General features: G+C 65.1%; 51 protein-coding genes, 2 tRNA genes and 1 riboswitch (1 of these 54 cut by a window edge). Of the genes, 18 read left to right on the top strand and 35 right to left on the bottom strand.

Annotated features, from left to right (window positions below):
* The 3 genes from QHC78_RS18860 to QHC78_RS18850 all read right to left on the bottom strand — a co-directional run.
* Positions 1–327, bottom strand: partial view of an SDR family NAD(P)-dependent oxidoreductase gene (locus tag QHC78_RS18860; protein ID WP_319747318.1) — the 5' end (the start) only. It extends 447 nt beyond the left edge of the window; the window shows 327 of its 774 coding nt (coding positions 1–327); the start codon lies at positions 325–327; its stop codon lies off the left edge, out of view.
* A 3-nt stretch (positions 328–330) separates the two neighbouring features.
* The gene (locus QHC78_RS18855; protein WP_319747316.1) at positions 331–2,724 is read right to left on the bottom strand and encodes a bifunctional salicylyl-CoA 5-hydroxylase/oxidoreductase; all 2,394 of its coding nucleotides are present in this window, start codon (positions 2,722–2,724) and stop codon (positions 331–333) included.
* 125 nt (positions 2,725–2,849) lie between these two features.
* Positions 2,850–4,934 (bottom strand): ATP-dependent helicase, encoded by a 2,085-nt coding sequence (locus QHC78_RS18850; RefSeq protein WP_319747314.1) that lies wholly within the window; start codon positions 4,932–4,934, stop codon positions 2,850–2,852.
* Positions 4,935–4,993: 59 nt separating this feature from the next.
* Here QHC78_RS18850 and QHC78_RS18845 point away from each other — a divergent pair, with 59 nt between their 5' ends.
* Positions 4,994–5,899 (top strand): DUF72 domain-containing protein, encoded by a 906-nt coding sequence (locus tag QHC78_RS18845; RefSeq protein WP_319747312.1) that lies wholly within the window; start codon positions 4,994–4,996, stop codon positions 5,897–5,899.
* 4 nt (positions 5,900–5,903) lie between these two features.
* On the opposite strand, the gene QHC78_RS18840 is transcribed toward QHC78_RS18845, so the two are convergent.
* Together QHC78_RS18840 and QHC78_RS18835 are read right to left on the bottom strand one after the other, a co-directional pair.
* Positions 5,904–7,223, bottom strand: a complete 1,320-nt coding sequence (locus QHC78_RS18840) for a cytochrome c (protein ID WP_319747407.1) — start codon at positions 7,221–7,223, stop codon at positions 5,904–5,906.
* 17 nt (positions 7,224–7,240) lie between these two features.
* On the bottom strand, positions 7,241–7,852 hold the full coding sequence (locus QHC78_RS18835) for a c-type cytochrome (RefSeq protein WP_319747310.1): 612 nt from the start codon (positions 7,850–7,852) through the stop codon (positions 7,241–7,243).
* A gap of 310 nt (positions 7,853–8,162) precedes the next feature.
* Here QHC78_RS18835 and QHC78_RS18830 point away from each other — a divergent pair, with 310 nt between their 5' ends.
* Positions 8,163–8,504: a hypothetical protein gene (locus tag QHC78_RS18830; protein ID WP_319747309.1), complete on the top strand. Its 342-nt coding sequence runs from the start codon at positions 8,163–8,165 to the stop codon at positions 8,502–8,504.
* A 104-nt stretch (positions 8,505–8,608) separates the two neighbouring features.
* On the opposite strand, the gene QHC78_RS18825 is transcribed toward QHC78_RS18830, so the two are convergent.
* The 17 genes from QHC78_RS18825 to QHC78_RS18745 all read right to left on the bottom strand — a co-directional run bounded on the left by QHC78_RS18825 (position 8,609) and on the right by QHC78_RS18745 (position 24,780).
* Positions 8,609–8,685 (bottom strand) — tRNA-Arg (locus tag QHC78_RS18825).
* A 176-nt stretch (positions 8,686–8,861) separates the two neighbouring features.
* Positions 8,862–9,542, bottom strand: coding sequence for a DUF2968 domain-containing protein (locus QHC78_RS18820; protein ID WP_319747307.1), 681 nt, complete (start codon positions 9,540–9,542; stop codon positions 8,862–8,864).
* A 119-nt stretch (positions 9,543–9,661) separates the two neighbouring features.
* A complete protein-coding gene (locus tag QHC78_RS18815) occupies positions 9,662–11,023 on the bottom strand; it encodes a sigma-54 dependent transcriptional regulator (RefSeq protein ID WP_319747304.1) in 1,362 nt (453 codons plus the stop codon).
* A 50-nt stretch (positions 11,024–11,073) separates the two neighbouring features.
* Entirely contained in the window at positions 11,074–13,245 is a 2,172-nt protein-coding gene (locus QHC78_RS18810) for a TadG family pilus assembly protein (protein ID WP_319747303.1), read from the bottom strand.
* Between the two features lie 13 nt (positions 13,246–13,258).
* Positions 13,259–13,987 carry a DUF3613 domain-containing protein gene (locus tag QHC78_RS18805; RefSeq protein WP_319747301.1) on the bottom strand — a complete coding sequence of 243 codons (729 nt, stop codon included), beginning with the start codon at positions 13,985–13,987 and terminating at the stop codon, positions 13,259–13,261.
* A gap of 60 nt (positions 13,988–14,047) precedes the next feature.
* The gene (locus QHC78_RS18800) at positions 14,048–14,917 is read right to left on the bottom strand and encodes a tetratricopeptide repeat protein (protein WP_319747299.1); all 870 of its coding nucleotides are present in this window, start codon (positions 14,915–14,917) and stop codon (positions 14,048–14,050) included.
* 11 nt (positions 14,918–14,928) lie between these two features.
* Complete coding sequence (locus QHC78_RS18795) at positions 14,929–15,897, bottom strand: type II secretion system F family protein (RefSeq protein ID WP_319747297.1); 969 nt, start codon at positions 15,895–15,897, stop codon at positions 14,929–14,931.
* 4 nt (positions 15,898–15,901) lie between these two features.
* Positions 15,902–16,837: a type II secretion system F family protein gene (locus tag QHC78_RS18790; RefSeq protein ID WP_319747295.1), complete on the bottom strand. Its 936-nt coding sequence runs from the start codon at positions 16,835–16,837 to the stop codon at positions 15,902–15,904.
* Positions 16,837–18,180 carry a TadA family conjugal transfer-associated ATPase gene (locus QHC78_RS18785; RefSeq protein ID WP_319747293.1) on the bottom strand — a complete coding sequence of 448 codons (1,344 nt, stop codon included), beginning with the start codon at positions 18,178–18,180 and terminating at the stop codon, positions 16,837–16,839. Before QHC78_RS18785 ends, QHC78_RS18790 begins: the two co-directional genes overlap by 1 nt.
* A 49-nt stretch (positions 18,181–18,229) precedes the next feature.
* A complete protein-coding gene (locus QHC78_RS18780; RefSeq protein WP_319747291.1) occupies positions 18,230–19,498 on the bottom strand; it encodes a pilus assembly protein CpaE in 1,269 nt (422 codons plus the stop codon).
* A 30-nt stretch (positions 19,499–19,528) separates the two neighbouring features.
* Positions 19,529–20,848: a type II and III secretion system protein family protein gene (locus QHC78_RS18775; RefSeq protein ID WP_319747289.1), complete on the bottom strand. Its 1,320-nt coding sequence runs from the start codon at positions 20,846–20,848 to the stop codon at positions 19,529–19,531.
* 14 nt (positions 20,849–20,862) lie between these two features.
* Positions 20,863–21,825 (bottom strand): Flp pilus assembly protein CpaB, encoded by a 963-nt coding sequence (gene cpaB, locus QHC78_RS18770; RefSeq protein ID WP_319747287.1) that lies wholly within the window; start codon positions 21,823–21,825, stop codon positions 20,863–20,865.
* 48 nt (positions 21,826–21,873) lie between these two features.
* On the bottom strand, positions 21,874–22,401 hold the full coding sequence (locus QHC78_RS18765) for a TadE/TadG family type IV pilus assembly protein (RefSeq protein ID WP_319747285.1): 528 nt from the start codon (positions 22,399–22,401) through the stop codon (positions 21,874–21,876).
* Complete coding sequence (locus QHC78_RS18760) at positions 22,398–23,036, bottom strand: TadE/TadG family type IV pilus assembly protein (RefSeq protein WP_319747283.1); 639 nt, start codon at positions 23,034–23,036, stop codon at positions 22,398–22,400. Before QHC78_RS18760 ends, QHC78_RS18765 begins: the two co-directional genes overlap by 4 nt.
* Before the next feature lie 25 nt (positions 23,037–23,061).
* The gene (locus QHC78_RS18755) at positions 23,062–23,607 is read right to left on the bottom strand and encodes an A24 family peptidase (protein WP_319747281.1); all 546 of its coding nucleotides are present in this window, start codon (positions 23,605–23,607) and stop codon (positions 23,062–23,064) included.
* A 60-nt stretch (positions 23,608–23,667) separates the two neighbouring features.
* Complete coding sequence (locus QHC78_RS18750) at positions 23,668–23,853, bottom strand: Flp family type IVb pilin (RefSeq protein ID WP_319747279.1); 186 nt, start codon at positions 23,851–23,853, stop codon at positions 23,668–23,670.
* Positions 23,854–23,985: 132 nt separating this feature from the next.
* Positions 23,986–24,780, bottom strand: coding sequence for an MHYT domain-containing protein (locus QHC78_RS18745; RefSeq protein ID WP_319747278.1), 795 nt, complete (start codon positions 24,778–24,780; stop codon positions 23,986–23,988).
* Between the two features lie 357 nt (positions 24,781–25,137).
* Here QHC78_RS18745 and QHC78_RS18740 point away from each other — a divergent pair, with 357 nt between their 5' ends.
* The 3 genes from QHC78_RS18740 (at position 25,138) to QHC78_RS18730 (ending at position 29,549) form a co-directional block, all read left to right on the top strand.
* Complete coding sequence (locus tag QHC78_RS18740; RefSeq protein ID WP_319747276.1) at positions 25,138–26,832, top strand: ShlB/FhaC/HecB family hemolysin secretion/activation protein; 1,695 nt, start codon at positions 25,138–25,140, stop codon at positions 26,830–26,832.
* Positions 26,833–27,140: 308 nt separating this feature from the next.
* The gene (locus tag QHC78_RS18735) at positions 27,141–28,943 is read left to right on the top strand and encodes a collagen-like triple helix repeat-containing protein (protein ID WP_319747274.1); all 1,803 of its coding nucleotides are present in this window, start codon (positions 27,141–27,143) and stop codon (positions 28,941–28,943) included.
* 33 nt (positions 28,944–28,976) lie between these two features.
* Positions 28,977–29,549: a MarR family winged helix-turn-helix transcriptional regulator gene (locus QHC78_RS18730; RefSeq protein ID WP_319747271.1), complete on the top strand. Its 573-nt coding sequence runs from the start codon at positions 28,977–28,979 to the stop codon at positions 29,547–29,549.
* A 75-nt stretch (positions 29,550–29,624) separates the two neighbouring features.
* Here QHC78_RS18730 and QHC78_RS18725 read toward each other — a convergent pair whose 3' ends face one another.
* Positions 29,625–30,860: an MFS transporter gene (locus QHC78_RS18725; RefSeq protein ID WP_319747269.1), complete on the bottom strand. Its 1,236-nt coding sequence runs from the start codon at positions 30,858–30,860 to the stop codon at positions 29,625–29,627.
* A gap of 114 nt (positions 30,861–30,974) precedes the next feature.
* A riboswitch (FMN riboswitch) is annotated at positions 30,975–31,125 on the top strand.
* 108 nt (positions 31,126–31,233) lie between these two features.
* On the opposite strand from QHC78_RS18725, the gene ribB reads away from it, so the two are divergent.
* The 3 genes from ribB to QHC78_RS18710 all read left to right on the top strand — a co-directional run bounded on the left by ribB (position 31,234) and on the right by QHC78_RS18710 (position 33,762).
* Positions 31,234–31,899 (top strand): 3,4-dihydroxy-2-butanone-4-phosphate synthase, encoded by a 666-nt coding sequence (gene ribB / locus QHC78_RS18720; protein WP_319747267.1) that lies wholly within the window; start codon positions 31,234–31,236, stop codon positions 31,897–31,899.
* Between the two features lie 521 nt (positions 31,900–32,420).
* Positions 32,421–33,290 (top strand): polysaccharide deacetylase family protein, encoded by an 870-nt coding sequence (locus QHC78_RS18715; protein WP_319747265.1) that lies wholly within the window; start codon positions 32,421–32,423, stop codon positions 33,288–33,290.
* 43 nt (positions 33,291–33,333) lie between these two features.
* Positions 33,334–33,762 carry a carboxymuconolactone decarboxylase family protein gene (locus QHC78_RS18710; RefSeq protein WP_319747263.1) on the top strand — a complete coding sequence of 143 codons (429 nt, stop codon included), beginning with the start codon at positions 33,334–33,336 and terminating at the stop codon, positions 33,760–33,762.
* A gap of 72 nt (positions 33,763–33,834) precedes the next feature.
* On the opposite strand, the gene QHC78_RS18705 is transcribed toward QHC78_RS18710, so the two are convergent.
* The 6 genes from QHC78_RS18705 to cysS form a co-directional block, all read right to left on the bottom strand.
* A tRNA-Ser gene (locus tag QHC78_RS18705) sits at positions 33,835–33,926 on the bottom strand.
* Positions 33,927–33,991: 65 nt separating this feature from the next.
* Positions 33,992–35,251 carry an aspartate kinase gene (locus QHC78_RS18700; RefSeq protein WP_319747261.1) on the bottom strand — a complete coding sequence of 420 codons (1,260 nt, stop codon included), beginning with the start codon at positions 35,249–35,251 and terminating at the stop codon, positions 33,992–33,994.
* 233 nt (positions 35,252–35,484) lie between these two features.
* Entirely contained in the window at positions 35,485–36,921 is a 1,437-nt protein-coding gene (gene tilS / locus QHC78_RS18695; protein WP_319747259.1) for a tRNA lysidine(34) synthetase TilS, read from the bottom strand.
* Positions 36,890–37,858: an acetyl-CoA carboxylase carboxyltransferase subunit alpha gene (locus tag QHC78_RS18690; RefSeq protein WP_319747257.1), complete on the bottom strand. Its 969-nt coding sequence runs from the start codon at positions 37,856–37,858 to the stop codon at positions 36,890–36,892. The genes tilS and QHC78_RS18690 overlap by 32 nt, the downstream gene beginning before the upstream one ends.
* Positions 37,859–38,012: 154 nt before the next feature.
* Complete coding sequence (locus QHC78_RS18685; RefSeq protein ID WP_319747255.1) at positions 38,013–38,696, bottom strand: DNA-3-methyladenine glycosylase family protein; 684 nt, start codon at positions 38,694–38,696, stop codon at positions 38,013–38,015.
* A gap of 30 nt (positions 38,697–38,726) precedes the next feature.
* Entirely contained in the window at positions 38,727–40,106 is a 1,380-nt protein-coding gene (gene cysS, locus QHC78_RS18680; RefSeq protein ID WP_319747253.1) for a cysteine--tRNA ligase, read from the bottom strand.
* A gap of 128 nt (positions 40,107–40,234) precedes the next feature.
* On the opposite strand from cysS, the gene QHC78_RS18675 reads away from it, so the two are divergent.
* From QHC78_RS18675 to QHC78_RS18660, 4 genes are all read left to right on the top strand, one after another.
* Positions 40,235–40,966, top strand: coding sequence for a tetratricopeptide repeat protein (locus QHC78_RS18675; protein WP_319747251.1), 732 nt, complete (start codon positions 40,235–40,237; stop codon positions 40,964–40,966).
* A complete protein-coding gene (locus tag QHC78_RS18670) occupies positions 40,963–41,529 on the top strand; it encodes a peptidylprolyl isomerase (protein WP_319747249.1) in 567 nt (188 codons plus the stop codon). The genes QHC78_RS18675 and QHC78_RS18670 overlap by 4 nt, the downstream gene beginning before the upstream one ends.
* Entirely contained in the window at positions 41,526–42,029 is a 504-nt protein-coding gene (locus QHC78_RS18665; RefSeq protein WP_319747247.1) for a peptidylprolyl isomerase, read from the top strand. The genes QHC78_RS18670 and QHC78_RS18665 overlap by 4 nt, the downstream gene beginning before the upstream one ends.
* A 143-nt stretch (positions 42,030–42,172) precedes the next feature.
* A complete protein-coding gene (locus QHC78_RS18660) occupies positions 42,173–42,913 on the top strand; it encodes a UDP-2,3-diacylglucosamine diphosphatase (RefSeq protein ID WP_319747405.1) in 741 nt (246 codons plus the stop codon).
* A 33-nt stretch (positions 42,914–42,946) separates the two neighbouring features.
* Here QHC78_RS18660 and cysE read toward each other — a convergent pair whose 3' ends face one another.
* Genes cysE through QHC78_RS18645 form a run of 3 tightly spaced genes read right to left on the bottom strand, consistent with a single transcriptional unit; the run spans position 42,947 to position 45,640 of the window.
* A complete protein-coding gene (gene cysE / locus QHC78_RS18655; protein ID WP_319747246.1) occupies positions 42,947–43,720 on the bottom strand; it encodes a serine O-acetyltransferase in 774 nt (257 codons plus the stop codon).
* 14 nt (positions 43,721–43,734) lie between these two features.
* The gene (locus QHC78_RS18650; RefSeq protein ID WP_319747244.1) at positions 43,735–44,883 is read right to left on the bottom strand and encodes a PrpF domain-containing protein; all 1,149 of its coding nucleotides are present in this window, start codon (positions 44,881–44,883) and stop codon (positions 43,735–43,737) included.
* Positions 44,870–45,640, bottom strand: a complete 771-nt coding sequence (locus QHC78_RS18645; protein ID WP_319747242.1) for an RNA methyltransferase — start codon at positions 45,638–45,640, stop codon at positions 44,870–44,872. The genes QHC78_RS18650 and QHC78_RS18645 overlap by 14 nt, the downstream gene beginning before the upstream one ends.
* A gap of 53 nt (positions 45,641–45,693) precedes the next feature.
* On the opposite strand from QHC78_RS18645, the gene QHC78_RS18640 reads away from it, so the two are divergent.
* The 4 genes from QHC78_RS18640 (at position 45,694) to cls (ending at position 49,618) form a co-directional block, all read left to right on the top strand.
* Entirely contained in the window at positions 45,694–46,509 is an 816-nt protein-coding gene (locus QHC78_RS18640) for an inositol monophosphatase family protein (RefSeq protein WP_319747240.1), read from the top strand.
* Between the two features lie 160 nt (positions 46,510–46,669).
* Positions 46,670–47,482 carry an undecaprenyl-diphosphate phosphatase gene (locus tag QHC78_RS18635; protein ID WP_319747238.1) on the top strand — a complete coding sequence of 271 codons (813 nt, stop codon included), beginning with the start codon at positions 46,670–46,672 and terminating at the stop codon, positions 47,480–47,482.
* A 96-nt stretch (positions 47,483–47,578) separates the two neighbouring features.
* Positions 47,579–48,166 (top strand): GTP cyclohydrolase II, encoded by a 588-nt coding sequence (locus QHC78_RS18630; protein WP_319747236.1) that lies wholly within the window; start codon positions 47,579–47,581, stop codon positions 48,164–48,166.
* A gap of 9 nt (positions 48,167–48,175) precedes the next feature.
* Complete coding sequence (gene cls, locus QHC78_RS18625) at positions 48,176–49,618, top strand: cardiolipin synthase (RefSeq protein ID WP_319747234.1); 1,443 nt, start codon at positions 48,176–48,178, stop codon at positions 49,616–49,618.
* 13 nt (positions 49,619–49,631) lie between these two features.
* On the opposite strand, the gene QHC78_RS18620 is transcribed toward cls, so the two are convergent.
* Positions 49,632–51,296, bottom strand: a complete 1,665-nt coding sequence (locus QHC78_RS18620) for a Na+/H+ antiporter (protein WP_319747232.1) — start codon at positions 51,294–51,296, stop codon at positions 49,632–49,634.
* A gap of 113 nt (positions 51,297–51,409) precedes the next feature.
* A complete protein-coding gene (gshA, locus tag QHC78_RS18615; RefSeq protein ID WP_319747230.1) occupies positions 51,410–53,002 on the bottom strand; it encodes a glutamate--cysteine ligase in 1,593 nt (530 codons plus the stop codon).
* Between the two features lie 319 nt (positions 53,003–53,321).
* Between gshA and QHC78_RS18610 the strand changes: the two genes are divergently transcribed.
* Together QHC78_RS18610 and QHC78_RS18605 are read left to right on the top strand one after the other, a co-directional pair.
* On the top strand, positions 53,322–54,890 hold the full coding sequence (locus tag QHC78_RS18610; RefSeq protein WP_319747228.1) for a gamma-glutamyltransferase family protein: 1,569 nt from the start codon (positions 53,322–53,324) through the stop codon (positions 54,888–54,890).
* A 119-nt stretch (positions 54,891–55,009) separates the two neighbouring features.
* Positions 55,010–55,354 (top strand): hypothetical protein, encoded by a 345-nt coding sequence (locus QHC78_RS18605; protein ID WP_319747227.1) that lies wholly within the window; start codon positions 55,010–55,012, stop codon positions 55,352–55,354.
* A gap of 61 nt (positions 55,355–55,415) precedes the next feature.
* On the opposite strand, the gene QHC78_RS18600 is transcribed toward QHC78_RS18605, so the two are convergent.
* Entirely contained in the window at positions 55,416–56,714 is a 1,299-nt protein-coding gene (locus QHC78_RS18600; RefSeq protein ID WP_319747225.1) for a solute carrier family 23 protein, read from the bottom strand.
* Between the last annotated feature and the right edge of the window lie 128 nt (positions 56,715–56,842).

The following is a 56,842-nucleotide window of genomic DNA, read 5'->3' as shown; positions in this document are numbered from 1 at the left end:
CATGCGCGCCCATAAGGCATCGTCGGTCTTGGCCACGGCGGCCGACCCGGCCTGGCCGGCATTGTTGACCAGGACATCGATGCGCCCGCCCGCCTTCGTGGCGGCGCCCATGCCCTGGTCGACCGAGACCGCATCGGCCACGTCCATGCGCACGCATCGCACGGTCCCCAAAGGCGCTAGCTCGGCTGCGGCGCTATCCAGCGTGGCCGGGTCCCGTCCGGCGAGGGTCACCGCTGCCCCGCTGCGCAGCAGTTCCCGGGCGATGGCCAGCCCGATGCCGCGCGCCCCCCCTGTGACCAGGGCATGCCTGCCGTGGAGCTGGTCCATGGCCTACACCAGCAGCCGCGCGGCGATCTCGCGCGGCGTAAGGCCCGGCTCCGCGGCGGCCAGCTGGCGCTCGCGTTCCAGGTTGCGCTCCAGTTGCACGCGACCGGCATAGTATTGCTTGGGCCACCCGGCATCCCACCCCATCTTGGTGGCCTCCAGCAGCGTCCAGGCCGGGTTGGCGAGATGCGGCCGGGCCAGCGCGCACAGGTCGGCCCGGCCCGCGGCAATGATGCCGTTGACGTGGTCGGCCTCGAAGATCGCCCCTACCGCTATGGTGGCGATCCCTGCCTCGTTGCGGATGCGGTCGGCGAACGGCGTCTGGAACATGCGGCCATAGACCGGCTGCTCGCGCTTGCTGACTTGTCCCGACGAACAATCGATCATGTCGGCGCCGGCCTGCTTGAACAGGCGGCCGATCTCGACCGCATCGTCGGGCGTGATGCCGCCCTCGACCCAGTCGTGCGCCGAGATGCGCACGCTCATGGGTTTGTGCGCCGGCCATACCGCCCGCATCGCCGCGAAGATTTCGAGCGGGTAGCGGCAACGGTTCTCCAGGTTGCCGCCGTATTCGTCGGCACGGCGGTTGATGAGCGGCGAAATGAACGTGGAAAGCAGGTAGCCGTGGGCGCAATGCAGTTCCAGCCAATCGAAGCCCGCCTTGTCGGCCTCGATGGTGGCCCGCACGAAATCGTCCAGAACGCGCCGCATGTCTTCGCGGGTCATTTCGCGCGCCATCTGCGAGACGCCCTGCAGGTACTGCGTCTCGGACGCCGCCAGTAACGGCCAGTTGCCCGATTCGAGTGGCTGGTCCGTGCCTTCCCAGGCAACCCTGGTCGAACCCTTGGGCCCCGCATGGCCCAGCTGCATGGCGATCTTGGCATCGGTATGCCCGTGCACGAAATCGACGATGCGCTTCCAGGCCGCCGTATGTTCCGGGTGATAAAGGCCGGGACATCCCGGGGTGATGCGAGCATCGGCCGACACGCAGGTCATTTCGGCAAACACCATGGCCGCCCCGCCCATCGCCCGGCTCCCCAGGTGAACCAAGTGGAAATCGCCCACCGTGCCGTCGACGGCCGAATACTGCGCCATGGGCGACATGACGATACGGTTCTTCAGTACCAGATCGCGCATCCGCAGCGGCGTCAGCATCGGCGGCAGCGGCTTGTTGTCCTGCGCGGCCGGCAGTTCCACGCCGGCCGACGCTATGGCCCGGCGGGCGAACCAGCGCTCGTAGCCTTCGACGTAGGTGGCATCGCGCAGGCGCAGGTTCTCATGCGAGAGGCGCTGGCTGCGCGTGAGCATGGAATAGGCAAACTGCTCGGGCTCCAGGTGCACGTAGCGATCGACGTTCTCGAACCATTCCATGGAGTTGCGGGCGGAGCTCTGGATCTTCAGCACCTCGATTGCCCGCACGGCCTCGTATCCGGCCATGACGCCGTCCAGATCCTGTCCGGCGTAGGTATCGAAGCAGCGGACCAGCTCGATGGCGTCCTCCAGTGCCAGCTTGGTTCCCGAGCCGATGGAGAAGTGCGCGGAATGCGCGGCGTCCCCCATCAGCACCACCGGCACGCGCTTGCCGCCGATCTCGTTCCAGTGCACCCAGCTTGCGCAGACGATGCGCGGAAAGCGGATCCAGTTGGCCGAGCCGCGCAGGTGCGGCGAATTGCTCATCAAGGCATGGCCGTCCAGGTACTTGGCGAAAAGCCGCTCGCAGAAGGCGATGGCCTCGGGCTGGCTCATCTTGTCGAGGCCCGCGCGCTGCCATACCGCGTCCGGCGTCTCGACGATGAAAGTGGACGTGTCCCCGTCATACTGGTAGGCATGCGCCTGGAACCAGCCGTGCTCGGTTTCCTCGAAGGCGAACGTGAAGGCGGAAAACAGCTTCTTGGTACCGAGCCAGACGAAACGGCAGTGGCGCGTTTCGATATTGGGCTTGAATACGTGCTCGTAGCGTTTGCGGACCTTGCTGTTCAGTCCGTCTGAAGCCACGACCAGGTCGGCGCCGTAGCGGGCAGCGACTTCCTGGTCGTCGTCCACTTCGGTTTCGAAGACCAGCTCGACCCCCAGTTCCTGGCACCGGTCCTGCAGGATGTTGAGCAGCCGCTTGCGGCCGATGCCGCAAAACCCGTGGCCGCCCGAAGTAATAGTGCGTCCCTTGAAATGGACGTCGATGTCGTCCCAATGATTGAAGGACTGGAGGATGCGGCGAGCCGTGGGTTCGTCCGCCTGGACCAGGTTGCCGAGCGTCTGGTCCGAGAAGACCACGCCCCAGCCGAAGGTATCGTAGGGCCGGTTGCGCTCGATGACGACGATGCGGGAAGACGGATCCCGCTTCTTCATCAGCAATGCGAAATACAGCCCGGCGGGGCCTCCTCCGATACAGACGATATTCATGAATCCTCCGCTGGCCGAACGATCGCTGGATGGCGGGTCGAACCGGACATCCCGCCTGGTGCACTGGTTATTATTTCATACTTAAAATATTTTTGCGTCAAGCATCTGGGGCGGGAAAACCGCCGCTAGCGCCAGGCGTTGCGCATACGGCCCGCAATATCGATGCGCACGGCGGGGGCCGCGGCCGGCGCAGCCGAAGCGGTGCCCTGCCTGGCCTTGGGAAGGACCTCGAACAAAGGCAGCAGGTGCTCGGGAATGAACCGGGTGCGCGTGCCATAGACATGGCGATCGCCCATCCCGCTCTGCTGGTGGACATAGAAACGCTGCGGCACGACCAGTTGCAGGTCTTCCTTGGCGCGCGTCATCGCCACGTACAGCAGACGCCGCTCTTCTTCGATCTCATCGGCGTCGCCGGTACTCATGTCGGACGGGATGCAGCCATCGACCACGTTCAGCACGTATACGGCCTTCCACTCCTGCCCCTTGGCGGAATGGATGGTGGACAGGATGAGGTAGTCCTCGTCCAGCAGCGGCGGGCCGGATTGCGCGCTGGTGGCGTCGGGCGGGTCCAGCGTCAGCTCGGTAAGGAATTGTTCGCGCGAAGCAAAGGTGCCGGCAATGCGCGCCAGTTGCTCCAGGTCGGCGCGGCGGACGGCGGCATCGTCGTACAGCCGCTGCAGGTGCGGGGCATACCAGCGCAGCGCGAGGTCGACGTGCGCCGGCCAGGCGAGTCCCGGATCATTCAAGGCCTGGTAGGCCTCGACGAAGGCCTTCCAGTCTTCGGCGGCGGCCGCGGGCGGCGCGAAACCGGCCAGTGCACCGGCCGGGCGCTCGGATTGCGCCATGGCGTCGAGCACGCGCCCGGCCGTTGCCGGTCCTATGCCCGGCATCAACTGGGCAACACGGAAACCCGATAACCGGCTGAGCGGATTGGCCGCCCAACGCAGGACGGCAAGCACGTCCTTCACATGCGCGGCTTCGAGGAATTTGAGGCCGCCGAACTTAACGAAGGGAATATTGCGCCGCGCGAGCTCGAGCTCCAGCGCCGCGCTGTGGCTGGCCGAACGGAACAACACCGCCTGGGCCATCAGGCGTACGCCCGCCTCGCGCTGGGCGAGGATCTGGTCGGCCACCCAGCGCGCCTGCCCCGGTTCATCGCTCACGTAGACCAGTTGCGGCCGCTGCGCCGACGCGCGGTCGGTCCAGAGCCGCTTCGCATAGCGCTCGGGCGCTTCCTCGATCACCGCGTTGGAAGCGTCGAGGATGGGCTGCGTCGAGCGGTAGTTGCGGTCCAGGGTCACGACGTGAGCAGGCCGCGAAAACTGCGAGGGAAAATCGAGAATGTTGCGCACCGTCGCCGCCCGGAACGAATAGATGGATTGCGCATCGTCGCCGACCACGGTCACCCCGCGGCCGTCGGGCTTCATCGCGAGCAGGATCTCGGCCTGCAGGCGGTTGGTATCCTGGTATTCGTCGACCAGCACATGGTCGAAGGCCGCGCCCAGTTCCTGCGCAATGGCGGGCTCTTTCATCATTTCCGCCCAATAGAGCAGCAAGTCGTCGTAGTCGAGCGCGTGCTGGTCCTGCTTGGCCTCCACATAGGCGCCGAACAGGGTCTTGAGCTGCGGCTCCCATTGCGCGCACCACGGGAAATGCCGGGCCAGCACGGTTTCCAGCGGCGCCTGGCTGTTGACCGCGCGCGAGTAGATCGCCAGGCAAGTGCCTTTCAACGGAAATCGCGATTTGGTGCCCGAGAATCCCAACTCGTGCCGGACGAAACCCATCAGATCCTCGGCATCGCCGCGGTCGTGGATCGTGAACGACTCGGCCAAGCCTATGCGGGGAGCGTAGTCGCGCAGCAGCCGCGCGCCCACCGCATGGAAGGTTCCGGCCCAGGGAAGCGCCGGCGGCTGGGAACCGGACAGCCCCATGACGGCTTGCAGCACGCGGCCGGCGCGACGCTCCATCTCGGCCGCGGCACGCCGCGAGAAAGTCAGCAGCAGGAGCCGGTTGGGATCGGCACCCTTGAGGATCAGGTTCGCCACGCGGTGGGCCAGCGTGCTGGTCTTGCCCGAACCGGCGCCGGCGATGACCAGCAGCGGACCGGCCTGCTCGGCGTGCGTGCCGATGCCGTACTCGACGGCCTCGCGCTGGCGGGGATTCAGGTCGGCCCAAGGATCCTGGGCCGGCGTATCGGGCGGATGTGACATGTGGCGACGGGAAACTGTATATTCATCCAGTATAAAACGTCTCTTGTGGATTCCCCCCCATGACTGTGCGCGTCGGCACGTCGTCCTGGACCGACCCCACCTTGCTGGCCTGCGGCCGTTTCTACCCTCCCTCGGTCCGAAGCGCGGAAGACCGGCTCCGGTTCTACGCCTCCCGCTTTCCGCTGGTCGAGGTCGACAGCAGCTACTACCGCCTGCCCTCGGCCCGCATCGCGCATCTGTGGACGCAACGCACGCCTGCCGATTTCGTCTTCCATCTCAAGGCATTCCGGCTGTTCACCGGGCACTTGACGCCGGTCGATGCGCTGCCGGCCGACCTGGCCACGGAACTGGATCCTGCCATACGGGTCGTCGACTATGCCACCCTGCCCGGGGACTTGCGCGACGAACTTTGGAGCCGCTTCCTGCAAGGCGTGGAACCGCTGCGCCAGAGCGGACAGCTGGCGGCCGTCCACTTCCAATATGCGCCGCGGGTACGCAATGACACCGCTGGCCGGGCCCTGGTCCGCGAATGCGCGCAGCGCATGGATGAGCAAGCCCACGCCGTGGAATTCCGCCACCGCAGCTGGCTCGACGGCCGGGCCCGGCCGGGTACCCTGGATATGCTGCGCGAACTCGGCGCCGCGCATACCGTGGTGGACAGCCCCGGTGGCCACGTCAACAGCGTACCGGCCGTCTGGGCAGCCACCCGGGACGACCTCGCCGTCGTGCGCCTGCATGGCCGCAATCATGCCGCCTGGAATCGGCGCGGCATCGCCGCCTCGTCCGGGCGCTTCATCTACGAATACACGCCCGCGGAACTGGAGCAGATTGCGGAAATGGTGCGGCGGCTGACGCAGGCCGCAGCCCGGGTCCACGTCTTGTTCAACACCAATTTCGAGGACCAGGGCATGCGCAACGCCGCCGCGTTCGACGCCACCCTAGGCCGGCGGCGTCAGACCGCGTAGCCGGCTAGCGCGCCGCCCGGCGCACCCGGCGAACTTCCGGCAGGCTGACCGCGCTCGCCTGATTGCCCCAACTCTGGCGGATATAGGACACCACGGCTGCCACATCCTCGTCGCCCATGGCCTGCCCGAAAGGAGGCATGCCGTGCGGCTGCGGATTGCCCGCCGTAGCCGGCGCGAAGCCGCCGGACAACACCATATGGATGGCGTTGTCCGGGGACGCCGCCATCACCGAGATATTGCCTGCCAAGGGCGGCCAGGCAGGGGGCTGCCCTTGGCCATTTTCGCCGTGGCACTGCGCGCAATGCTGTCCATAGAGCTTGCGGCCGGCTTCCCTCACCGCGGGGGCAGCTGCGGCTGCGACGGCAGCCGTATCGGTGCCGACCGGCGGCAGCGATTTCAGATAAACCGCCATGGCATTCAAGTCGGCGTCGTCTGCGTACTGGAAACCCTGCCGGATGGCCTCGGCCATGGGACCTGCCGCGTGAGAACGGCGTGCGATGCCGGTCTTGAGCAAGTCGACGATGTCCTGCTGCGTCCACTCGCCCAGGCCGGTGGCACGGTCGCCGGTCAACGGCGGCGCATACCAGGACTGGCCTTCTATCAGCGATCCGGCCAGTGTCGCGCTATCGACCAGCGCGCCGAGCCGGTTGCGCGGCGTATGGCATTCCGCGCAGTGGGCCAGGCCCTGGACCAGGTAACGGCCTCTCAGCCAGGCGTCGGACGTGCCTTCGGCCGGCGTCTCCTGCGGTCCGGGGCGGAAATAGAAGGCCCGCCATACAGCCACCAGCCAGCGCTGGTCGTAGGGGAAGGCCAGGTCGTGGGGCCGGTCCGGACTGGCAATGGCCGGCAACGAGCGCAGGTAGGCGAACAACGCGTCGGCATCCTGGCGCGATACATGGCGATAGCTGGGATAAGGAAACGCGGGATACAGCAGGCTGCCATCCGGCGCCTTGCCGCGGTGCAAAGCGCGCCAGAAATCATCGGCGCTCCACTTGCCCAGGCCGTGCTCGGGGTCGGGCGTGAGGTTGGGGCCGTAGAACGTCCCGAACGGCGTCGCCAGCGCCCGGCCTCCGGCATAAGGCTTGCCACCGGCCTCGGTGTGGCACCCCATGCAATTGCCCACGCGTGCGAGATACCGGCCCCGCTCGATCAATTGTGCGGCATCGATGGGCGGGCCGGCCCCTTCCGGCGCCTGGGTGCCGTGGTCGCGGTATCCGAGCCAGAATACGATCCCGGCCCCGGCGATCAGCATGGCGAGCAGAAGCCCGAAAAAAGCTTGCCTTGTCAGGAAACCGCGTTCCGGTGAATACGGGCGGAAAGCCATGCGGCCTGGGCGCCGGTTCATGGCCGCCCTCCCGCATTGACCTGACTGCCGCATTCCAGCGGCGGCGGCTCAGGGAGGCTGGGAGCCGGCGTGGCATCGCGCACGGGCTGGGAAGACAGCCAGCCTGCTACGGCGCTGACGTCCTCGGGGCGCATGCGGCGAGCGATGTCGGCCATGCAATCGGGTTCGATCGCCTTGCGCAGCCCGTTGGCCCACGCACCGAATTGCGAGCTGATGTAGTCGTGCGGCAGTCCTACCAGGGCCGGCACCGCGGGCATCACGCCGGTCAGCTTCGCCCCGTGGCAGGCCGCGCAGGCCGGCAGTCCCCGGCCGGGATCGCCCTGCATGACCAGTTGCCTGCCGCGCTCCAGCGTAGTGCCCGGCAAGCCCGACTGGCGCGGTTCGGGATAGGGAGGATGCTGGTTGGAAAACCAGACGGCGATCTGCCGCAGGTAATCGTCCGACATGTTCTCCAGCAGATGCTGCATGGGGCGGTACTGCCGCCGGCCGGCCCGGAAATAGACCAGCTGGTTGTAAAGGTAGTCTGCCGGCTTGCCGGCGATACGCGGGTAATAGCCGTCAGGGCCGGCACGGCCCTGCGTGCCGTGGCAGCCGGTACAGGCCGCCATGCGAGCTTCCATCGTGCCGGGCTTCAGCGTAGCGGCCGGCTGGGCCGCCAATGGTGCCGCGACAACGAACGCGGCAAGTCCTCCAACCCATTTATATTTATGTTTCGAGGCGAGTGGCATGATTCATCGCAGGGACCGAGATACCCCGCGCATCGCGTTTCGACTCCGTCAGTGTACCCGCCGGCACGACGCGGGCCTGTATCAGTTTTACGAAACTGGCTTGGGTTGTGCAGACTGCCTCTGTCCCTTGCCGATCCTGCCGGGCGGGCACGAGGGTTGCTGGATGGTGCGACCAGACCACGGAGGCATCATGAAAGCGACTTATCCCATTCTTCTGGCTACGGCCTTGTCCCTGGCGGCGCCGCTCGCCGGCGCCGGCGAGAGCCGGACCGACAAGGCGATCGATGCCGCCAAGCCTACCCAAGGCCACGGCGATACCCACGACCGCGGGGCCGAACAGAAAGGTGCGCAGGAACTGCCATCAGGCGCCCAGACCGGCGGCATGCGCACGGGCGTACCGGAGGGAGCCGGGCGCGGCGGCAAGGACCCGGCGGCCAATAACCCAAGCACGGCAGGCCCGGATAAGCCGGCCCAGCCGGACAACCGGCGAGGCGCGGGCACCGAAAAAAGCCGGACGCCCGATACGCGATGAAGGGTATTTATGCGTCGGCGCGTTGCGTCTAGAAGAAATTGCGCAGGAAGCCGCGCAATATAAAAAGGGGTTAGCGAATAGCATTCGCTAACCCCTTGCACATCTGGCGCGCCCGGCAGGATTCGAACCCACGACCCCTTGGTTCGTAGCCAAGTACTCTATCCAACTGAGCTACGGGCGCTGCAAAGAAGTGAAATTATAGCGACACTTTTTTTCCTGCGCAAATCGACGCGCAACACCCCGTTTCCCGCCCACACCGCTCGCTGCGCGAGCCCCCTACGCGGCCCCGCCGGCGCCGCCAGCGCAGCAATGCTGTCGGGACGGCCCAGTCCACGGGGCTGTGAATCAAACCGTCCGTCAGCGGCCGCGCTTGGTATCGGCGCCCACGCCGGCGTTCTCCAGCTTGGCCTGCTGCTCTTCCAGCATGCGGATCTGGCGCTGCAGGGCGTTGAGCTGTTCGCGGGCCGCCTGGCGCTCGTTGGCCAGCGCAGCGGCCTCCTGGCGGGCCTGCTCCTGCCGCGCCTGCACCTGCTGTTCCTGCTGCCGCTGCATGGTCAGGTCATTCTGCAAGGCGGTAAGCCGCGTCTCATTGGCGCTGATGAGCTTTTCCGTCACGGCGCGCTCGGCATCCAGCTTGATACGGCGGATGTCGACATCGGCCAGTTGCACCGTCTGTTCGACGAAAGCCTTGTAGGTTTGTTCGGCCTGGCTTTCGGAGGTCGTCTTGAGCACGCGCCAGAAGTTCTTCTGCTGGAACAGCGCGACGTAATAGGTGAGATCGTCCGCCTTGAAGAGCAGGCTCGCCCCATAGTTGCCGTTGTAGGTGGTACGCAGCTCGTTCAAGGCGCGGTTCTGTATCAGCTGCTGCAGCTCCGCCATGGTGCTGTTGGCAGAAGCCGTCTGGCCGCTATCGGCGGGACCGCTCTGCGCGGCGGGCGCCACGGCATCCGGCTTGGCGGTCGTATTCTGGACCACCTGGGCAGATGCTCCGAGCGACACCGCGGAAAGCAGCAGCCCAAACCCCACTTCTTGGAACATTCTGCGTGTCCTGATTTTCATTCCAGCTTCCTTGGTCATGTAAGTTCGTTGGCCTTGGCCGTAACAAGGCGCGTCAGATTTTAAAGAAAGGTCCGTGTTCATGGGCTTTTTTCGGCCGGTCAATCGAGGTCTCCCGCAATCTCCGCCTCCTGGCCGACTATCTGGTACTTGCGCATTTTTTCCCACAGCACTTTGCGGCTGATGCCCAGGTAATTAGCGGTGTCCTGACGCCGCCAGCCATGGGCATCGAGTGCGCAGATAATACGGTTGCGTTCCGCAGCTTCCTGGGGACTGCGCTCGTTGGCGGGCACGATTCCGTCGGCGAGCGAGGCGAAAATGCGGCCGATACGCTCGCGGTCCCAGGCCCGGAACTGCCGGACCGTCACGCCGACCCGCTCGGCCACATTGCGCAACTCTCGCACATTGCCCGGGAAACGGGTCCGCGCCACCAGCGACTCCAGCCATTCGGGAATTTCATCTTGCTGCTGCGGCAAGATCTGTCCGAGCAGCGCCTTGAAGATCGCGACCTTGTCCACCGCCCCGCGCGCTTCGAGGTTCGGGACCTGCAGTTCGATTACCGCGAGGCGATAGTAGAGATCGGCCCGGAACAGTTCCTGCCGCACCAGCTCGCGCAAGTCGCGGTTGGTGGCGGCCACCAGCCGGAAATCGACCGGGATCTCGGCCGCCGAACCCAGCCGGGTGACCGCGCTTTGCTCCAGGACCCGCAGCAGCTTGACCTGCTGGTAGAGCGGCAGATCGCCGATCTCGTCCAGGAACAAGGTGCCCTCGTGGGCCTGCTCGAAATATCCCTTGTGCGCGAACGTCGCTCCGGTGAACGCCCCTTTGGCGTGGCCGAAGAAATGCGATTCGAACAAGCCGTCCGGAATGGCGCCGCAGTTGACCGCCACGAAGGGACCCTTGCCGTAGCGGTGATGGCCCTCGTGCAACAGGCGCGCCACGCGCTCCTTTCCCACACCCGTCTCGCCGCGGATCAGTACGGTCGAATCGCAGTCGGCAAAGGCCGCGACTTCCGACAGGAATACGCGCATGCAGGCCGACGTGGCAATCAGCGGTTCGGCGGCCTTGGCCCGCCCGGTCTGCTCGCGCACCACGCCGGCCACCTTGAATACCAATGCGCGCAATTCCGCCGCGGTGAAGTCCGCGGTCAGGATATTCGAATATTCGGGCGGATAGACACGGGGATCGCAATTCCGCGCCTCGGCCGCCACCCAGACCACGGGCATGCCGTGGCCGGCCTGCCAATCGCTCAAGCTGAAACTGGGCCGGTCGATGACGGTGACCGAAATGACAGCGACCGAGGTTCGCACGCTCGCGATGTCGCGCGATACCGAGATGTTGTCGGCGCGGATGACATCGACGTCGAAGTTGGCAAGTGCTTTCGCCACGCGGTCGGCGATATCCGACTTGCCTTCCCAAACGTACACGTCGAGTTCGGTAGTTGGAGTTGACCGGAGTTTCATGGGCTATCGCTCAAGTACAACAAAATGCAGCATCTCATCCCTTTCGCCTCTTAGTAGACCAACCTGGCATTGCCGCAATCGACCGAGAGCAGCGACAAGTCGGTTTCTCCCAGTCCCAGACCCAGGACGTTGTTAAGCAAACCTTGCAGCAGCGAACTGAGCGCGTCGAGCAAGGGCGAAAGAATCTGGACCACCATGCCGAGGATGGCCGTCACCGCCGAGTCCCCGTTGATCATGCTGATGACGAAAGGCAGCTTGCATTGGTAGAGAGCACTTCCGCCGGCTATCCCGCATACGCCCACCACGACGTCGCCCAGCACCGCGCCCACCGTACCCAGCAGCTTGCCCACCAATTGAAGCAGGCCGGTCAGCACGGCACCGCTGGACCACGTATTGGCGAAGTCCTGCAAGGCCTGTCCAGACCAGGTCAGTTCGGCATTGATCTCGGTCAGCGATCGTCCCGCAAAGCCCGGGCTGGGCGCGCCGCCTAGCAAGCGGTACGCCATCTCGGTCTTGGTGGCTGGGTCGCTCGCACCGGACACGCCGCTTGCGCCCGGTGCGCCGAGTACGTCGCCCAGCAAGCCGTTGCCGATCGCGCTGGCAACGGTATGGCCCAGCTGCGTCAGGTCGATATTGTCGTCAGGCGTAACCGTGATGACTTCGGGCTCGGCCGGGGGGACCGGCGCCGTCGCCACCACCTCGGACGTGCCCGAGGGCAGCAGCGGCGCGTTGACCTGCGCGCGCACGGGCAGCAGTCCCAGGACGTCCAATACCTTGTGGCGTCCCACCAGGGATGTGCAGGCGTTGGTCGCCGAGAAGAAATCGTCCGTCTGGGGTGTTCCCATATTGGGGAAGCTGCCCAGGCACAAGTTGGCTACCGATGACTGCACCGACAGCCGGGCCTCCCGTTCCTGCAGCGAGGGGGAGCACATGTCCTGCAGCGTGCCGGTGGATTGGGCGACCTCCAGAATGATGGGCAGGTCGACCACCGTCCCGAGCTGGTTCAACAAACCGCCGACCAGCGGAACGGACGTCGTGCCCACGCGCAAATAGACGCGTATCTGCGCACTGTTGGCGGTCGTACCGATGCCGCCGATGGCGATGGTCGGCGGCTCAACGATACGGATCTTGCCGCGCACCAGGCCAGCCACGTTCAAATCGGGAATGCTGATCAGGTTGTCGCCATTGGCCACGCTGATCGACGTACCAAGCAGGTCCAGGACGTTCACCGTGGCATTGAGGGCGGAAAGCGGGCTCGGGGTGGTGATGTGCGCGAACACGCCCGGCTCGGTAGCCGTGCCGAACAGGCGCACGGGAAGATCCAGCGGGCTGTTCGACGAAATGGCCCGCAGCTCGGCGTGCAAGGCCTGCAGCGCAGCGACTTGCACCCCTGCCACCTGGTCCAGGCTCAACACATCGATCATGGCTTGGAGCAGTTCGCCCAGCTTGAGATTCTTGAGCGCCGCGGCTTCGTTAGGCGTACCGACATCGAGGATGGCGGTGGCAGGCAGGCCGAGTGCCTTCAACAAACCCGCCGGCGTCAGGCTGACATTGGCCAGCCCGGCCGAGCTCAGCACGTCGAGCTGCGACGGAGCCACCCCGACCGTCTCGAGCAGGTTGTACAGCAGGCTGCCCGGATACAGCCGCACCAGCCGCGACCCGACCGTGAAGGACGCCACCGACGCTTCGCGCGTCGCAATCGCCTCGACGTGGATCTTGCGCTCGCCAAAGAACGGCAGCAATGGCGGGGCCGATTGCGTAATGACGACCTTGACTGCGTTGAAGCCGACGGTACCGCGGGGCGTCCCGAAGTATTTCTGCCCTCCGGAGCCGCCGTAGGATTCGGTGGGAGGCTCCATGGCGAGCACCGTATTCTTGGCCGGATCGGGATTGGGATCCCAGCGGCCGCACGCGGGCGCCGGCGAGGGATCCATGGTCAAGCCGTAGCGCTGCAGGTTGAGGTTGGCATTGCCCACTGCCGCCGCTGCCGCGGCCGCGCAGCTGTCGCGCTCCAGTTGCTGCGCCCCGGCCAATGCGGCCAGGTCCGCGGTCTTCTGGAACTCGCGCTTCATATAAAACAGGTAGCCCAGGTCGGCCGAAGCCAGCAGGATTACCGATACCAGCATCGCCGCCGCGGCCGCGATCAGCACCGACCCCCTCTGGTTCGCCAACGGCGGCCGGGAGTCGGAAACGAACGGGGAGGAACGACGATGACGTGTCATGAGCGCACTCTGCCTATTGCTTCGGCTGCGACGTGGTTTCGTAGAACTCGGGGATGGGGTGGGAGAAGCTCTCGACGTAGCGCTGCCAACTCGGAACAGCGGTGGCGCCTAGCATGGGCAGCGCCTGCCCCGCATGGCGGCCTTCCCTTTGCATGCTCAGGACGTCCTGGGTGACTGCGCCGGCAGGCCGGCGCCGGGGCGACGACACCGCCGGGGCGGCCATCTGCCGGACCGGGGCCGATACGACCGGGGCCTGGGCCTGGGCCCGCGCGGGCTGGGGTGCCGGGGGCTGCGCGACCACGGTGGTCACCCGTTGGTCGGGCGACTGCACGGACTGGGGTCGCGCGGCCGGCACGGGCTGCGCGGCCGCGGCCGTACTACCCGAAGATCCGGGCACCTGCCGCACCACGGACGACCGGGGCGCCGAGGCGGGCGCGGCCGGTTGCTGTGCCTGGCCCGCGGCCCGCTGCTGGGCCGCCCGTTCTTGTGCCGCCCGTTGCTCCAAGGCGCGTTGCGCGGCCTCCCGCTCGGCGGCCCGGCGCGCCCGTTCCTGTGCCTCGGCCTGGCGCACGGCCTCCATCCTGGCCCGCTGCTCGGGCGTTTCCTGCAGCATCGAACCGGTCACCGGCGCATTGTTCTGTGCATGCGCGAGCGAGGCGCCCAGCAGTACCGCCAGCAACAGCGGCAGGCGTGTGCGCCGCGGGAAGGACGCTTTGTGCGGGATATGGCTGGTAGGTTTCATGATCGCCTTGATTCCACTTGTATTCGTCATCGTTGAACGGGCCCGGCAGCGCGCCGGGCCTCAGGGAGAGTTCGAACTGAACCGGTCGAGCATCGACTGCATGGGAGCCTGCATCGGCGGCAGGACCGGAGCGCTATCGGGCCGTGACCGGGCTTGCTGCGCCATGGGAGCCGGCATCTGCCGGACTACGCCGCCCGCGGCGGACGAAGGTTGTTGACGCGCGATTTCATAGGCCAACTTGCGCACCGCGGCCCGGGCATCGGTCGACAAGCCTGCCTTGGTCATGACCGTCCCTGCCCGTTCCGAGTCGCCGGACACCAGCATCAGCAGGGCGAGGTTGGCCAGGATCTTGGGATGGTCGGGAGCCAGCTCGGCTGCCTGCGCGAGCGGCAAGCGCGCCCCCGCGGTGTCTCCCTGGCGCAGCAGGGCATAGCCGAGATCGCTGGCAATCAAGGCGTTGGTGGGATCCAGCCGCGCCGCTTCCCGCAGCGACTTCACCGCGGCGCCGTAATCGCCGCGTGCGCCGGCGAGCAAGCCGAGCCCTTGCGCCGCCCCCGCTCCCACTTCCGTCTTCAGCAGCTTGCGGTACACGGCCGCACTTTGCTCGTCCTGCCCCGCTTCCCGCAGCGCGTGCCCGCGCAACAACTCGATATCCGGCGCAACGCCATGCCGCTGTTCGAAGGCATCGATATGGGCCAGGGAAGCGAAATACAAACCCTTGTTCTGCATCTCGCGTATCAACGACAGATACATGCCGCGGCTGTCGGCCGCGGGCTCTTGGTTGGCGACTTGCTGCCGCAGGATCGCCTCGTCGCTGAACCTCGGCGCGGACATGCCATAGCCGCCGGGAGCCGGCGTGGAGCTGCAGCCTGCGGCCAGCAACAGCCATCCCGCCAATCCGGCGAAGCGCACGGCTCCGCGATACATCATCGAATCCACCTTCAGCCCCCCATACGCGCGAGTCCCCGGAAGACGGCCAGGAACCCCGCCCCTCCAGTGACGATGATGAGCGCAGGCAGCAAGGTAATGACCATCACGCCGGTCATCTTTACCGTCAGCTTGCCGATGCGCTCCTTGAGCTCCATGCGGCGTTGCTCGCGCACGCGTTCGGAGAACTGCTTGAGCGGCTCTTGTACCGCGCCACCGTGCCGGTCCACCTGTACGATCAAGCGCGCCACCGCGGCAATTTCCTCGTTGCCAAAGCTCGTGGCCAGCCGCTGCAGCGACTGCTCCCGCGACAGGCCCCTGGCGTACTGGTTGACGGCAATCTCCAGTTCACCGGCCAATACGGGCAGCACTGTCCGGAACTCGGTCACGATCACATGCAGGCTCTGATCGATGGACAGCCCCACGCCTTGCAGCAGGCGAAGCAGGTCGATCAGCAGCGGCAACTCCTCGGCCGCCTTGCGCGCACGCGATGCGGCCAGATTGCGCAAGACCCATTTGGGCACCATATAGCCCAGCGCAAAGCCGACGAACAGCGAAACGACCGTGCCGCCCACACCGCCGGTACCCAGCATCCAGGCCGCAAGGGGCACGGCCACGGCCAGCACGGCGCGGGCAAAGATGAACAACGCGCGGGCGCGTCCTGGATCGGCGAATCCGCAGCGGTCCACCAACTGCCGGTCCTCGGCTTCCAGCAAGTAGGCGCCCAGGCGGCCCTGCTCCCACTTCTGCCCCAACTCGGCGGCGGTATCGAACATGGCACTCACTCGCCCTTGCCGGACGGGCGAGGCTACGCTTGCCAGCGCATCTTCGAGGACCGGGTTGGTCCGGGCGGTAATCGCGCTATCCACCACCTGTCGGCTGCGGCTTTGCCGGGAACCGCGTATCAGCAGGGCGACGCCCACCAGCAGAGCCGCTGCGGCGGCCAGAACCAGCGAGACGGCGGTCAATAGTTGTACGGACATAGACTCAAACCGATTTGGCCATGCGATACAGCCAGAAGGAACCGACCAGTTGCAGCGCGAAAGCGCCGATCAGCATCTTCTGGCCCACGGGGTCGGTCCACATCCCCATGAACATGGCGTTGTTGAAAACAACGATGAATCCGGCCACGAATACCGGCAGCAACGCGAGTATCCAGGCCGACAGACGGACCTCGGCCGACAAGGCATGCAGTTCTTCGCGGGCCTGTTGAAGGTCGCGCATGAATGCCGCCATGCGTTCGAGCACCAGGTCGCTGCGGCCGCCGAAACGGAGCGCGACGCCGATCACCGCCGCCACGAGCTCCAGCTCGTAGAACCGATAAAGCCTGGCCGCATGCACCAGCGAGGCATCGAGCTCCATCCCCGCGCGGTTCAATTGGTTGGCGCGTTCGAGTACCTCGAACAACGGCTCATCGACCGATCCGACGGCCGTATGAAAAGCGGAGCCCAGGCTGTTGCCTATGGTGATGAGCCGAACCAGCGCATCGATGAAACCGGGAAGTTGCCGCACCATCCTCTGCTTGCGCCGCTCGGCCCGCCACCAGAGCTGGAACCACGCCGCGAGCACGACCATGCCGAGCATGACCATGGCACCCAGCCCGCCCCCGAGCCACAGCACGAGCAAAGGCAACAGCACCAGCGCCGCCAGCCATGGCCCATAGAAGGCCGGCCCCGGCTCCACCCCAGCGCGCAGCATCAGGTTCTGCATCCGGCCGCCGACGCCCCGCGGCCGCACGGGCGGGTAGAGCTGCTGCGCCGTTGCCACCACGCTGCTGGCATCGTAAGAACGATTCAGCTGTTCCTCGACAAAGGCACTGGCGGCCTGGCGGCGGCTGCGCGCGGCGGCGCTCTGCCACAGCCACAAACCTGCGGCAACCAGCAGCAGCGCAATGCACAGCACCACCAACATCTGTACTGACATTACCGCCCCCTGGACCAGAAGCCGCCACCAGCGGGCGGCTCGGGTTGCTGCGCCGCCCGCAGCTGGTCGCGGTACCTGGCCAGCTTGGGGGTATGCGGGTGAATACCGAGCGAGACCCAGCGGTCCTTTTCCTCGCCGTCGGGGCCGACGAAGCTCTCGTGGCGATAAAGCTCCTGCGTAGCAATGACGTTGTCGCCCATGCCGGTCACCTCCGAAATGGAGACGATGCGGCGACGGCCGTTGGACAGGCGCGCGATCTGGACGATGAAATCCAGCGCACTGGCAATTTGCCGCCGCAGGCTGTCCTCGCTGCCCTGGAAGCCGGCGAAACCGGCCAGCATCTCTATCCGGTACAGGCACTCGCGCGGCGAGTTGGCGTGGATGGTTGCCATTGATCCCTCATGGCCGGTGTTCATGGCCTGCAACATATCCATGACCTCCGGTCCCCGCACCTCGCCCACCACGACCCGGTCGGGCCGCATCCGCAGGCTGTTGCGGATAAGGTCGCGGATCGTGATCAGCCCTGCTCCGTCAAAGCCCCCCTGGCGCGACTCCAGCCGTACGACGTGGGGGTGGTTCAGCGACAGCTCGGCGGTGTCCTCGACCGTGACCACGCGCTCCGTTTCGGGAATGAAAAAAGCCAGGGCGTTCAGCAACGACGTCTTGCCCGAGCTGGTACCGCCCGACACGAGTATGTTGCAACGCTCGCGCACGGCCAGGCTGAGCAGCCGGTGGATTTCCTCGCTGAATGTTCCGAGCGCGAGCAGGTCGGCCGGCTTGAGCGGGTCTTGGCGGAACTTCCGGATGGACACCATGGGGCCGTCGACCGCCAGCGGTTCGATGACCACGTTGAGACGGCCGCCGTCGGGCAGCCGCGCATCGACCATGGGACTGGACTCGTCCAGCCGGCGACCCAGGGGCGCCAGGATGCGGCGCACGATGCGCAGCAGATGCTGGTTGTCGGTGAAACGCAGGGTTTCGCGCTGCAGGACGCCGCGGCGCGAGACGAAGACATTGTCGTAGCCGTTGATCAGGATGTCCTCGACCGCCGGATCGGCCAGCAGGTCTTCGAGCGGCCCCAATCCCGCCAATTCCTTGGTCAGCGACTCCGCAACCAGCCTGAGCTCCGCTTCATTGATCGGCACGCGCCGCAGCCGCACGAAGCTATCGACTTCCAGGTCGACGAATTGCTGGATCGCGCTCCTGGACCAGCGTCCGAATTCCGCGCCGAGCTCTTCGATGCGGGACAGCAGGTGTTCATGCGCCGCCGCCTTCACATCCTGGAACCGCTGGGTATTCGCAAACGCCGGACTGTCGTCGGCAAATTCGATTGATGCCGTCATGATCGCATTCTCCGCAGCATGCTTATGCACTCGAAGCCAAAGTTCTTATTCATCGGGACATCAGATGCTTGTGCAGACCGGGCAACCACCTCGACAGCCACGTCGTACCGGGAGGCACCGCCTGGTCATAGGATGCGAGGGACTCGACCAATCCCTGCACGGCCCGCACATAGGGATCGCGATCCGCGACCTCGTGCAGCAACCTCCCCTGGTTCGTGCTGTTCATCAGCGCCAAAGGCCGGTCAGGCAGCGTGCCGAGCAACGTCACATCGAAACGCTGGGCGATCTGCTCGGCGGTCATTCCGTAGCGCTCGTCATAGCGGTTGACCACCAAGCGCAACCGGGCGCGATCGACATCCCTGCCGTCCAGGTCGCGCAACACGTCCGCCAGCGATACCAGTGCGCCGACGGACTGGTCGGTCACCAGCCAGGTCTGGTCCGCCGCGCGCACCATGCCGGCAACGAAATCGGGATTGGAGAAGCCACCGACGTCAGCCAGCAACAGACCGAAGTGCTGGCGCAGCTTCTCGAGCAGGCCCAGCGAGTCGGCATGGGAAATGGTCCGCATCTCGGCCAGGTCGCGAGGCAGCGATATGACCGCCACGCCGCTGGCGCTGCGCGTCAACGCGGTGTTGACCAGGGTCTCGTCGAAACGGCGCAGGTTACGCACGGCTTCGGCGAAATGGAAGTTGCCGGACACGTTCAGGTAGAGCTGACCGTCGGCGACCGGCAGGCCGAGATCGAGCAAGGCGGCTGGGCCACGAAGACTGCCCGGCCGTCCCTCGCGCTGCCCTTGCAATTGCACGAGCGTGGTCAAGTGTGCGGCCAGCGTCGTGGTCCCCAGTCCGGCTCGCACGCCCAACAAGGCCACCAGCTGCCCCTGGTTCGATGGGTGGCTGGACGCATGGGATTGCAGCACCCGCCGGACGACGTCGCGTACCTCGACCTCGTCATCCGGGTCGATGAAATCTCGCACACCGGCACGCAAGGCCGCCACCGCGCCTTGCGGACGGGTCATGCTGCCGACCGCCACAACAGGCAGCGCCGGCGCCACGCGGGCCAGCGTGCGCGCCAAATCCGTGGCGTGCAGCAGTTTGGCCGGCTCGTTGTCGTCCACACCGAAATCGAGCAAGACCATCTGCGGACCGAGTTCTGCCAGCCGGGCCGACAGCCGGTCCGGAACGATGTCTTCCTGGACCACCACGCCATCGTGCCGCAGCACGGCAGCCAGCCGCTGCGCCGCACGGCTATCGCCGGTAAAGAACAGGAAACGGCGGGTATCCAGCAGACTCGCCAACTCCTTGCTCGAGGCGTTCATACGGTGCTCCAGGAGATACCTTGCACGGCCTCACTTCGAAAAGCCGGGCAGTTCATCATTACTCGCTATACCCAAGAGGAAGTGTCCCCACGCATTGGCCGGCGTATCGCGCTTCTCGTTCTCGCCCGGCAGCGGGACGCTGACTCCCTTGGCCAACGGCTTGACCAGATGGGGCGTCACGACGATCAACAACTCTTTTTCGGTCTGCGAATACCTCATGCTTCGGAAAAACGTGCCGATAATAGGTAGATCCCCCAGGAATGGGAGTTTGTCGAGGTTGGAAGTCGTAGAACGCGAGACCAGGCCGCCGATGACGAAACTCTCGCCGTCGCCGAGCTCGACGGTGGTGTCGGCCCGGCGCGTAATGATGGCCGGGATCTGGATGTTGTTCACCACTACGCCGTTGGTCCAATCCAGATCGCTTGCCTCGGGCGCGACTTTCAGGGCGATACGGTCCTTGCCCAGCACCGTGGGCGTCAGCGTCAGCCCGATGCCGAAGGGTTTGTAGGTCACCGTGGTCGTGCCCAGGCCGCCGGATTGAGGAACGGGCAACTCGCCCCCGGCCAGAAATCTGGCACTCTGGCCGGACAACGCAACCAGCGTGGGTTCGGCCAGCACACGGGCCAGTCCGTTGGATTCCAGCAAGCGCAGATTGGTGTCGAGCAGGAAATTGCCGCGGCTCAGCCCTAGTGTCAGATCGAAGGCCTTGCCGGCGGGCGCCATGTCGCTGGCCATGCCGAAACTGAAACTGCCGCGGCGGTTGGATGCCGAGAAATTGAAGCCCGCGTCCTTGAGCACCTGCTTGCTGAACTCGACGACCTTGACTTCTACTTGCACGACGCCGCCGGTTTCTATGGTGGACGCGTCGAATACATTCTCGTCGCCCACGGCGTCGCTCGCTGCGGCATGCGCGCGCCGGTGCGCCAGCATCGACGGTGCCTGGCCGCTCAAGACCGACGCCTCGCCATAGATCTGCGCCTTGGCACCATCGCCCTCGCCGACCAGCGTGGCCAGGTCGCCGGTGACCCGTACCAGATAGGCTTGCGGCGCGGCCGCGCCGCGCTCCCAGACCGAGACCATGGTGGTGCCGGGCTTCTTGCCTACCACCAGTACGCCCCCCCTGCGATTGCCACGGCCCTTTTCGATGATGACGTCAGCCACCTCCGGATCGACGACCGCCACGCGCTCGAGATTGCCGGGAATGCTCAACTGGTAATGGTCGCGTACGGCCACCGATATCTGCCGCGGACCGGCATCTTCGGCCGCGCCGGCCGGCATGGCGAAGGACAGCGTCAATGCCATGGCCACCGGTGCCAGACGCCGCACGAAACCCTGATTGCTTTTCTTCATTGAGGTTCTACCCGTTAAAACCCGACGACTTCACGCTTGGTGCCGCGCACGACTTCCACGGTATTGGCTTCTGCCCGCGGCGCAGCAGCTGGCTGGCGCGGGCGAGCGCGCGCGGCCGGCGCGGGACGGGCGCTAGCCCCTCCCGACAAACCCGTCAGCTCCAGGCCGGCATAGGCCTGGTTATCCGCCTGCTCCAGCGCCTCGCGTTGCTCTTTGGTCAAGCTGCTCTTGCCCGCCAGCACCGGAGGCGGCTCCGGAAAGAGGCTCACGTCCGGGGCCGTCGTGTCCGTGGGATTGCGCAGCACGAGTTGCAGCTTGCCGTTCTGCGTGGCAAGCAGCAGGCGATTCACGTCGGCCGTGGGTACCGCCAGTACGGCCGTACGCGCTACCGGAGCGGGATTGTTATTGCGTACGGGCGTGGCACCATCGTCCGCAGGCGCGTCACCCGCGGCCGACGCGCTGCCATAGGTCAGCACGCGCAAGCGCGAGAGCAGCAGCCGGGCCTGCGTCTTGTTGACGTCCTGCCCCTGCTTGAGCGTGAAGAACACATCGACGAAATCGCCGGGCGAGACCCGGTTGCCGGTCCCCACCACTTCGTCCACCGGAACCGCGACCGCGCGTTCGCCCTCACTCAACAGCAAGGTCAGGCCCTTTACGAGGCTGCTTTCGGTAACAGGCGTCCCCGGGCCGATGTCGAACTTCGGTATCTTGCCCGCGAGCGCGCCGACGTCGCGATAGCTGCCGGCCGGATCGATGGGCAAATCCACCACCTTCAATGCGCCGGCCTCGATCGGGACGCCCGCGGGCAACAGCTTGTCCGCGACAACCACGGGCGTCTTCTTCTCGGCCAGCGGCGTGGGCGCATTGACTGGCTTGGCTTGCTGCGGCGGCTTGTTTGCCAGGATAAAGGCATAGCCCCCCAGCAGCACCGCCAACAACACCAGCATGGCTGCGACGATTTTGGTCACGTTGTTCATCAGCTTGTTGCCTCGATACTCTTAAAAAAACGCCACCGCCAGGCACGTTCAGGTACCCGGCAGACTCTTCCCCAACTGCACCGTGGCCGCGGCCGAGAGATCCTCGGGAATCCACGACGTGCCCGGCCCGAACAAAGACTGCAGCCAGCTCCCGAGCGGCAGCATCTCGGGCACCAGCGGGTATTTCCGGTAGCCGGCATAGGTCACGACCAAAGAGGCGCAACGCAGGCCGGCGGTATAGGAACATGCCTGCGGCGGCGACAGCTGGCAAAGCACCGGCCCTTGACCCATCACGGCCCGGTGCTGGTTGAGCCAGTCGACCGACTTGGCGACCGCACTGCAGGCATCGGCCTGCGAAGGCAGCCTTCCAGGCTGGCCGTTCAAGGTCGACTGCAACGCTACGCGGGCGCCTTCTTCCACAGCACGCGACAGCGATTGCTGGACGATGAACAGCCCGCCATAGCTAATGATTCCGAACAGGACGATCAGGAACAGCACAGATACGAGCGCGAACTCGAGGGCGGCAATGCCGCGTTGCGCGGCGCGCGCTACAGGAAACCCGACGGGCCGCGTCATATCCCGCCCCCCGCCGCGGCGAGCTGCAAGGTACCCGGGTCGAGCGTCACGCTGGTCTTTGCCGCCAATACGCGGGGAACCAGCAGCGCCATCCCCGGCAGCGTCGGAACGAGGGGGTGGGCACCGTAGGGGTAGCTTATGTGCAGGATGGCGGAACACTGCTCGCTTGCAGCCGACCCGCAACCCACCGCCGCAACGCCGGCGGCACCACCCAATTGGATCGTGCAGCGGCTGGAGCTATCCACGCTTCCATCGGGACGCACGCAGGGGCCTTCGACCATCGCGGTGCACGCGGGCCCGGACGATGCCACCCCTGCCTGGCCCAGCCAGGAGGCCCTGGCCATCGCTACATCGCAGCCATGCTGGAGCCGCCCCAGCAGCTGCTGTTCCAGGCTGGCCGCGCCAGGCGCGGCCGGCGGCAGGAAATACCGCAGACTGGCGCGCGCGCCGTCTTCAGCGGCGAGCGTCAGCGACTGCTGCACCGTAAAAATCAGTCCGAAGCTGAGGACGCCATAGAACAATGCGAAGAAGATCGGGAAGATAAGCGCGAACTCGAGCGCATAGACGCCATCCTGCCTACGCCGCCCGTTGGCGCGCAGGCCCACCGTTCCATCGACTGCGCTGTTGCTACGCACGGCTCCCTCGCCTATCCCCAATGCCTCAACGCCATTGCACGACCACCCAGGCGGCGATGGCGAGATACGCCGCATAGGGAATGCCACTGCGGCCACCGCGCACGGCCGCCATCCAAGCCACTGCCCGTTGCAGCAAGGGCGACTCCGAAACCAGCCCTTGCGCTGGAACGAGCCGCAGCGCGACCCATGGGCCCACGACGCCATTGCGATGGCAAAAATGGACCAGGCCATGGACGCCTGCCAGCAGACTTCCGATCAACCATACGGACAACAACGGTGCCGCCCCCAGCCAAAAACCCACGACCGCGAAAAATTTGACGTCTCCCGCCCCCATCGCCTTGAAGGCATAGAAAGGCAGCAGGAACACCAAAGCCAGCAACAACCCCAGACCGGCCTCCGGCCACGTTCCCGCAAAAACGGAAGACATGGGACTCGCGACGCCCAACCACACGCACTGGGCTGCCAACCCCAGCAATATCAGCCAATTGAAAATGCGTCGAAAACAGAAATCGCAAAAAACCGCTGCCAGGCAGAAGGCAGAAAAGAGAACGAATTGGCTGCTGTCGTACATAACTGATCGAAAAAAATACCCCGGGGAGCCGAGCCCCCCGGGTATATCGTGACCGACCTATTACGGGTTCGTCGGAGCGGCCGAAGTAGGCAGCTTGGCAACGATCTTTCCAAACATTTCATTCAGCCCCGTTCCGAGGTTGGTCAGAACCCCAATAATGACGACAGCAATCAAACCCGCGATCAGGCCATATTCGATAGCCGTGGCGCCGTCTTCTTCTTTCAGAAACTTGATTACCTGGTTCATTCTAATCCTCTTTGTTGATAAATTTAGATACCTTCATGACTGCAACCAGCCATAAACCTTTTTATTTTGAGCAGTTTTGCGATATCACCTCCCCAAAATAACCACAACAAAGCGAATTTCTGGAATCGGCCATTACCGGCCGCCCGGCCGCTGGCGCGAATAAATCAGGTGGTCGACCCGCTGAGCCGCATGGCTCCGCGCCTCTTCCGAGCTGCGATGCAGCTCGATCCGCATGATGATCAGCGTGACGACCGAAATCAGGAATACCGCATACGGCAACACGCCGCCGTCCAACTCCCACCCGGAAAACTGGCGAGGCGTCGAACAGACGATGGTCCCCGCTGCCGCGCCGACGTAATGCATGCCGCACACCGCGCCCGCCATGACCAGGGCCGCCAGCACCCTCTGGACCTCGGTGGTGAGGTTGAAGGCCAGCCAGATGGCCGCGGTCGCCGCGGCGACGGCTATCGCGACCGAAAGCAGCACCAGCCCTGGGTCCCAGAGGAAAAAGGCATCCATGCGCAGGGAGCCCATGCCGATGTAGTGCATGCCCGCCACGCCGAGTCCGGCCAAGATTCCAGCCCCAAGGCAACGGCGGAAGGAAAACCGGGCGCCGCCCACGTACCACAACGCGGCGCCGGCAAGAACGACCGCCACCGCAAGACCGAGCAAATTGTGCGAAACCCCGTAGGCCACACCAAATGGAATGATTTGCGCGAGCATGCCGAGAAAATGCATGCTCCATATACCCACGCCGCCCAGCGCAATACCCGCGACAGCAACGTAGCCAACCTGAACCCGGCCGCGTATATTGCGAATTCTGGCTGCAGCCAATAACGCCACATACGCACCCAATGCCGAAATGACAAAGGACAGCGCGACCAAGCTGGCGTCGAAACGTAGAGGGAGAATATCTCCGGGCTGCATAGTCTCTCATAATGTAACGCTCGGTTACGCACACCCTACAGGCATCGTTCCGAGCTTGTCAATATCCGTTCAGCTAAGAATTCCTATTAATCGGATGAAAGCAATAACGGGCATTTGAATCCGGCACACCCCCCCTAGAAGGCCGGTAGATAATCGCAAAACTGCGATCATTTCGCGGAACAGGAAACCGCTCTGTTAGCAGGGATTTTTAGTATCTTCCGGTAACGTCCTACAAACGTCCCACTGTAAGAAAACCACCGAAAACAGCCTCTCTCGGGAGGCGACGCATCCTAAGACGGTATTGATATGGCACACTGCGCGGCTGGCAATTGTTTACGGTGACGGGCCCAGACTCCCATGATCTTGCACGCCTCGGGCAAACCCCAATTCCGCCAGCAATATTTGGCCGTTCTTCTGACGTGGCTGGCAACGCCGTGGATGGCACAAGCAGCCGATAGCCCGCTCCGCGGAAATCCCGCCGAGTCACTGCCCCCTGTCTCCGTTCCTACCCCCAAGCCGGCGCCGTCGGTGTCGGTTCCGGCTCCGGCTCCGGCCGACGCTGTGCGGGGCATCCTGTCTCACCGCCTGGTGCCGCGTCAGTTCGACGTATCCGGCGTCACGGCCATCGATTTCCAGAAAGTGATCGACCTGCTCGAGCCGCTGGCGGGCAAGGACGTGACAGTCGCCGACCTCATCCAGCGCACGAATGCCATCACCCAGCTCTACCGCGACGCGGGCTACGCACTGTCCTTCGCGCTGATCCAGTCGCAGGACTTCCGCGATGGCCTGGTCAAAGTCACCGTGGTGGAGGGCTACGTGGAGAGCACGCGCATCGAAGGCGATGCCGGAGCTGCCGCCGACAAGGTCAGGGAGTACGCCGCGCGCATCGAGGCCGAACGCCCGCTGACCCGCGCCACGCTGGAACGCTATCTGAATCTGATGACCACAGTCGCAGGCGCGACAATCAAGCCTGAACTGAGCATGCCCAAACGTGCGGACGGAGGTACCGAACTGGTACTGAACGTGGAGCACAAGCGCTTCCGCCTGGATAGCGGGATCGGCAATCTCGGCACCGGTGTCCATGGGATGCTGACAGCAACGGCCAACGGCCTGACGCCGCTGGCCGAGCAGGTACAAGTCACGGCAGCCGTGCCGCGCGGAGGCGACGACCTTGAGTACTACGCCGCCAATGTCGCGGTGCCGGTAGGCAGCGACGGCCTGACGGTAAGGGCCGATGCCTACACCTATAGCGCCAGTCCTGAAAACGACAGCCTCAATGCCTTGAACATCGACCGCCGGGTACGCAACCAGCGAGCCGGGCTCAGCATGAGTTATCCCTTCCTGCTGCGCAATCGCGAATCGCTGACGGGTACGGCGGGCTTCTACGCCTCGCGCAACAACGATACGTACACCAGCCGCATCACCGGCGCTCAAGTGACGCTGTCCAACCACCTGCGCGTCGTGCGGGGCGAACTGGCTTATGCAAAGTCCGGCGACAAACAGTCGCGCCGCATCACGGCCGGTATCTACAAGGGCATCGACGGCCTGGGGGCCGAGCAGAGCCTGAACAGCAGCTACGACCTCGACTTCACCCGCTATACGCTGGCAATCAACCAGAGTTTCGCCCTGCCCTACGAGTTCGGCGTCTCACTGGCGGCGCTGGGGCAATACAGCTCCGATTCGCTGCCCACATCGGAACAGATCACCTTTGGCGGCCAGCGTTTCGGCCGCGGCTACCCGGCCGGTGAACTGGGCGGCGACAAAGGCTACGGCGCCTCGATCGAATTGAATCGCCGCTTCGGCGTCGGCCTGCCCTATCTTCACAGCGTGACGCCTTATGTGGCGGCCGACTATGCGCGCGTCAGCCTTAACGACAGCCGCTACCGGCTGGTGACGGACACACTCACGTCCGTCGCCCTGGGGTTGCGCATCACCGACCAGCGGCACTATGCGTTCGACGTGAACGTCGCCAAGCCGGTCGGCGACAAACCCGCGAACAGCAGCGACCGCCCCCTGCGGGTCAACGCGAACTATTCATTGCGCTTCGAATAAAGCGCCGTTTCGTTACGTAACACGTGCCGCCGTGCTACGTAACGAAACCTGTCGAACAAGCTTTCCATTCAGGCTATTCGCAACATAGTCTCAGCGGAACGAATTTTTCTCGTTTTCGATTTATCCCCGATTTGCAAGGTTTTCCGGCCATCGCCGGTGCATCCCGCGCCCTATCCGTCCGCCTTCGCAACACATTGGCACAGGTTTTGCTCAATGGGGCTGGCAGGCAGTGTTGCCGCATCAGCGATAGGGGAAAAAACATGCATCAAGAAAATACGAAACCGGGACCTCGCGTTCTGGTTGCCGCATTGCTACTCGCACTCTCGACGCTGGCCGGCTGTTCGGGCTCCGGCGCCATCACCTCGGGCCTCGGCAACGGTGGCAGCGGCGGCGGCGATCCGACTAACCCTAGCAATCCGGGCAACCCGAGCAACCCCGGAGATCCCAGCAATCCGGGCGACCCCAGCAATCCGGGTGATCCCACGAACCCCGGCAACCCTGGCGATCCGAACAATCCCGGCAACCCCGGCGACCCCAGCAACCCCAATCCCGCCACCCCGGTCAGCGGCGTGCTGGCGCCGAGCCTCGGCAATGTTGGCCAAGCCGTGGACAATGTCGTCGATACCGGCCTGGCGGGCACACTGGGCAATGTCGGCAGCAAGCTCGACGGCGTGGTCGCACCCGTGGGCAACACCGTAACCGGCCTGACGCAGCAAGTGGGCGCTGCCACCGGACTCGGCGAACCTGTAGACAATCTGCTGACTTCCGTCGGCGGCACGATCAGCAACCTGGGCGGCACCCTGGACAACACCGGCCTGCCGGTCAACACGGGCCTGGGCGGCGTCGTCCAAGGCGTGGGCGACACGGTCGCGAGCGTGGGCGGGCTGCTAAACGCGTCGGAAGCCAACCCCAACCCGCTGGGTACCGTTCTCGATAACGCGACGGGTACCGTCGCCACCCTGACCGGCGCGCTCACCAGCGACGGCGGTTTGCTGAGCCCGGTCTCGCAAATGCTCAATAACCTGGGCGAAGGCGGCGCGGTCGAAAATCCCGTGCTGCAACCGGCCCTGAGCAACACCGGCGCGGCCGTGGACAATGTACTGGGCAACACGGGCCTCGCGCAGACCCTGGGCGACTTGGGCGCCGGCCTCGATCCCGCCGTAAGCCCGATCGCCGGCACGGCAACCGACCTCACCCAACAGGTCGGTGCCGCCACCGGACTCGGTGCTCCCGTCAACGATGTGCTGACCTCGATCGGCGGCGCAGTCTCCGGACTCGGCGACCAACTGGGCTCCAATCTTCCCGTGGGCGGCAGCGGCGTGAGCGGCCTGGTATCCGGGCTGGGCGATACCGTCAGCAGCGCGGGGGGCTTGCTGCATGCGACCGAGGGCAACACGAATCCGGTCGGCAACGTGCTGAGCAACCTGACCGGCGCAGTTGAAAGCCTCACCAGTGGCGTTGGTGTCGGCGGCGGCGAAGGAGGGGTACTGGCTCCGGTCACCGGCATCCTCGATGGGGTTACCGGCGGCGGCGAAGGCAATGGCGGCCCGCTCAGCCCTATCCTGGGTCAGCTCGATGGCCTGCTTACTGTCGGCCTCGATCCGAATGCTCCGCCCGTCCTGCAGCCCGCGCTGGCAACGACCGGCAGTGCCGTCGACAACGTTCTTCCGGTCGGCGCCGAGGGAACGCTGGGTAACGTCGGTACGGCGCTCGACCCCATCGTCAGTCCGGTTGCCGGCCTGGTGACGGACTCTACGCAAACCCTGGGTGCCGCGACCGGCCTGGGCGAGCCCGTCAACGGCTTGCTGGGCTCGGTGGGCGGCGCGATCAGCGGCGTGGGCACTCAAGTGGGCGGCAACGTGCCCGGCGTCGGCGGCCTGATCGAAGGCGTCGGCCAGACGGTTTCCAGCGTGGGCGGCATCCTGCATGCCACGCCGGAAAACACCAACCCCGTGGGCAATGTGCTGAACAACCTCACCGGGGCGGTGGAGAACCTGACGGCCGGTATCGGCCAGGGTACCAACCTGGGCGGCGGCCAAGGCGACGGCGGCCCGCTCTCGCCGGTGACCGGCCTGCTGGGAGGCCTGCTCGGCGGTCTCGGCAAGCGCTGATAAGGAGTAGCCATGCTTCACTGGGAGAACGCAATGAGTTCCTCGAGCCATCTGGCGCACGAGCCGGTGAGCCGAGAACCTGAGGAACAGGACAACGACAGCCAGGAGATGCTGAACAGTATCGTCACCATGCTTGGCCGGCGCTTGACGGTTTACACCTCTCTATACCAGACAGCATTGGCAGAACGGCTGGGGCTCGGCATGGTGGACGTGAAGGCGCTCGAACTGGTCATCGAGTTCGAGCCCATCACGACCGGCCAGCTGTCCTGCCTGGCCGGCATCAGCTCGGGCGGGACGACCGCCGTGATCGATCGGCTCGAAGCGACCGGTTTCGTCGTACGCGACAAGCACCCGCTGGACCGGCGCATCGTCGTCATCCGGCCGGTGCGGGAAAAGTGCGTGGAAATCGAACGCCACATGCGCGCCGTAGCAGAAGACGTCGCGCAAATCGGAGCCCGCTACGAACACGAGCAGTTGTCGGCCGTGCATGGTTTTCTCGCGCAATGCGTTCACGCGCTGAAGACCGAGGCACTGGGCATGCTGGGAGACGGCTCGACCCAGCATGAGGGCAGGCGTCCTACAACGGCAAAGAAAACGTTGGCGTAAAGCCTGTCCTGATACTGTTTTCTTGTTTTTCCATTAGCCCGCTATATGCGGGCTTTTTTTCGCCCCGCTCTGCCGTCACCGTGCCGCCGGCCGGCGCGCGAACCAGGCCAGAGAAGCCAGTTGCAGGACCCCCAGGGTCGCGAAGGCTATCGCGTAGGCGCCCGGGCGGCCCATGCCGGCTTCGCTGAGCCGGTCCACCACGACGCCTATTCCCCATTGGATGAAGAATGCGCCGACAAAGACGAACATGTTGTAGAGCGTGACGAGCCGCCCCGCCGCCGCCCTGGGAAATTGGGCGGAGAGGTAAGGCTGCATCACCATGATGGGCGCGACGGCCACGGCCATGACCAGCCAGAGCAGCCAGCCCAGCGTCGCCGGGGCCGCCGCAAGCAGGAGGACGACGGCAAAGCAAGAGACATAGCCGGCCAGCGCAATCTTGAGGAGGCCGAAGCGCCTTTGCAGCGCTGGACTGGCAAACCCCATGACCATATAGCCGAGCATCATGGCGACCATCATGACCAGCAGCAGCGAAGCACTGCGCGCCGGACTCATGCCCGCCACGTCCGTCATCCAAGGCCCCGCCCACAAGGTCTGCAAGGCGATGATGCCGCCTTGCCCGATGGCCGAGAGCGGCAGCACCCGCAATATTTCCGGATGGCGCAAAAGGAGCCACAGGGACGCCTCGTCCTCCCGCTGCGCGGGCCCGAGCACGCGTACATCATGGTCTGGAACGACCCGCCACAAGAGGACGGCGACCACCGCCAGCGAGATTCCGGACAACAAGTGCACGCTGCGCCATCCGAAATGGCTGGCCAATACCGCTGCCGGAGATGTGAAGAACACCGCGCCGCCGGTGCCCGCGACAAGCAGCCACAAGCCGAGCTGGGCCTGCTTCTCGACCGCGTAGCAGCGGCGGAAATAGGAGAACGGCGCCATCAGGCTGGCCGCAACGCCGGCTCCGATCAATATGCGGCCCGCCGAGGTCGTGGCGAAATTCCCCGCCCAGACCATCACCAAAGACCCGAGTGCCGCAACGGCAAGCAGGCCCGCTTCGACCCGGCGCGCGCCATATTTGTCGAGCCAGACGCCGAGCGGCGCCTGCATGGCCGCGAGCGATATGAAAAACGCGGAGGAGAGCCAGCCGAGCTGCGACTTGCTCAGCGACAGATCTTCGGTAATGAAAGGCGCCAGCGCGGCATTGACCGACCGCAGGCCATAGGAAAAGAAATACGCGGCGGCGAAACAGGCGAAGATCAACAGGGATTGGCGCCCGCCGATTTGGGGCGGACGAGGGTCGGCATGACTGGACATCGGTAAACAGGGTCTCCTCGTACGGCAAGGATACCCGAGCCGCCTGCAGCCCTTCCGAGGCCGACGGGCGCCCATCACTTCTGCTACCATAGCCCCTATCGCCCTGCCGGGGCGATGCGTCTTCAGGGCGGGGTGAAAATCCCCACCGGCGGTAGGGTGCTGCATGGCACCGAGCCCGCGAGCGCTTGCCGGTCGAACGGCAAGGTCAGCAGATCCGGTCCCAAGCCGGAGCCGACGGTCACAGTCCGGATGAAAGAAGACGGGAACACGTTCCGCACGCCGCCTGCGTTCGCGCGGCCGGCAGCGGTGCGCCTCCTACGGCGATCTCCTCGCGCCATGCCCTGAACGCTTCCTGTTTTTTTGGAGCGTTTTCATGCAGTCCCTGCAGCTTTATTTTCAAGCCACCACGGCCGAACAACGTGTGGAAACCGCGCTTGCCGCGTTGAAGCTCGGCAAGCCTGTCGTCCTGCTCGACGACGAAGACCGCGAGAACGAAGCGGATCTCATCGTTGCCGCTGAAGCCATTACCGAGCCCGTCATGGCCCGGATGATCCGCGACTGCAGCGGCATCGTCTGCCTGTGCCTGACGCCCGGACATGTCGATGCGCTCGGCCTGCTCCCCATGACCACGCGCAACCGCAGCCGCAACGGCACCGCCTTCACGGTCAGCATCGAAGCGCGCGACGGCGTCAGCACCGGGGTTTCTGCGGCCGACCGCATCACCACTGTGCGCGCCGCTCTCAGCCGGGACCCCGCGGCCCTGGTGAGCCCGGGGCACATGTTCCCGCTTCGCGCTCACCCCGAAGGAGTACTGGGCCGGCGCGGCCATACCGAGGGGTCGGTCGACCTTGCCCGCATGGCGGGTTTTGCGCCCTCCGCGCTGTTGTGCGAACTGATGCATGACGACGGCACGATGGTCCGCGGCGACGCAGCCCTGGCCTACGCCCGCGAATACGACTGGCCGCTGCTGACGATCGAGGACATCGTCCTCTGGCGCACCCGCACGGAAACATCCGCGGCGCAAGCAATCGCGGCCTGAGGCCGGCACGGCATAGACTTCACCAGCATCGCGTCCCCTCGCGCTTTCCATCGCGACGCGCGGCTTGCCTGGGGCTTCTACGGGCACCGGCTCGCGCTCTACCGCGCCACGGCGCCTCACACCGGATTCTCGCTGCTGCGGCAGTGGGGCCGCGGCCTGCCGGCCGGATGCATCGTATTCACCAGCAACGTCGACGGGCAATTCCAGCGCGCGGGCTTCGGCGAAGACCTCGTGAGCCACGGTTCACTGCACTTCCTGCAATGCCTGGAGCCGTGCAGCGGTGCCATCTGGCCGGCCGATGACTTCATCCCGGACGTCGACGACGCACAGTGCCGCTTGCGCAACGACTTGCCCACCTGCCCTCGATGCCGTCCGTTCCGGAGTAAAAACGGGTCGGGACAGGCCCTAGGCCTGCTGGCCGGACAACGCGGGGGTTTTCCTCAAGTTACCGACATTGTTTTATCTGGCTAGACTTTCGTCGATCTCTTCCCCTATATGCGTTGCTATCGGCGATGGGAAGCATGAATACCGACAACATAGAGCCCCCCCGCATCGCCCGCCTGCCGGACGACTTCCGCTGGCCTGGCGGCAGACGCGTTGCCGTCATCTTCAACATCGCGTTCGAAGCATGGTCGGACGGCCAGGCGCCGGGCATCGGCCCGATGGGCAACGTGCTCAAACCCGGATACTTCGATACCAACGCGCACTCCTGGGCCGCCTTCGGCATCCATCGCGGAATCCATCGATTGATCGGTATTGCCGACAAACACGGAGTCAAGGCCAGCGTGATGGTCAACGGCGTCATTTGCGAGCGCGACCCGGACACGGTGCGCCGCATCGCGGGGCTCGGCCACGAGATCGTCAATCACTCCTGGGGCATGGACGTCATTCCGGTCTACCTGGACGAAGCTGCAGAGCGGCAGAACCTCGAGCGCAACCACGAGCTGTTGACCCGCACGTCGGGCGTAGCGCCCACCGGCTGGATCAGCCCGCGCGGGACCGGGAGCCTCATCACCTCCCGGCTGCTGGCCGAAGCGGGTTACCTCCACCACGGCGACGTGAACGACGACGACCGGCCATACGTCATGGAATTCGGCGATCGGCGCATCGTCGGCATTCCTCTCACCATGGACGTCAACGACCTGCCCACCTGCATCCGCTATGGCCAGGGCCCCCGCCACATGCTGGAGATCTTCGAGGACTGTTTCCGCGCATTCCGCGAGCGCGAAAGCGTACCGCTCATGCTCGACGTGACCGCACATACCCATGTCATGGGCCGTCCCTCCGGGGCATGGGTCTACGACGAAATCATGCGCCGCGTCGGACAGGCAGGCGATGTCTGGGTATGTACCCGGCAGGAAATGGCCCGCTACGTGCTGGACACGATCTGACCACGTTATGCTCCTCCTGTCCCATCCATCCCAGGAGACAGGCATGACATCATCCAACTCCCCCACCCAGACGGCGCTGGGCGGCAGCTTCAACGAAACCCTGTTCGAAAAAGGCCTGGCCACGCGCCGGGAGGTCCTCGGCCGCGAATACGTCGACGCATCGCTGGCCAAGGCCGCCGAAGATCCCTTGCGCATGGAGCTCCAGCAACTGGTCACCCAGCACTGCTGGGGCGACGTCTGGAACCGGCCCGGGCTCGACCGCCGGACACGCAGCTTCCTCAACCTGGCGATGATCACCGCGCTGAACCGGCCGCACGAACTGCGCTTGCATGTGCGGGGCGCGATCAATAACGGGCTGACCAAGGAAGAGATCAACGAAGTCTTCCTGCAGGCGGCCATCTACTGCGGCGTGCCCGCGGCCTTGGACGCGCAGCGGGTGATGTTCGAGGTGTTTGCCGAAATGGGGATTTGAGCGCCGAAAAACAAAAACGCCACGGCAAAACAAAAACGCCACGGCAAGGTGGCGTTTCTGGCTCAAGCAAACTGGCGGAAGCGGTGGGATTCGAACCCACGATGCAGTTTTAGCCGCATACTCCCTTAGCAGGGGAGCCCCTTCGGCCTCTCGGGCACGCTTCCGAAGCGGGGAGCAGTGTACCATGCTCCGAGGGTATTTCGGCCTTGCGGGGCCGGAAATTTACGTCTTATTGCTCGGGCGTCTGGTCCAGGCCGAACGCCTTGTGCAGCGCGCGCACGGCCAGTTCCATGTATTTGTCCTCGATCACCACGGAGGTTTTGATCTCGCTCGTGCTGATCATCTGGATGTTGATGCCCTCTTCCGACAAGGTCTTGAACATCAGGCTGGCGATGCCGGCGTGGGAGCGCATGCCGATGCCGACGATGGAGACCTTGCAGACCTTGTCGTCGGCAACGATCTCGAGCGCCCCGATGGCCTTGACGACCTGCGTGTTGAGCACGTCGATCGCCTTCTTGAACTCATTGCGGTGGACGGTGAACGAAAAATCGGTGGTACCGGCCACGGACTGGTTCTGGACGATCATGTCGACGTCGATGTTCGCGGCGGCAACCGGCCCCAGGATGGAGAAAGCGACACCGGGCTTGTCCGGCACGGCCACGACGGTGATCTTGGCTTCGTCCCGGCTGAATGCGATGCCGGATACAACGGCGGCTTCCATTTTCTCGTCTTCCTCAAAAGTAATCAGGGTGCCCGACTTCATTTCTTCTTCGAGCGGAATCATGGGGTCGGTCAGCGACGACAGCACGCGGGTGGGCACGCGGTACTTGCCGGCGAACTCGACCGAGCGGATCTGCAGGACCTTCGAGCCCAGCGAGGCCATTTCCAGCATTTCCTCGAACGACACGACGTTCAGGCGGCGCGCCTCGGGCACGACCCTCGGATCGGTCGTATAGACCCCGTCGACGTCCGTGTAGATCAGGCACTCAGCCGCCTGCAGCGCCGCGGCGACGGCCACGGCCGAGGTATCGGAACCCCCGCGGCCCAGCGTCGTGATGTTGCCGTCGTCGTCCACGCCTTGGAACCCGGTCACGATGACGACGCGGCCGGCGTCCAGGTCGGCGCGAATGCGGGCGTCGTCGATAGAAGCGATCCGCGCCTTGGTATAGGCCGAATCGGTCCGGACCGGAACCTGCCAGCCGGCGTAGCTGCGGGCGTCCACGCCCTGCGCCTTGAGCGCCAAGGCAAGCAATCCGACGCTCACCTGCTCGCCGGTGGAGGCAATCATGTCGAGCTCGCGCGGGTCCGGATGTTCCTGGATTTCCTTGGCCAGGCCGATCAGCCGGTTGGTTTCGCCCGACATGGCCGAGGGCACCACCACGATCTGGTGGCCCGCGGCGCGCCATTTGGCTACACGCCGCGCCACATTCTTGATGCGCTCGACCGAGCCCATCGACGTACCGCCATATTTGTGAACGATTAGTGCCATTGTCTTGTGTCGCTGTCTGTAAGCCCGCCTTTCACGCCCGCCTCTCCGGCGCGGGCCGGTTCTTGCGGGTCGGCTCCCGCGGGTTGGCTAACCTGCGTTGGCTAACATCTACGCCGGGCAAGGGCCTTGCCAGCACGCAAACCGCCGCATGCAAACCGGGAAAGCCAGGAAAAAGGCTAACCATAGAGAATAGCCCAGCTTGGCTCGCGACGCAAAATAGCCGCTTTTTGTCGTCAGGACGTCACCGTAGCGCCGGGGTGGTCGGCCCGCCACTCCAGGCGGATGCCCGGGGAGGACTGCGGCAGCCGCGCATCGCTGCCCAGGCCGGCCGCGTAGACGAGGGTATCGCCCCCGTACAACAGCGGCAGGCGCTCGCGCTCCCAGCTCGGGATGCCGCGCTCCTGGTACAGGTTCTTCAGACTCCGGCTGGGGCTTTGCGGCGATAGCCTCAGGCGCTCCCGCCCCCGGCGGCGGCGCATGGTCAACTCGGTATTCCGGAGCCACGCAGGGTCGATGCCGGAGGCCTCCGAAACGAACAGCAAGGTGCCACCCATGGCCGCAAGCCGGACAGAGGCTTCGCCAGTCCACCTGAAATCGACACTGGCCGCCTGTAGCGCCGGCGGCGAGCGGTCCTTGCTGTCCACGATGACGTGATCCCGATAGCGGCGTACCTGTTTGTTGCCGTGACGCAGCAGCACTTGTCGGTCCTGCCTCGCATCCTGCAACTGTCTGGCCATTTCGCGCAAGCGGGTTTCCGATGGGGCGGCCATGTCCTGGCTCGCGAGCCACAGCCGCAACGCCATCGCCCGGCGAGCCGGGGACAGGCGGTTCAGGCCGGACAGGCGCAGTGCGTTGCCATAGGGCGGACGTGCTTCCTGGATCGCCTCCAGGTCGGCATGGGCTACTTCCCGCAGCACGGCAGCCGCTTCGGCGGAACGGCGGGCATGGCGCTCCAGGGTCGTCCGGTAACCTGGCCAGTGACGCTCGATCGCAGGCAGGATTTCCGTGCGCAGGATGCCGCGGGCATGGCGGGCATCGAGATTGCTCGGATCGCGGACCGCCTGGAAACCGGTGCGGGCCGTATACGCCTGCATGAAGGCCAGGATCCGGCTTCTGGGCACTCCCAGCCACGGCCTCAGGTAGCGGATGCCGTCTTTCGTGGTTTCCCGCGCCATGGCGGCCATGCCGTCCGGACCCGCCCCTCGCAGCAACCGCAACAGCACGGTTTCTGCCTGGTCATCGAGATGGTGAGCCAGCAACACGGTGTCCACCCCGGCTTCGGTAGCCATCTCGGCCAGCGCCCGGTACCGCGCTTCGCGCGCCGCCGCCTCGATCCCCGCCGGGTCGGACGGATCGACGCTCACCCTGCGGACGACGCACGGCAAGCCCAGGCGCCGGGCCAGATCGCCGGCCTGGTCTTCCCAGGTATCGGCATCCGGGTGCAAACCATGGTGAACATGGAACAATAGCGCTTGCAGGCCGCGGCGCTGCGCCCAATCGGCCGCCTTGACGGCCAGCGCTGCCGAGTCGGGGCCGGCGCTCACGCCGACGGCGAACCGCCCCGCTACGGGTGGCAGCTCGTCCAGCGCTCTGTCCAGCAGCTCGGACGCGTGCAGCGCTGCAACGTCCGGACTCGCGTCAGGACTGGATGGTTTCCTTGAAACGCCCATAAGCCATGATCCGTTCGAGGCGCGTGGTGACCAGATCGCTGGCTTTCACGCCCTGGAACTGACGCAAGGCATCGGCCAATGCGCGGCGCAACAACTGGGCCATGTGCTTGGGATCCCGGTGGGCGCCGCCGACCGGTTCATTGACAATCTTGTCGATCAGCCCGAGCGCCTTCAAGCGATGTGCGGTAATCCCGAGCACCTCGGCAGCCTCGGAGGCCTTCTCCTGGCTGCGCCACAGGATGGAGGCGCAGCCCTCGGGCGAGATGACCGAATACGTGGCGTACTGCAGCATCAATACGCAGTCGGCAACGGCGATGGCAAGCGCGCCGCCCGACCCGCCTTCGCCGATGATGGTGGCAATGATAGGCACCTGCAGTTCGGCCATCGCGTACAGGTTGTGGCCAATCGCCTCGGACTGGCCGCGCGCCTCGGCGTCAATGCCTGGATAAGCGCCCGGCGTATCGACGAAGGTGAAGACCGGCAGGCCGAACTTCTCGGCCAGGCGCATCAGGCGCAGTGCCTTGCGGTACCCCTCCGGCTTGGGCATGCCGAAGTTGCGCGACGCGCGCTCTTTGGTGTCCCTGCCCTTCTGGTGGCCGATCACCATGCATGGGGTCCCGTTGAACCGCGCCAGGCCGCCCACGATGGAACGATCATCGGCGAACATGCGGTCGCCATGCAGTTCATGGAAATCGGTGAAGATGTCGCGTACGTAGTCCAGCGTATAGGGCCGCTGCGGATGACGCGCCACCAACGCCGTCTGCCAGGGGGTCAGCTTGGAATAGATTTCCTTGGCCAACGCCTGGCTTTTTTGCTGCAAGCGGCCGATTTCCTCGGAAATATCGACGGCGGAGTCGGCTTGCACGAAGCGCAGCTCCTCGATTTTTCCCTCGAGCTCGGCCAGCGGTTGTTCGAATTCAAGAAATGCGTTGCGCATCAGGCCTCCCGCCGGTCCGCCCCAAGGGAGGCCGGGCCCCCTCCGAGGGGCAGTGAACGCACTAAGCGTAAGGGTCGTTTCATCTCATTAGCTCCATTGCGCCGTGCAGCCCACGACGCACGCATACTTGCTTTGCCCCAGCCGGGTGGGTCATTCAGTACTCCACGGAAACACGATCCAGGCTGCGCCACAGATACCAGGTTGCGACGGTGCGCCAGGGTTTCCAGGCCTGCGCCACTTCCCGGGCCTCGAAGCGGGATACCGGCTCGCCGCTGAAATAGTGTTGCGAAATGGCGCGCAGCAGGCCAGGATCGTCCAGCGGCAGAATATCCGGCCGCCGCAGATTAAAAATCAGGAACATCTCCGCTGTCCAGCGCCCTATTCCACGGATGGCGGTCAATTCGCCGACCACCGCTTCATCTTCCATCTGCGCCCATTGTCCCGGATGCACCCGGCGTTCCTGGAAATGGGACGCCAAGTCCAGCAGATACTCGGCCTTGCGCTGCGACAATCCGGCCTCGCGCAGACCCGCCACGCCCAGCCGGACCACGGCGGCCGGCCCCACCTTGCGCCCGCAGGCGCCTACGCAGCGCTCCCAAAGGGAATCGGCGGAGCGGGTGGAGATCTGCTGCCCGATGATGGACCGGGCCAATGTAACGAAGGGCTCCCCGCGTGTCAGCAGGTGGGCCTCGGGATGTTGCGGGATCAGCTTCTTCAGGATGCGGTCGCGCTTGACGAGGTGCGCGACCGCGGCATCCCAATAGGCCGGTTTGTCGGTACCGACGAACGCTCCAGCGCAGGCCGATGCACCGGGCTCGGCCGAAACGTAGGGTTTCATTTCCGACACGGGTCCAGTCGTCCGCGGCATTCAGGCGCGGCGCCAGACTGTGACGCCACCCGGCTTGTCTTCGAGGACGACGCCTTCGGCCAGCAATTCCGCCCGGATCCGGTCGGCAGCGGCGAAATCCTTGTTCTTCTTGGCCGCGGCGCGCTCGGCGATACGGGCGTCGATGCGTGCGGCCTCTTCGCCCTCGTCCGCCTTGCCTTGCAGGAACGCTCGGGGATCCTGCTGCAGCAGGCCCAGCAGGGCGCCCAGCGCCTTGAGCTGGCCGGCAGCCCGGGGGGACGCCGATTTATTGACCTCGGCCGCCAGATCGAACAGGACCGCGATCGCCTCGGGGGTGTTGAAATCGTCATCCATGGCGGCCTTGAAGGCCTGGCCCGACGGATGGTTCCAGTCTATGTCCTGCTGGTCCGGCGCGGCATGGGCCAGCGCGGTGTAGAGCCGCGTCAGCCCGGCCTTCGCGTCGGCCAGGTTGTCGGCTGCGTAGTTCTGGGGGCTGCGATAGTGGCTGCGCACGACGAAATAGCGGACCACCTCGGCATCGTAATGCTTGAGCGTATCGCGGACGGTAAAGAAATTGCCGAGCGACTTCGACATCTTCTCGGCATCGACCATGAGCGGCCCGCAATGCATCCAGGTATTGGCCAGGGTGCCGCCATAGGCGCCCTCGCTCTGCGCGATTTCGTTTTCGTGATGCGGAAACTTCAGGTCCGGGCCGCCGCCGTGGATGTCCAGGGGCATGCCCAGCAGCTCGCGGCTCATGGCCGAGCACTCGATGTGCCAGCCCGGCCGCCCGGGCCCATATTCGGACTCCCAGCGCGACTCCGGCGGCTCCGCAGGCTTGGCTGCCTTCCACAGCACGAAATCGAGCGGATCGCGCTTGGAGGTATCGACTTGCACCCGCTCGCCGGCGCGCAGGTCGTCCAGCGACTTGCCGGAAAGCTTGCCGTAGCCTGGAAACTGGCGCACGGCATAGTTGACGTCGCCATCGGCCGACCGGTAGGCCAGCCCGCTCTGCTCCAGCAGGCGCACGATCTCGAGCATTTTGCCCACGTGCTGCGTCGCGCGGGGTTCGTAGTCGGGCGGCTCGACGCCGAGGGCCTTTTCATCCTCGTGCATGGCGTCGATGAAAAAATCCGTGACTTCGGAAATGCGCTTGCCCGTCTCGACCGCCTTGCGAATGATTTTGTCGTCGATGTCGGTGATGTTGCGCACGTAGGTGACGCGGAAACCGCTGGCGCGCAGCCAGCGCTGCACCACGTCGAAGCTGATCAGCATCCGGGCGTGGCCCAGGTGGCAGTAGTCGTACACCGTCATGCCGCACACATACATGCGCACGCACCCGGCCTCCACAGGCTGGAAGGGTTGCTTGGCGCGGACGAGCGTATTGTAGATATGGAGCATGGGTAAGCTATGGGCTAAAAACGGGAAGCCCCGGCTGGATGACCGCTACCGGGGCTAAAATCGGGTGAATTATATCAACCGGGACGCTGGCCCCAGGACCGAGCCTCCCTCACTCAGGCAGAACCCGCTTGGCCACGACCAACGTTCTCTTTACCGTTTTGCGAGGAATCCGCAGGGGCGGCCCGGCAGCCGCTCTGTACGCCGCGGCTGCGCTGTGTGCGCTCGCGCCCTCGAGCCTGCCCGCCCAGACTACCACGCCGACGCCGCCCGTGTTGGCGCCGTCGTCGTCCGGCGATATCCCTTGGCTGAGCAATCTGCTGGAGGCGCTCAAGCCCGGCGTGGATACGAGCCTGCCGGAATCGAGCCGCGCCATGACCGAGCGGCTCGAGCGCCAGCTCAACGAAGGACGCGCAGCCGAAACGCTGGCGGAAATCGACGAGCGCCTGGCCGCCGACAAGCAGAAATCGCCCGACACGACCAATGCCCAACTGCTGTTCCTCAAGGCGCGGGCGCTCAACCAGCTGGACAGGCGCGAAGAAGCCAAGGCGATCTATCGCGACATGACCCAGCGCTTTCCGGAACTACCCGAGCCGTGGAACAACCTGGCCGCGCTGGAGGTTGCAGACGGCCGCCTGGACGAAGCCAAGACGGCCCTCGAAATGGCCATACGCACCGCGCCGGACTACGCCGTCGCCCGCGAGAACCTGGGCGACTTGTATATCATGCTGGCGGCGCGCTCTTATGAGGCCGCCGGCAAACTTAACCCGACCGACGACGGCGCACGCCAGAAGCAGACCGAAACCCGGAAGCTGCTGGACGGCGCGCCCGCTTCCGAACCTCCACCCGGTACGTCTCGATGAAACTAGCTATACCGAGCCTGGCGCTGGCATGCGCGCTGGCCGCACCCGGCGCTTTCGCCGCTCCCCAGGTAGCCCTGCAGACCACAGCCGGCCGCATCGTGCTGGAACTGGACGAAGCCCGCGCGCCCGGCACCGTGGCCAACTTCATGCAATACGTGCGCGAGGGCCACTACAACGGCACGATATTCCACCGCGTCATCAACGGCTTCATGATCCAGGGCGGCGGATTCACGCCCGATATGCGCGAAAAATCCACGCGGCCGCCCATACGTAACGAAGCCTCAAATGGCTTGAAAAACACTGCCTATACCGTGAGCATGGCTCGTACACCGGACCCGCACTCGGCTTCGGCGCAGTTCTTCATCAACGTCGCCGACAACGACTTCCTGAACTATCGCGCACCGACCGCAAGCGGCTGGGGCTATGCGGTATTCGGCAAGGTGGTCCAGGGCAAGGACGTGGTCGACCAGATCAAGGCCGTGCCCACCACCACCCGCGGGCAATACGAGAACGCCCCGGTTCAACCCATCGTGATCGAAAAAGCAGAGGTTTTGAACAAATGACTACCCGTGTCAACCTGCATACCAACCAGGGCCTGATCGGCCTGGAACTGGACGCCGCGAAGGCTCCCAAAACCGTCGAGAACTTCGTCGCCTACGTGAACAGCGGTCATTACGACAACACCGTCTTCCACCGGGTCATCAACGGCTTCATGATCCAGGGCGGCGGATTCGAGCCCGGCATGTCGCAGAAGCCGACCCAGGCGCCGATCGAGAACGAGGCAGCCAACGGCCTGAAGAACGATCGCTACACCATTGCGATGGCCCGCACCAACGCGCCCCACTCCGCCACCGCGCAATTCTTCATCAACGTGGCCGACAACGACTTCCTGAACTTCAGCTCGCCCACGCCGCAGGGCTGGGGCTACGCCGTCTTCGGCAAGGTCGTGGAAGGCACGGACGTGGTCGACAAGATCAAAGCCGTGAAGACCGGCAGCCGTGCCGGCCACCAGGACGTTCCGGTCGAGGACGTCGTCATCACCAAAGCAGAAGTCGTGCAATAACGCGACGGCTCGCGGTCCTTGCCGGGGCGCGCCGCCGGCATAGGCCGCGGTCCGCGTCATCTTCGAGGATTTCCGTGTCCGGTTCCCCGCTCTCCGGGACGCCTGCTTCCCACTCCACGCTTTCTTTCTCCGGCCCTGTATGGTTGGCTTCCGACATGCACCTGGGCCCCGACGGTCCGGCGACGCGCGAAGCCTTCCTGGCCTTCCTGCATGCTGCCTCCGAAAGCGCCTCGGCGCTGCTGCTGCCGGGGGACATTTTCGATGCCTGGGTCGGCGACGATGAAATCGACGCGCCCGCCCCGTGGCTGCAAGAGGTCCTGGCTGGCCTGCAAGCGGCCGCCGGGCGCACGCCGGTCTATCTTGGACCCGGCAACCGCGATTTCCTGATGGGCGACCGCCTGGCGGCGGCCACGGGTACGCATCGTCTGGCCGACCCCGTGGTCATCCGTACCGACGGCGGCACGTTCCTGCTGGCCCACGGCGACGAATTCTGCACGGACGACGTGGCCTACCAGCAGTTCCGTGCCATGGTTCGCAACCCCCAATGGCAGGCCGAGTTCCTGACCCAGCCGTTGGCAGCCCGGCAAGCCGTCGCCCGCCAGATGCGCGAGCGCAGCATGGCCGAGAAAAGCCGCAAGGCGGCGGACATCATGGACGTCAACCCGCAGGCGGTCGAGCAAGCATTGCGCAGCCACGGCGTGACGCGGCTGATCCATGGCCACACCCATCGCCCAGGCCGGCAGGTATTCGAGATGGACGGCCAGCGTTGCGAACGCTGGGTGTTGCCCGATTGGGACCTCGATGATCCGGCAGAGCCCCGTGGCGGATGGCTGGCCATCGACCAGGACGGTCCCGCCTATCACGACATCGCGCTGGACGACTGAACAGCGGCCCCGGCTCGGGGCCGCCGCGCGCGCCTAGTCGACCATTTTGTTCAATTCGTCCGGATCGAAGCGGTCCGGTCCTTTATCCGGCACCTGGATGCCGGCTGCGCGCAGCGCTTCATCCATGCGCCGCAGGCGCTCGTCCTGTTCAGCCAATTGTCCGATAAGACGATGCAAGGCCTTGGCCAGCGGATCGTCGGCGTTTTGCACGACTGCATAGGCTTGGAAATCCGGCGAAACGTCCGCCGGCGGCCCGGTTTCGTCCCGGCCCGGATCCTGGGTGCGAGCATGACCGCGTACGACGATGCGGCCCGGGTTCCCGACCACGGTAGCGCCGGGCGGCACCGGCTTGACGACCACTGCATTGGATCCTATCCGTGCGCCATCGCCGACGGTAAACCCGCCCAGGACCTGGGCCCCTGCTCCGACCACCACGCCGCACCCCAGCGTGGGATGGCGCTTCTGGCCCCGATAAAGCGTCGTGCCGCCCAGCGTGACGCCTTGGTAGATCGTGCAATCGTCGCCGACTTCGGCCGTTTCGCCGATCACCACGCCGACGCCGTGGTCAATGAACACACGGCGCCCGATCCGCGCCGCCGGATGTATCTCAATCGCGGTCAGGAACCGGGCCAGCTGGGAAATGAAGCGGCCGAGCCACTTGAAATTCGCCTGCCAGCAACGATGGGCCAGCCGATGCATGGCCAGCGCGTGCAGACCGGGATAGCACGTCAGGACCTCCCAGCGCGTCCGGGCGGCCGGGTCGCGTTCGAGAATGCAGGCAATGTCTTCGCGCAGGTGCCGAAACATGCCGCTCCACCCTCTCAGCAGAGCCGGCCCGGGCCGGCCGGCACATGAACCCAACCGCTCATCAGGCAGCGTGCAGTACGCGACACGGTGGCTCGCTCCAGGCCCCAGCCCGCTTCGTTGCGCACCACGGTGGCCCAGGCAGCCTGGACCCCGCTCGCATGGCCGATGCGCGTCGCCACGCCCGGCAGCGTACGGGCAACCTGCGAGACGACCGAGCCCGGGACGGCGGCCGCCACCGCAAGCGATATGGCATTGCGAGTGCCGAAGCCGGGCTGCATGCGGCCGTTGGCCAGACCGCGCGCCAGCACGTCGATGCTGTCGCGCGAAATATCGAGGCCGGTTGCGCTTTTGTACGAGGTGGGCGGCGCCACCCAGACCAGTCGCGGCAGCACGGCGCCGGCTTTCTCCGCACGCGCCCGGGACATCAGCCCCATGGCGACCGCCCCCTCGATTCGCACCGCTTCCAGCCGTGCCAGTGTCTTGGCATCCCGGTTGAAGGCCTCGGGTTTTTCCCGTCCGTTCAGGCCCAGGTCGGCGGCGCGCACGAAAATCGTCGGTTCATCGGTACGGACGAGGGTGGCCGCCAGGGTCCCGGCGCCATCGATCTCCAGCACGTCCTGGACGCGCCCGGTGGGCAGCAGGCTGGCCGCACCGTCATGGACAAAGTCCAGCCGTACCTCGGCAGCCGGGAACGGCACGCCGTCTTCGGTGAACGCGCCGTCTTCCAGGACCTCGCCGCCGCGCACCTCGACATGGGCGGCCAGCCATCGTCCGGGATGCGGCTGCCAGATGCGGACCACGGTCGTGCCCTCCCGCGGGGCGACCAGGCCCTGCTGGATGGCGTAAGGTCCCACGGCCACAGCCAAGCTGCCGCCGCTGGCCGTCCAATCGATGAACGGCCGGTCGATGGCGACCTGCCCGCAGCGGTACTCCACGTCGCAATCGTCCCGGCTGGAGGCGTCGACCACGACCACCTTGCTGGTGGAGGGACTGGCCCCTCCCATGCCGTCGGCCTGGCGCGCATATGGGTCAGGACTGCCGAGCGCGCGCAGCAGGACACGGTCGCGCTGCTCGGGATCTCGCGGCAGGTCGCGGGCATTGAAGAAAATGCCCTTGCTGGTTCCCCCGCGCATGTAGACAGCGGGAATCTTAAGAACGGCCATCGGAAATCTTTCGGGATTGCGCGATTATCGCGGTACACACGCCGCGCAGCAGGTCGGTTTCTTCGCGGCTGAGCCCGGCACGCGAAAATAAGTGGCGCATGCGTGGCATGAGCTTCTTGGGATGCCGCGGATCGAGGTAGCCCACGGCGACAAGCGCCTGTTCCCAATGGGTCAGCAGGGCCTCGACCACCGCTCCGGGGGCCGGCTCGGGCCCGGCGGGCCGGCCTGCCGGCGCCAGCGCCGCGGCATCGAGCAAGGCGTACCGCAGCTCGTAGGCCGCCAACTGCAGCGCCTGGGCAACGTTGAGCGAGGAATATTCGGGATTGGCCGGGATGTGGCAGAGCCGGTGGCACAAGGCGACCTGCCCGTTGGTCAGGCCCGAGCGTTCGGTCCCGAGCACTACTGCGGCCTGCGCCTGGCCCGAGCCGTCGCTGTACAGATGCTCGCGCGCGAGCTGGGCGGCCTGCCGCATGTCGCACGCAGGCGGGCCGAGATCCCGGTGGCGTGCCGTCATGGCAAAAGCCATGGTTACCGGCGCGAGAGCTTCCTCCAGCGTCTCGCAGACCGCTGCGCCGGCCAGCACGTCGGTCGCGCCGCTGGCAAGCGCTACCGCGTCGGGGTGGTTCTTGGCATCCGGGACGCGTGGATTGACCAGCACCAGGCGCGCGAAACCCATGGTCTTGAGCGCCCTTGCCGCGGACCCTACGTTTCCGGGGTGGCTGGGCTCGACCATGACGAAACTGACTCGGGAAAGCATGTGTCCTTTAAACTAGAGGGGTTTCACCATATTCCTAGCCAATCGGCCTCTTTATGCATCCCATGCTCAACACCGCCGTCAAGGCGGCCAGGCGCGCCGGCGCCATCATCAATCGCGCCAGCCTGGACCTCGATCTGGTCAAGGTATCCCAGAAGGGACCGGGCGATTTCGTCACCGAAGTCGACAAAGCGGCCGAAGCGGCCATTGTTGACATTTTGAAGACGGCCTACCCCGATCACGGAATTCTAGCCGAAGAGTCCGGTGAAACTCCCGGCGCGGCCGACGCCAACGGCCGGCAGGAAAACCTCTGGATCATCGACCCGCTGGACGGCACCACCAATTTCATCCATGGCATGCCGATCTACGCCGTCTCCATTGCGCTGATGCAACGGGGGCAGGTCACCCAGGCGTGCATTTTCGACCCGTCGCGCAACGAACTGTTCACTGCTACGCGGGGCGCGGGCGCATTCCTGAACGACCGCCGTATCCGCGTCTCGCGCCGCACCCGCATACCCGACACCCTCATCGGCACGAGCTTCGCCCCGGACACCAGCGGCAAACGCCTGGCGCTGTGGACCAAGACCTTCGGCCAGATTTCCGCTACTACCTCAGGGCTGCGCCGGCAGGGTTCCTCGGTGCTGGAGCTGGCGAACGTGGCAGCGGGCCGCCTTGACGGCTACTACGGCTGCGGCCTGAAACCCTGGGACCTCGCGGCAGCCAGCTTGCTGGTACTGGAAGCCGGGGGCTTGATCGGCGATTTCGACGGCGAACAAGGGTGGATGGAAAGCGGCGAGATCGTGGCTGCGACCCCCAAGATCTTCCCGCAGTTGCTCGGCCTGCTCGAGCCGCTCAAGCAGGCCCGGGGCTGATCCCGGAAATCCCCGCAGGCGGGGTGCTGCCCGCTGGCTCTACAATGGCACCGGTTTTGCACGCGCCAAACCCGCGCCGGCGCCCTCGCCCGGCCCGGGTAACGGCGCCGTGGCGAACCAGCCGACATCCCCTACCGTCCGACCACGGGCGCCGACATACATGACCGAAAATTCGCTTTATCTGCTCAAAGCCTTCTTCCTCGGTGTTATCGAGGGGCTGACCGAATTCCTGCCTGTCTCCAGCACCGGGCACCTGATCCTGGTGGGCCGCTGGATCGATTTCTTCTCCGGCGACGCCAAGGTATTCGAAGTCGTCATCCAGTTCGGCGCCATCCTGGCAGTCATGTGGATATTCCGCGCGAAAGTGGCGCACATCCTGGGGGGGCTCCTCACCGGCGACCGGTTCTCGCTGAAGTTCGCCCGCAACATTCTCATCGCCTTCCTTCCGGCAGCCATCATCGGCGTGACCTTCCTGAAGGAAATCAAGACCGTGCTGTTCAATCCCGGCGTGGTGGCCACGACGCTGATCATCGGCGGCTTCATCATCCTGTGGGTCGAGCGCAAGCCCCAGTCGGAAGTCAAGACCCCCAACATCAGCGAGATCACCTGGCTCCAGGCCCTGATGGTCGGGTTGGCGCAATGCGTGGCCATGATTCCGGGCACGTCCCGCTCTGGCGCCACCATCATAGGCGGCATGGCCGCGGGTCTGAAACGCACCACGGCAACGGAATTTTCCTTCTTCCTGGCCATGCCGACGATGCTGGCCGCATCGGTATACGATGCCTGGAAGAATCACGAATCCCTGACCAACAACGACATCACGGCCATCTCCATCGGCTTCCTGGCGGCCTTCGTCTCGGCGCTGGTGGTGGTGCGGGCGCTGATGCGGTTCGTCGCCAACCACTCCTACCGGGTCTTCGGCTGGTATCGTATTGCGCTGGGACTGGTCATCATCACCTGGATGCTGGTGTGACGGCTCCCTCCCTGCGCGCCTTGCGCGCCTCCAGGGGGACGGTACGGAAGGGCCGGCGCAGCCGGGCCCGCCGTACCCTGGTTAAACGGAACATTTATGGTCACTATCAAGAACCGGGTCGTCATCCCTCTGGAAGGGGCCGAGACACCGCCGGAATTCATCACTTTCAACGGCTTCACGGAAGAACACGTGGCCATCGTGTTTCCCCAGCTCAAGCCGGGCAACACGCCGCCGCTGGTGCGCGTGCATTCGGAGTGCCTGACGGGCGACGTGTTCGGATCGCAGCTTTGCGATTGCGGCCCTCAGTTGCATGAAGCGCTGGCGTGCTTTTCGCGCGAGGGCGGGATCCTGCTCTACCTGCGCCAGGAAGGCCGGGGCATCGGCCTGTATGCCAAGCTTTCGGCCTACACGCTGCAGAAAAAAGGGCTCGACACCTTCGAAGCGAACCGGCACCTGAGCCTGCCGGAGGATGCGCGCAGCTTCGAGCCGGCGGCGCAGATGCTCAAGGCCCTGGAGGTCATGCGCATCCGGCTGCTGACCAATAATCCCGACAAGGCCAGCCAGCTCGAGGAACACGGCATCGAAATAGAAAGCATCATCCCGACCGGCGTCTATCTGAACCCCAACAACCGCCGCTACCTCGAGGCCAAGGTACGCCACAAGAAGCACACCATACCCCTGTAGCGCGGCGCAATGGGCAACGCCGAGCTCGTCCACCACTACCTGATCAACGCCCTGTCCATCGGCTGGGCGCTTTACCTCGGCACGGTCACGATCTGGATCGTGCTGCAGCGCCGCCACCCGTTGCCCACGGTCCTGTGGATCCTGGTGCTGGCCCTGCTGCCGTACGTGGGCTACCTGGTCTATTACTTCTTCGGCCCGCAACGGCTCAAGCGACGCCGCATCCGGCGCCTGCGTACCCGGCTGCTGATCGGGAGCCAGACCGAACGCGCCTTCCTGCGAGAGCAGGAACACCAGATTCCGGCCCCGGTCGCCGGCATGGCCGCCTTGGGCCGATCCACCTGCGACATCCCGCTGTCCTCGGCCACCGACGTGCGGCTGCTGGTCGGTGGTGCTCAGACGTACGACACCTTCCTGGAAGCCATGGCGGCGGCCCGTCACCATATTCACGTCGAGTTCTACATTTTCGATCCTGACCGGATCGGAACCGCCGTACGCGACTTGCTGGTCGAAAAGGCGCGGCAAGGCGTCACGGTACGCCTGCTGGTGGACGCGCTCGGCTCCGACGGGCTGGGCCGCCGCTTTCTTGCACCGCTGCGCGAAGCTGGCGGGCAAATCGGTTTTTTCCATAACGTACGGATCGGCCGGCGGTGGCGACCGGTCACCAATTATCGCAACCACCGGAAGATCCTCATCTGCGATGGCAAGATCGGATTTACCGGCGGCTTGAACATTACCGACGACGAAGACGAGCGGACGCGTCCGGACGCGTACCACGACGTGCACCTGCGCATCGAAGGCGGCGCCGTCCGCTGGCTTCAAATGGTCTTCCTCGAGGACTGGGCCTATACCACCGGCCAGCGCACCGACGACCAGGAACTCGATGCCTTGCTGCCCGAGATGCCGCCCAGCCAGCACCACGTGCAAATATTGACCTCCGGCCCCGACGATCCCCGCCAGGCGATCCACCGCACCCAGGTCGCAGCCATCCACCAGGCGACCGAACGGGTGTGGCTGACGACCGCCTACTTCGTCCCCAGCGAACCGGCGCTGATGAGCCTGACCACGGCCGCACGCAAGGGCCTGGACGTGCGGCTGCTGGTCCCGCGCCGCAGCGACTCGCTGGTCGTTACCGCGGCCTCGCGCTCTTACTTCGACGAACTGCTGGAGGCGGGCGTGAAGATCTGGGAATACGAGGACCGGATGCTGCACTCCAAGACACTGCTGGTGGACGACACTTATTCGTTCATCGGCACGGCGAACTTCGACAACCGCAGCTTCGAGCTGAACTTCGAAGTCATGGCTCTGGTCTATGGCGAAACCATGGCGCGCCACCTGGGCCGGCAATTCGAACTGGACCTGCGGCACGCGGCGCGCGTGCCCAAGGGCCAGCAGGCATCGTTCGCGCGCCGGCTCTTCGATGCTTTCGCACGCTTGTTTTCCCCTCTGCTCTAACCCGCGCCTGCGGTCAATGCTTGCTGACCAACGGACCAGCGAGCCAGTTCTCGGCCAGGTCCACGTCCCGCAGCAAGACGGTAAATACGTCGTCGTCGAGCAAACGCGCCTCCCGCAACCTGAACAGCTCGGCACGTTGCGCGTAGACGGCCGCCATGCGCAGGTCCCGCTCGAAACTGCGATGCAGGTTGGCGCGTGCGGCGATGTCGGCGGAGTCGCTCTCGGCATCGATGCGATTGCGGTAGATCTTGGCAAGGTCGCCGCCGACCTCGGCCAGCACCGCCGTAGACTCCTCGTCCAGGCCATACCCCAGCCGCCTTTGTGCCTGCTCCAGGCCATCGAGCGCGGCGCGCGCAAGCCGCAGCCTCGCTTCTCGCTCTTCCCTTTCCTTCATGCTTTCGACCGGCACGGGCACGCGGGACAACACGAGGGGAAGCAAGGTACTCCCTATCAACAAGGAGCAGAGGATGACCCCGGTAGCAAGGAAAATAAGCAGATCGCGCGCCGGAAACGGCGTACCGGCAGCGATTTCCAGCGGCACGGTCAGCACGCCGGCCATCGTAATGGAGCCGCGTACCCCCGACAGGGACGTGGTCAACAGCACCCACGGATTGATACGACGCACCGGGGACCCGTGCAGCAAGAGCTTGAAGCTGTTCAGGTGGTAGGTCACCCATACCCACAGCAAGCGCAGGACGATGAGGACCAGGGTGATCGCCGCCACATAGAGGAACAAGTGCCATATTGGAACATTGCCGGCCTCACGGGCGTCGGCCTGGGCGAGCCCGATGACGCTGGGCAGTTGCAGGCCGAGCAGGATGAAGGTCATGCCGTTGAACACGAATTCCAGCATGGACCAGACGCTGTTGCTCTGCAGCCGGATGGCCGAGGACCCTTGCTGTGCCGCATCGGTATACGTCATGGCGATGCCGGCGGCGACGGCCGACAAGATGCCGGATACGCCGAAATGCTCGGCCACGAGATAGGCCGCAAACGGAGTCAGCAGCAGGAGCACCACCTGTATGGCGGGTTCGTCGTCCGTCCAGCGCGCCACCAGCCGGCGTCCGAGACTCAGAAGCCAGGCCAGCCCTGCGCCCACGGCAAGACCACCGGCCGCGATGATGACAAAGCTGAGGCTGGCCTCCCAGAGCGAAAACGCTCCGGTCACCGCCGCTGCGATGGCGAACTTGAAGGCCACCAGGCCGGAGGCGTCGTTCAATAGGCTTTCGCCTTCCAGCACGTGTTGCAACCTGGCGGGCAGCCGGTCCTTGCCCACGATGGCCGAGACCGCCACCGCGTCGGTGGGCGACAGCACTGCACCCAAGGCGAACGCGACCGGAAGCGAGATCGCGGGAATCAACCAATGGATGAAATAACCCACGCCGACGACGGTAAAGAGCACCAGGCCGAGGGCCAGGGCCAGGATGGGGCCGCGCAACTGGTACAGCTGGCGCTTGGGGATGCGCCAGCCGTCCACGAACAGCAAGGGCGGAATGAAAAGCAGCAAGAAAAGCTCCGGGTCGAATCGCACCTTCAACCCGAACGCCGGCGCCGCCAGCAAGGCCCCTATGGCAATCTGGAACAGGGGTAGCGGTAGCCTGACGGGAGAAAGCCGGGACAACACGCCGGACATCGCTACCGCCAGCAGCAGCACGAGTACGGTGAATACGATTTGCATGGAAGACGGACCCGCGTGGAAAAGCCGCTGTCAAGCCTACCACCAATCCCCGCTCCACCAGCGCCCGGACGCCAGCCGCAAGCGGCCACTGCGTCCTTGGCGCACCGCCTGGTCTACTTGGCGATGGCCGCGGGCAGGCCGGCCTGGTAGGCCGCAACGAACTCGGAGAAATCCCCGGTCTGCACGCGCTCGAGTTCGCGCTGCTGGGCCAGCGAGTCGGCGGCCTGGCGGCGGAAGGCCGCCAGTTGCTCCGGAGTACACGGAAGGCTCAGGAAATCGGCGGCGTGGCGCCGGCTCAGATCGAGCATGAATTCCTGGAAGCTCATTCCGTTGGTACGCAGCGCATCGAGCACCCGGGCCGAGGGCGTCAGTTCCGAGGCCTCGACCTTGGCCCGCTGCGGCATCACGGAGGCCGAATAGCCGGTCTCGCCATGGACCCGATCGAGCAGGTCGGCACAGGCGGAAATCCGGTCCAGCAATTCGGTGGCCCATGCGCGCAAGCCGACTTCCCTGCCCTCCCGATTCAGCGTGAGTCCGGGCTGGCGGCCTTGCTTGACCACCGTCAGGAAATTGTTGGCACTGACGGTGCAATGCCCCCCTTCCGGGAACAAAGGGCTGTCATCCAGCGTGCAATACAGCAGGAACGCATCGAGGAAGCGGCTGGTGGTCTCGTCCATCCCCACAGGCAGGAACGGGTCGATGTCCATGCAGCGCACCTCGACATATTGCACGCCGCGTTCGGCCAGCGCCCGCAAGGGCCGCTCGCCACTGCGGGCGACGCGTTTCGGGCGGATGCTCGAATAGTATTCGTTCTCGATCTGGAGGATGTTGGTGTTGAGCTGTACCCACTGGCCGTCGCGGATGGTGCCGATCTTCTCGTACTCCGGCCACGGCGTGCTGACTGCTTCGTAAAGCCGCGCCAGATACGTGGACAAATCGTTGTAGCAGGGCTTGAGTCCGGCTTGCGCCTTGTTCTGGTAGCCCAGGTCGCTCATGCGCAGGCTGGTGGCATACGGCAGGTACAGGGTGCGCGGATCGAGCTGTTCGAGTTGATGCGGCCGCCCCTGGAGGAAGTCGACCGACAACGCGGGCGAGGCGCCGAACAGGTACATCAACAGCCAGCTATAGCGGTTGAAATTGCGGATCAGCGCCACATACTTGGCCGACTGCCGATCAGTGGCGGAAATGCCGGCCGGCTCGTCCGCGCCCGCGAGCAACGGCCAGAGGTCATCGGCATAGGAAAAGTTGTAATGGATGCCCGCGATGCACTGCATCGCCTTGCCGTAGCGGTATGCCAGGCCCCGCCGGTACACATGCTTGAGCATGCCGATGCTGGACGATCCGAACCACGCGATGGGGATGTCCTTTTCCGGCGGCAGCCCACAGGGCATGGACTGGTTCCACAGCAGCTCGCCGCCTAATTCGCCATAGACGAAGCGGTGGATGTCGCGCAATTCCTGGAACAGGCTTTCATGGCCGGCATGAGTGCCTGTGATCAGCTCGAGCAGGGCTTCCGAATAGTCCGTGGTAATGCCGGGGTGCGTCAGCGCCGACCCCAGGGCTACCGGATGCGGCGTCAGCGCCAGGTGGCCTTGGGCGTCGACCCGCAGACTCTCTTTTTCGATGCCGTGCAGGCGGCGGGCCAGCAACGCGCGATGCGCGGGTTGGTCCAGCAACGCCAGGCGGCTGTCTAACAGATCACTCACGGATGTCCTTGAATTCTCGCGGCGGCGACATGGCACGCGCCGGATATGGGCGTGTTTATATCCCAATTGCGGCCCACGCGCCTACGCCGCAAGGCGGCACATTATAGGTGCCGGTCCGGCGGAGCCCGGAATTCCCTTACAACGCCTCGTTCTATTCGCGGCTTTCCTTACAGTACAGCATAGCCGGAGGCGCGCGGGCGGGCCCGCACCCATGGCCGCCGACGAAAACCTGGGTCACAATCAGGGTTTTCGATCCGCTCCCGGCTTGCCAATGTCCACTTCTCCATTCCGACCCCATCCCGTACGCGGCAGCCGAGCCATGGCCGTCGCTCCCCACGCCCTGGCTTCCCAAAGCGCGCTTGCCGTCATGCGTGAAGGCGGCAACGCCGTCGAGGCCATGATCGCGGCCGCGGCCACGATCGCCGTCGTCTACCCCCACATGAATAGCCTGGGCGGGGACGGTTTCTGGCTCGTCAGCCGCCCCGGCCATCCGCCCATGGCGCTGGAAGCCTGCGGCGCGGCCGCCGCAGCCGCCGACATCGACCACTACCGCCGGCAAGGCCTGGATACCATCCCGTTCCGCGGGGGCCTGGCGGCCAACACGGTGGCGGGGACGGTCTCGGGCTGGGATGCCGCCTACGCCTGGTCGCGCGAGCACCTCGGAGGACGCCTGCCTCTGTCCCGGCTGCTGGCCGACGCCATCGACTATGCCCGGGCCGGTGTACCGGTCACGGCCAGCCAAGCTGCCTGTACACATGCCAAGCAGCAGGACTTGCAATCCATACCTGGTTTTGCCGAGACTTTTCTGGTGGACGGACGGCCCCCGCCCATGGGCAGCCGGTTCTGCCAGCCACGGCTGGCAAACACGCTGGAGCGCCTTGCCCGGGCCGGACTGGACGACTTTTATCGCGGCGACCTGGCCGCAAGCATCGCACGCGACCTGGCCGCCGTCGGCAGCCCCCTTGCCGCATCGGACCTGGCCGCGCATCGGCCAGTCTGGAAAAACGCGCTGGTGCTGCGCCACTCGCGCGGGAAAGTCTATAACGTCCCGCCCCCCACCCAAGGCCTGGTATCGCTGGCTATCCTGGGCCAGCTCGATCGGGTGCTCCGTCCCGGGCTGGATCCCGAGGGTGCCGACTATGTCCACCTTTGCGTCGAGGCCACCAAGCAGGCCTTCGGCCTGCGCGATACGCACATCACCGACCCGTCATACATGGACGTGGACCCGCAATCCCTGCTTGAAGCCGGACATCTGGACGCCATGGCCCAACGCATATCCCCCACGCGTGCGGCACCATGGGGCCAAGGCAAGGGGCCGGCGGACACGGTGTGGATGGGGGTGGTCGATGCAGAGGGCAACGCCGTCAGCTTCATCCAGAGCATCTACCATGAATTCGGCAGCGGCGTCGTGCTGGCCGCATCCGGGATCAACTGGCAGAACCGCGGCTGCAGTTTCTCGCTCGACCCGGATACCCGCAACCCGCTCATGCCGGGCCGCAAGCCGTTCCATACACTCAATCCCGCCATGGCCCACCTCGACGATGGCCGCATCCTGGTCTACGGGAACATGGGCGGCGACGGGCAGCCGCAATCGCAAAGCGCGGTGTTCACCCGGGTCGTGGAATTCGGCATGAACCCGCAGGCCGCGGTCGACGCGCCCCGCTGGCTGCTTGGCCGCACCTGGGGCCAGAGCTCCGATACGCTCAAGCTCGAAGCGCGGTTCGATCCCGCCGTGGTCGAGGTGCTGCGTGCCCGCGGCCACGAGGTCGAGGTGCTGCAGTCCTACGACGAGACCATGGGCCATGCCGGCGCGATCCTGCGGCACGCCGACGGGCTGCTCGAAGGCGGTGCCGACCCACGCAGCGACGGCGCCGTGGCCGCGTGGTAGCGGACCGCTGCGGCGGATCGATTACCAAACGACAAGATTCCAAGTAAAACCTTACACAGAGGCAGCGCAAAGCCGACTAGATTGAAAGGCGTAGCATTTTCGTTACCGAGGAGTACGCGATGAAAAAGCTCGTTCTGGCTATCGGTCTGGTCGGTTGTTGCGCAGCCGCATACGCCCAGCAGGCTCCAACGCGCGAACAAGCCGCCCAGGCATTGCAAAACGCCATGCACCGGGAGATCCAATCTATGAACAACCAGCAGGGCTTCGACGGCCCGGCCGCGACCAACATGGCGCGCACGCTCGAGGTCAAGTCCTTGGAAAACTGCAAGGCGTCGGGCAGCCAAAGCGTGACCTGCGACGTCACTACCAACGCGGATGTAAAGGGCAACCGGCGCGAAAGCGTCAATCGCTACGAGTTTTATCAGCAGGGAGGCCGCTGGGAGGCGAGGCTCCCGGCATCCTGATCCTCGGCCCCCGAGGTCGTTCAACAGGCCGGCTTGTCGACGCGCAAGCCGGCCGTTTTACTTAGCGCTTCCGAGCCCCTCCCAGCAAGGCATGGAGCAGGATGGCGCCGAAGGTGGCGGTACCGATGCCACCCAGCGCAAAACCGCCCAGGTCCAGCGTGAAGTCGCCAGCGCCCAATACTAGCGTGACAGCTGCGACGATCAGATTGCGGTTGTCCGAGAAGTCGACCCGGTTCTCGACCCAGATGCGCGCCCCGGCTACGGCGATGAGACCGAACACCACAATCGAGACGCCGCCCAGGACAGCCGGTGGAATGGTCTGGATGACCGCCCCGAATTTGGGTGAAAAGCCCAGCACGATGGCAATCAGTGCGGCCAGGACGAATACCAGGCTGGAATAGATGCGCGTCACGGCCATGACGCCAATGTTTTCGGCGTACGTCGTCAGGCCCGTTCCGCCTACGCTGCCCGACAACATGGTGGCCAGGCCGTCGCCTACGAACGCCCGCCCGACATAACGGTCGAGGTTCTGACCCGTCATAGCGCTCACGGCCTTGATGTGCCCAAGGTTCTCAGCAACCAGAATCACCGCGACGGGAGCAATCAGCACCATCGCGTCCAGCTGGAAAACCGGGGCGGTGAAACGCGGCATGCCGAACCAGGCGGCTTGCGCGACCGAAGCGAAATCGATGGGCTTGCCCAGCCCCATGCCATTGGCCAGCACCACATAGAGCAGATAGGCCAGCAGCAGGCCGACCAGGATCAACAGCCGCTGCAACATGCCGCGCGTGAAGACCGCCACCGCGCCCACGCACAATACAGTGGCCAGCGCCATCCATGCATCGAAGGGATTGGCCGTCACGCCCTTGACCGCGACGGGCGCGAGGTTCAGACCAATGACCGCCACTACCGCGCCGGTGACCACAGGCGGCATGAGCCGCTCTATCCACCCCGCCCCGGCGGCCATCACCACGAAACCGATCAAGGTATAGATCAGGCCGCAGGCAATGATGCCGCCCAGCGCCACGCCAATATTGCCATTGAGCCCGGTCCCGGCATAGCCGGTCACCGCGATCACCAGGCCGATGAAGGCGAAACTCGATCCGAGGTAACTGGGGACGCGCCCTCCCACGACGAGGAAGAAAAGCAGCGTACCGATACCCGACATGAAAATGGCCAGATTGGGATCGAAGCCCATCAGCAACGGTGCCAGGACCGTCGCGCCGAACATGGCCACTACGTGCTGTACGCCCATGGCCAACATTTGCGGCCAAGGCAGGCGTTCGTCCGGAGCCACCACGCCGCCCGCCCGGATGCTGCCCGCCTGCTCGCGCCAGGCCGGGAAATAGGAACCCGCCATAGATTCACTCCCTCTCGTTATTACGTTTTTATGCCTTCAAGGCAGCGCAAGTTTAGCAGGCCGTTGAAAAAATCCCCCGCCGACGCTGGCCTCGGCCAGTATGATCTGAAACGATCGGCGAACGACGC

This window comes from Pigmentiphaga sp. (assembly GCF_033795525.1).
In the GTDB taxonomy this organism is placed as follows: Bacteria; Pseudomonadota; Gammaproteobacteria; order Burkholderiales; family Burkholderiaceae_B; genus Pigmentiphaga.
The sequence above is the reverse complement of the archived record's forward strand: the minus strand, read 5'-3'. Positions and strand labels throughout refer to the sequence as shown.

Coding starts and splice junctions, on each gene's coding strand:
- cysE (WP_319747246.1), bottom strand. CDS start 43,720: ATGTTTCGGCACCTGCGCGAAGACATTGCCTGCATTCTCGAACGCGAC.
- QHC78_RS18830 (WP_319747309.1), top strand. CDS start 8,163: ATGAAAGCGACTTATCCCATTCTTCTGGCTACGGCCTTGTCCCTGGCG.
- QHC78_RS18715 (WP_319747265.1), top strand. CDS start 32,421: ATGAATACCGACAACATAGAGCCCCCCCGCATCGCCCGCCTGCCGGAC.
- tilS (WP_319747259.1), bottom strand. CDS start 36,921: ATGGGCGTTTCAAGGAAACCATCCAGTCCTGACGCGAGTCCGGACGTT.
- ribB (WP_319747267.1), top strand. CDS start 31,234: ATGCAGTCCCTGCAGCTTTATTTTCAAGCCACCACGGCCGAACAACGT.
- QHC78_RS18620 (WP_319747232.1), bottom strand. CDS start 51,296: ATGCAAATCGTATTCACCGTACTCGTGCTGCTGCTGGCGGTAGCGATG.
- QHC78_RS18640 (WP_319747240.1), top strand. CDS start 45,694: ATGCATCCCATGCTCAACACCGCCGTCAAGGCGGCCAGGCGCGCCGGC.
- QHC78_RS18780 (WP_319747291.1), bottom strand. CDS start 19,498: ATGAACGCCTCGAGCAAGGAGTTGGCGAGTCTGCTGGATACCCGCCGT.
- QHC78_RS18700 (WP_319747261.1), bottom strand. CDS start 35,251: ATGGCACTAATCGTTCACAAATATGGCGGTACGTCGATGGGCTCGGTC.
- QHC78_RS18845 (WP_319747312.1), top strand. CDS start 4,994: ATGACTGTGCGCGTCGGCACGTCGTCCTGGACCGACCCCACCTTGCTG.
- QHC78_RS18725 (WP_319747269.1), bottom strand. CDS start 30,860: ATGTCCAGTCATGCCGACCCTCGTCCGCCCCAAATCGGCGGGCGCCAA.
- cpaB (WP_319747287.1), bottom strand. CDS start 21,825: ATGAACAACGTGACCAAAATCGTCGCAGCCATGCTGGTGTTGTTGGCG.
- QHC78_RS18755 (WP_319747281.1), bottom strand. CDS start 23,607: ATGTACGACAGCAGCCAATTCGTTCTCTTTTCTGCCTTCTGCCTGGCA.
- QHC78_RS18745 (WP_319747278.1), bottom strand. CDS start 24,780: ATGCAGCCCGGAGATATTCTCCCTCTACGTTTCGACGCCAGCTTGGTC.
- QHC78_RS18710 (WP_319747263.1), top strand. CDS start 33,334: ATGACATCATCCAACTCCCCCACCCAGACGGCGCTGGGCGGCAGCTTC.
- QHC78_RS18815 (WP_319747304.1), bottom strand. CDS start 11,023: ATGAAACTCCGGTCAACTCCAACTACCGAACTCGACGTGTACGTTTGG.
- QHC78_RS18650 (WP_319747244.1), bottom strand. CDS start 44,883: ATGGCCGTTCTTAAGATTCCCGCTGTCTACATGCGCGGGGGAACCAGC.
- cysS (WP_319747253.1), bottom strand. CDS start 40,106: ATGCTCCATATCTACAATACGCTCGTCCGCGCCAAGCAACCCTTCCAG.
- QHC78_RS18765 (WP_319747285.1), bottom strand. CDS start 22,401: ATGACGCGGCCCGTCGGGTTTCCTGTAGCGCGCGCCGCGCAACGCGGC.
- QHC78_RS18610 (WP_319747228.1), top strand. CDS start 53,322: ATGGCCGTCGCTCCCCACGCCCTGGCTTCCCAAAGCGCGCTTGCCGTC.
- QHC78_RS18840 (WP_319747407.1), bottom strand. CDS start 7,223: ATGGCTTTCCGCCCGTATTCACCGGAACGCGGTTTCCTGACAAGGCAA.
- QHC78_RS18835 (WP_319747310.1), bottom strand. CDS start 7,852: ATGGCGGCCTGTACCGGCTGCCACGGCACGCAGGGCCGTGCCGGCCCT.
- QHC78_RS18820 (WP_319747307.1), bottom strand. CDS start 9,542: ATGTTCCAAGAAGTGGGGTTTGGGCTGCTGCTTTCCGCGGTGTCGCTC.
- QHC78_RS18670 (WP_319747249.1), top strand. CDS start 40,963: ATGAAACTAGCTATACCGAGCCTGGCGCTGGCATGCGCGCTGGCCGCA.
- QHC78_RS18855 (WP_319747316.1), bottom strand. CDS start 2,724: ATGAATATCGTCTGTATCGGAGGAGGCCCCGCCGGGCTGTATTTCGCA.
- QHC78_RS18805 (WP_319747301.1), bottom strand. CDS start 13,987: ATGAAACCTACCAGCCATATCCCGCACAAAGCGTCCTTCCCGCGGCGC.
- QHC78_RS18730 (WP_319747271.1), top strand. CDS start 28,977: ATGAGTTCCTCGAGCCATCTGGCGCACGAGCCGGTGAGCCGAGAACCT.
- QHC78_RS18630 (WP_319747236.1), top strand. CDS start 47,579: ATGGTCACTATCAAGAACCGGGTCGTCATCCCTCTGGAAGGGGCCGAG.
- QHC78_RS18775 (WP_319747289.1), bottom strand. CDS start 20,848: ATGAAGAAAAGCAATCAGGGTTTCGTGCGGCGTCTGGCACCGGTGGCC.
- QHC78_RS18685 (WP_319747255.1), bottom strand. CDS start 38,696: ATGAAACCCTACGTTTCGGCCGAGCCCGGTGCATCGGCCTGCGCTGGA.
- QHC78_RS18740 (WP_319747276.1), top strand. CDS start 25,138: ATGATCTTGCACGCCTCGGGCAAACCCCAATTCCGCCAGCAATATTTG.
- QHC78_RS18645 (WP_319747242.1), bottom strand. CDS start 45,640: ATGCTTTCCCGAGTCAGTTTCGTCATGGTCGAGCCCAGCCACCCCGGA.
- QHC78_RS18790 (WP_319747295.1), bottom strand. CDS start 16,837: ATGTCAGTACAGATGTTGGTGGTGCTGTGCATTGCGCTGCTGCTGGTT.
- QHC78_RS18665 (WP_319747247.1), top strand. CDS start 41,526: ATGACTACCCGTGTCAACCTGCATACCAACCAGGGCCTGATCGGCCTG.
- QHC78_RS18810 (WP_319747303.1), bottom strand. CDS start 13,245: ATGACACGTCATCGTCGTTCCTCCCCGTTCGTTTCCGACTCCCGGCCG.
- QHC78_RS18750 (WP_319747279.1), bottom strand. CDS start 23,853: ATGAACCAGGTAATCAAGTTTCTGAAAGAAGAAGACGGCGCCACGGCT.
- QHC78_RS18785 (WP_319747293.1), bottom strand. CDS start 18,180: ATGACGGCATCAATCGAATTTGCCGACGACAGTCCGGCGTTTGCGAAT.
- QHC78_RS18635 (WP_319747238.1), top strand. CDS start 46,670: ATGACCGAAAATTCGCTTTATCTGCTCAAAGCCTTCTTCCTCGGTGTT.
- QHC78_RS18600 (WP_319747225.1), bottom strand. CDS start 56,714: ATGGCGGGTTCCTATTTCCCGGCCTGGCGCGAGCAGGCGGGCAGCATC.
- QHC78_RS18850 (WP_319747314.1), bottom strand. CDS start 4,934: ATGTCACATCCGCCCGATACGCCGGCCCAGGATCCTTGGGCCGACCTG.
- cls (WP_319747234.1), top strand. CDS start 48,176: ATGGGCAACGCCGAGCTCGTCCACCACTACCTGATCAACGCCCTGTCC.
- QHC78_RS18795 (WP_319747297.1), bottom strand. CDS start 15,897: ATGTCCGTACAACTATTGACCGCCGTCTCGCTGGTTCTGGCCGCCGCA.
- QHC78_RS18605 (WP_319747227.1), top strand. CDS start 55,010: ATGAAAAAGCTCGTTCTGGCTATCGGTCTGGTCGGTTGTTGCGCAGCC.
- QHC78_RS18690 (WP_319747257.1), bottom strand. CDS start 37,858: ATGCGCAACGCATTTCTTGAATTCGAACAACCGCTGGCCGAGCTCGAG.
- QHC78_RS18800 (WP_319747299.1), bottom strand. CDS start 14,917: ATGATGTATCGCGGAGCCGTGCGCTTCGCCGGATTGGCGGGATGGCTG.